The sequence below is a fragment of the Halomonas urumqiensis genome (genome assembly GCF_003028575.1).
GTDB lineage: Bacteria > Pseudomonadota > Gammaproteobacteria > Pseudomonadales > Halomonadaceae > Halomonas > Halomonas urumqiensis.
In genome coordinates this window covers 224,376-282,046 of record NZ_PYUD01000002.1, presented here as the reverse complement: position 1 = coordinate 282,046, position 57,671 = coordinate 224,376, and the positions used below count along the sequence as shown (strand labels likewise).

43 protein-coding genes and 1 tRNA gene (2 of these 44 cut by a window edge) are annotated in these 57,671 nt (G+C 59.4%); 27 read left to right on the top strand and 17 right to left on the bottom strand.

Going from position 1 to position 57,671, the window contains the following annotated elements; translation table 11 throughout:
- Positions 1-730: the 5' portion of a hydrogen peroxide-inducible genes activator gene (locus C6V82_RS08580; RefSeq protein WP_102587854.1), read on the bottom strand. The gene continues 191 nt to the left of window position 1, outside the view; only the first 730 of its 921 coding nucleotides appear in the window; it begins with the start codon at positions 728-730; its stop codon lies off the left edge, out of view.
- A gap of 121 nt (positions 731-851) precedes the next feature.
- Between C6V82_RS08580 and C6V82_RS08575 the strand changes: the two genes are divergently transcribed.
- On the top strand, positions 852-1,730 hold the full coding sequence (locus tag C6V82_RS08575; RefSeq protein WP_102587831.1) for an NAD-dependent epimerase/dehydratase family protein: 879 nt from the start codon (positions 852-854) through the stop codon (positions 1,728-1,730).
- Positions 1,731-1,778: 48 nt separating this feature from the next.
- Here C6V82_RS08575 and C6V82_RS08570 read toward each other — a convergent pair whose 3' ends face one another.
- From C6V82_RS08570 to gmk, 6 genes are all read right to left on the bottom strand, one after another.
- On the bottom strand, positions 1,779-2,342 hold the full coding sequence (locus C6V82_RS08570) for an acyloxyacyl hydrolase (RefSeq protein ID WP_102587830.1): 564 nt from the start codon (positions 2,340-2,342) through the stop codon (positions 1,779-1,781).
- Between the two features lie 28 nt (positions 2,343-2,370).
- Positions 2,371-2,886, bottom strand: a complete 516-nt coding sequence (thpR, locus tag C6V82_RS08565; RefSeq protein WP_102587853.1) for an RNA 2',3'-cyclic phosphodiesterase — start codon at positions 2,884-2,886, stop codon at positions 2,371-2,373.
- A gap of 25 nt (positions 2,887-2,911) precedes the next feature.
- The gene (locus tag C6V82_RS08560; protein ID WP_102587829.1) at positions 2,912-3,301 is read right to left on the bottom strand and encodes a RidA family protein; all 390 of its coding nucleotides are present in this window, start codon (positions 3,299-3,301) and stop codon (positions 2,912-2,914) included.
- A gap of 134 nt (positions 3,302-3,435) precedes the next feature.
- On the bottom strand, positions 3,436-5,571 hold the full coding sequence (gene spoT, locus C6V82_RS08555) for a bifunctional GTP diphosphokinase/guanosine-3',5'-bis pyrophosphate 3'-pyrophosphohydrolase (protein ID WP_102587828.1): 2,136 nt from the start codon (positions 5,569-5,571) through the stop codon (positions 3,436-3,438).
- Between the two features lie 65 nt (positions 5,572-5,636).
- Entirely contained in the window at positions 5,637-5,897 is a 261-nt protein-coding gene (gene rpoZ, locus C6V82_RS08550; RefSeq protein WP_102587827.1) for a DNA-directed RNA polymerase subunit omega, read from the bottom strand.
- 89 nt (positions 5,898-5,986) lie between these two features.
- The gene (gmk, locus tag C6V82_RS08545) at positions 5,987-6,619 is read right to left on the bottom strand and encodes a guanylate kinase (RefSeq protein ID WP_102587826.1); all 633 of its coding nucleotides are present in this window, start codon (positions 6,617-6,619) and stop codon (positions 5,987-5,989) included.
- 245 nt (positions 6,620-6,864) lie between these two features.
- Here gmk and C6V82_RS08540 point away from each other — a divergent pair, with 245 nt between their 5' ends.
- The gene (locus tag C6V82_RS08540; RefSeq protein ID WP_102587825.1) at positions 6,865-7,146 is read left to right on the top strand and encodes a type II toxin-antitoxin system RelE/ParE family toxin; all 282 of its coding nucleotides are present in this window, start codon (positions 6,865-6,867) and stop codon (positions 7,144-7,146) included.
- Positions 7,147-7,160: 14 nt separating this feature from the next.
- On the top strand, positions 7,161-7,475 hold the full coding sequence (locus C6V82_RS08535; RefSeq protein ID WP_102587824.1) for a HigA family addiction module antitoxin: 315 nt from the start codon (positions 7,161-7,163) through the stop codon (positions 7,473-7,475).
- A 59-nt stretch (positions 7,476-7,534) separates the two neighbouring features.
- Here C6V82_RS08535 and C6V82_RS08530 read toward each other — a convergent pair whose 3' ends face one another.
- Positions 7,535-8,398: a YicC/YloC family endoribonuclease gene (locus C6V82_RS08530; protein WP_102587823.1), complete on the bottom strand. Its 864-nt coding sequence runs from the start codon at positions 8,396-8,398 to the stop codon at positions 7,535-7,537.
- Between the two features lie 221 nt (positions 8,399-8,619).
- On the opposite strand from C6V82_RS08530, the gene rph reads away from it, so the two are divergent.
- Complete coding sequence (gene rph / locus C6V82_RS08525; RefSeq protein ID WP_102587822.1) at positions 8,620-9,357, top strand: ribonuclease PH; 738 nt, start codon at positions 8,620-8,622, stop codon at positions 9,355-9,357.
- Positions 9,358-9,462: 105 nt separating this feature from the next.
- On the opposite strand, the gene C6V82_RS08520 is transcribed toward rph, so the two are convergent.
- The gene (locus C6V82_RS08520) at positions 9,463-10,230 is read right to left on the bottom strand and encodes an exodeoxyribonuclease III (protein WP_102587821.1); all 768 of its coding nucleotides are present in this window, start codon (positions 10,228-10,230) and stop codon (positions 9,463-9,465) included.
- Between the two features lie 138 nt (positions 10,231-10,368).
- Between C6V82_RS08520 and pyrE the strand changes: the two genes are divergently transcribed.
- From pyrE to C6V82_RS08455, 15 genes are all read left to right on the top strand, one after another.
- Positions 10,369-11,064, top strand: coding sequence for an orotate phosphoribosyltransferase (gene pyrE / locus C6V82_RS08515; RefSeq protein WP_229843136.1), 696 nt, complete (start codon positions 10,369-10,371; stop codon positions 11,062-11,064).
- A 36-nt stretch (positions 11,065-11,100) separates the two neighbouring features.
- Positions 11,101-11,598 (top strand): tRNA (uridine(34)/cytosine(34)/5-carboxymethylaminomethyluridine(34)-2'-O)-methyltransferase TrmL, encoded by a 498-nt coding sequence (gene trmL, locus C6V82_RS08510; RefSeq protein WP_102587820.1) that lies wholly within the window; start codon positions 11,101-11,103, stop codon positions 11,596-11,598.
- Positions 11,595-13,679 carry a DNA helicase Rep gene (gene rep, locus C6V82_RS08505; RefSeq protein ID WP_102587819.1) on the top strand — a complete coding sequence of 695 codons (2,085 nt, stop codon included), beginning with the start codon at positions 11,595-11,597 and terminating at the stop codon, positions 13,677-13,679. The genes trmL and rep overlap by 4 nt, the downstream gene beginning before the upstream one ends.
- A 638-nt stretch (positions 13,680-14,317) precedes the next feature.
- A complete protein-coding gene (locus C6V82_RS08500) occupies positions 14,318-15,922 on the top strand; it encodes a ShlB/FhaC/HecB family hemolysin secretion/activation protein (RefSeq protein WP_180978263.1) in 1,605 nt (534 codons plus the stop codon).
- A gap of 12 nt (positions 15,923-15,934) precedes the next feature.
- Complete coding sequence (locus C6V82_RS08495; protein ID WP_107164735.1) at positions 15,935-32,362, top strand: two-partner secretion domain-containing protein; 16,428 nt, start codon at positions 15,935-15,937, stop codon at positions 32,360-32,362.
- 381 nt (positions 32,363-32,743) lie between these two features.
- The gene (locus C6V82_RS08490) at positions 32,744-33,484 is read left to right on the top strand and encodes a hypothetical protein (protein ID WP_107164734.1); all 741 of its coding nucleotides are present in this window, start codon (positions 32,744-32,746) and stop codon (positions 33,482-33,484) included.
- Between the two features lie 404 nt (positions 33,485-33,888).
- Positions 33,889-34,887, top strand: coding sequence for a hypothetical protein (locus C6V82_RS08485; protein WP_107164733.1), 999 nt, complete (start codon positions 33,889-33,891; stop codon positions 34,885-34,887).
- A 47-nt stretch (positions 34,888-34,934) separates the two neighbouring features.
- Positions 34,935-35,291, top strand: a complete 357-nt coding sequence (locus C6V82_RS08480) for a hypothetical protein (protein ID WP_107164732.1) — start codon at positions 34,935-34,937, stop codon at positions 35,289-35,291.
- Complete coding sequence (locus C6V82_RS08475; protein WP_107164731.1) at positions 35,288-35,989, top strand: hypothetical protein; 702 nt, start codon at positions 35,288-35,290, stop codon at positions 35,987-35,989. Before C6V82_RS08480 ends, C6V82_RS08475 begins: the two co-directional genes overlap by 4 nt.
- Positions 35,989-36,276, top strand: a complete 288-nt coding sequence (locus tag C6V82_RS08470) for a hypothetical protein (protein ID WP_102588644.1) — start codon at positions 35,989-35,991, stop codon at positions 36,274-36,276. The genes C6V82_RS08475 and C6V82_RS08470 overlap by 1 nt, the downstream gene beginning before the upstream one ends.
- A gap of 316 nt (positions 36,277-36,592) precedes the next feature.
- Positions 36,593-37,111 (top strand): hypothetical protein, encoded by a 519-nt coding sequence (locus C6V82_RS18015; RefSeq protein ID WP_146009681.1) that lies wholly within the window; start codon positions 36,593-36,595, stop codon positions 37,109-37,111.
- Between the two features lie 454 nt (positions 37,112-37,565).
- Entirely contained in the window at positions 37,566-38,369 is an 804-nt protein-coding gene (locus C6V82_RS08465; RefSeq protein WP_107164730.1) for a hypothetical protein, read from the top strand.
- Between the two features lie 30 nt (positions 38,370-38,399).
- Complete coding sequence (locus C6V82_RS18010) at positions 38,400-38,711, top strand: hypothetical protein (protein WP_146009679.1); 312 nt, start codon at positions 38,400-38,402, stop codon at positions 38,709-38,711.
- Positions 38,712-38,728: 17 nt separating this feature from the next.
- Entirely contained in the window at positions 38,729-40,228 is a 1,500-nt protein-coding gene (locus C6V82_RS08460; RefSeq protein ID WP_146157038.1) for a hypothetical protein, read from the top strand.
- On the top strand, positions 40,228-40,515 hold the full coding sequence (locus C6V82_RS08455) for a hypothetical protein (protein WP_102586675.1): 288 nt from the start codon (positions 40,228-40,230) through the stop codon (positions 40,513-40,515). The genes C6V82_RS08460 and C6V82_RS08455 overlap by 1 nt, the downstream gene beginning before the upstream one ends.
- A gap of 890 nt (positions 40,516-41,405) precedes the next feature.
- Here C6V82_RS08455 and C6V82_RS08450 read toward each other — a convergent pair.
- The 4 genes from C6V82_RS08450 to C6V82_RS08435 all read right to left on the bottom strand — a co-directional run bounded on the left by C6V82_RS08450 (position 41,406) and on the right by C6V82_RS08435 (position 45,215).
- Entirely contained in the window at positions 41,406-42,245 is an 840-nt protein-coding gene (locus C6V82_RS08450) for a c-type cytochrome (protein WP_229843135.1), read from the bottom strand.
- 191 nt (positions 42,246-42,436) lie between these two features.
- Positions 42,437-43,699, bottom strand: a complete 1,263-nt coding sequence (locus tag C6V82_RS08445; RefSeq protein ID WP_102586677.1) for a TRAP transporter large permease — start codon at positions 43,697-43,699, stop codon at positions 42,437-42,439.
- Positions 43,696-44,211 carry a TRAP transporter small permease gene (locus C6V82_RS08440; protein WP_102586938.1) on the bottom strand — a complete coding sequence of 172 codons (516 nt, stop codon included), beginning with the start codon at positions 44,209-44,211 and terminating at the stop codon, positions 43,696-43,698. The genes C6V82_RS08445 and C6V82_RS08440 overlap by 4 nt, the downstream gene beginning before the upstream one ends.
- A 5-nt stretch (positions 44,212-44,216) precedes the next feature.
- Positions 44,217-45,215: a TRAP transporter substrate-binding protein gene (locus C6V82_RS08435; RefSeq protein ID WP_102586678.1), complete on the bottom strand. Its 999-nt coding sequence runs from the start codon at positions 45,213-45,215 to the stop codon at positions 44,217-44,219.
- A gap of 156 nt (positions 45,216-45,371) precedes the next feature.
- On the opposite strand from C6V82_RS08435, the gene C6V82_RS08430 reads away from it, so the two are divergent.
- The 7 genes from C6V82_RS08430 to C6V82_RS08400 all read left to right on the top strand — a co-directional run bounded on the left by C6V82_RS08430 (position 45,372) and on the right by C6V82_RS08400 (position 53,309).
- Positions 45,372-45,448 (top strand) — tRNA-Arg (locus tag C6V82_RS08430).
- 302 nt (positions 45,449-45,750) lie between these two features.
- Positions 45,751-46,245 (top strand): cupredoxin domain-containing protein, encoded by a 495-nt coding sequence (locus C6V82_RS08425; RefSeq protein WP_102586679.1) that lies wholly within the window; start codon positions 45,751-45,753, stop codon positions 46,243-46,245.
- 9 nt (positions 46,246-46,254) lie between these two features.
- Entirely contained in the window at positions 46,255-46,920 is a 666-nt protein-coding gene (locus C6V82_RS08420; protein ID WP_102586680.1) for a response regulator, read from the top strand.
- The gene (locus tag C6V82_RS08415; RefSeq protein ID WP_102586681.1) at positions 46,901-48,235 is read left to right on the top strand and encodes a sensor histidine kinase; all 1,335 of its coding nucleotides are present in this window, start codon (positions 46,901-46,903) and stop codon (positions 48,233-48,235) included. The genes C6V82_RS08420 and C6V82_RS08415 overlap by 20 nt, the downstream gene beginning before the upstream one ends.
- A 71-nt stretch (positions 48,236-48,306) precedes the next feature.
- Positions 48,307-50,133 carry a copper resistance system multicopper oxidase gene (locus C6V82_RS08410; RefSeq protein WP_102586682.1) on the top strand — a complete coding sequence of 609 codons (1,827 nt, stop codon included), beginning with the start codon at positions 48,307-48,309 and terminating at the stop codon, positions 50,131-50,133.
- 9 nt (positions 50,134-50,142) lie between these two features.
- A complete protein-coding gene (locus C6V82_RS08405; protein ID WP_102586683.1) occupies positions 50,143-50,913 on the top strand; it encodes a copper resistance protein B in 771 nt (256 codons plus the stop codon).
- An 83-nt stretch (positions 50,914-50,996) separates the two neighbouring features.
- Positions 50,997-53,309 (top strand): heavy metal translocating P-type ATPase, encoded by a 2,313-nt coding sequence (locus tag C6V82_RS08400; RefSeq protein ID WP_102586684.1) that lies wholly within the window; start codon positions 50,997-50,999, stop codon positions 53,307-53,309.
- Between the two features lie 28 nt (positions 53,310-53,337).
- On the opposite strand, the gene C6V82_RS08395 is transcribed toward C6V82_RS08400, so the two are convergent.
- The 4 genes from C6V82_RS08395 to dctP are packed head-to-tail and all read right to left on the bottom strand — an operon-like array spanning position 53,338 to position 56,662.
- On the bottom strand, positions 53,338-53,778 hold the full coding sequence (locus C6V82_RS08395; protein ID WP_102586685.1) for a type II 3-dehydroquinate dehydratase: 441 nt from the start codon (positions 53,776-53,778) through the stop codon (positions 53,338-53,340).
- Positions 53,779-53,799: 21 nt separating this feature from the next.
- Positions 53,800-55,092 (bottom strand): TRAP transporter large permease, encoded by a 1,293-nt coding sequence (locus C6V82_RS08390; RefSeq protein WP_102586686.1) that lies wholly within the window; start codon positions 55,090-55,092, stop codon positions 53,800-53,802.
- Positions 55,093-55,094: 2 nt separating this feature from the next.
- Complete coding sequence (locus C6V82_RS08385; RefSeq protein WP_102586687.1) at positions 55,095-55,616, bottom strand: TRAP transporter small permease; 522 nt, start codon at positions 55,614-55,616, stop codon at positions 55,095-55,097.
- 56 nt (positions 55,617-55,672) lie between these two features.
- A complete protein-coding gene (gene dctP / locus C6V82_RS08380; protein ID WP_102586688.1) occupies positions 55,673-56,662 on the bottom strand; it encodes a TRAP transporter substrate-binding protein DctP in 990 nt (329 codons plus the stop codon).
- Between the two features lie 214 nt (positions 56,663-56,876).
- On the opposite strand from dctP, the gene C6V82_RS18165 reads away from it, so the two are divergent.
- Positions 56,877-57,671, top strand: the 5' portion of a protein-coding gene (locus C6V82_RS18165) for a GntR family transcriptional regulator (RefSeq protein ID WP_219724469.1). The gene runs 579 nt beyond the window's last position; the window shows 795 of its 1,374 coding nt (coding positions 1-795); its start codon is at positions 56,877-56,879; its stop codon lies off the right edge, out of view.

The following is a 57,671-nucleotide window of genomic DNA, read 5'->3' as shown; positions in this document are numbered from 1 at the left end:
CGGTGATGCCAAGCTTGGAGGCCACCATGTGGCGGATGGTTTCGAGTGACCCACCTTCGGCGGTCAGCGTATTGTTCGGGCTTGCGAGCTTGTGGCTGATCGCGGGGCACGCCTCGAGGATTTGATCTCGGAAGCAGTGGCCTTCACCGAGCAGCAGCAGGCGCTCCTCGAGAAGGTCTTCCTTGTCGATGGTCTCGCGCTTGGCCCAGGCATGGTCGGCGGGGATCAGTACCTCGAAGGACTCGTCGTAGAGTGCCTTGGTGACCACGTCGGTTTCGGTGAACGGCAGCGCGATGATGATGGCATCGAGCTCACCACTTCTCAGCTTGCGTCGCAGGTTGCCGGTAAACCCTTCCTCTATGTAAAGCGGCATCTGCGGGGCGCTGCGCGCCAGTTCCGGCACCAGGTGGGGAAACAGGTAGGGGCCAATGGTATAGATCGCACCGATGCGCAGCGGGCTTGCCAATTGATCCTTGCCGGCATTGGCCAACTCCTTGATCACACTGGTTTGCTCCAGCACCCGTTGGGCCTGCTCGATGATCGTTTCGCCTAGCGGGGTGACCTGCACGGTGGACTTCGAACGCTCGAACAGCGCCACGCCCAGCTCCTCCTCGAGCTTCTTCACTGCCACCGACAGGGTGGGTTGCGAGACGAAGCAGCGCTCGGCGGCGCGTCCAAAGTGGCGCTCCTGGGCCAGTGTCACGATGTAGCGTAGTTCTGTTAGAGTCATGATGGTTGCCTGTTCGGCATACTCTTGAAAATCCAATGGGGGCTATCGCGTCAATTGAATCCGTAACGTCAATCGAGTCTTTTACTTCAATAGGGACTTTTTATCAGGGGGCAGGGAAAAGGTGAAGACAACAACATTGATTCTGGGGTGTGGCGACATCGGCATGGTACTGGGTGGGCGCCTGCTGGAAGCGGGACATAGAGTGGTCGGTGCCCGGCGCAACGTCAAGGCGTTGGAAGGCAGTGGCATCGAGGCCGTTGCCGCCGACTTCAGCGACCCCGCAACGCTTGCCACCCTGCCCGATGCCGATGTGCTGGTTTATGTCGCCAGTGCCGACCGCTTCGAAGAGGACGCCTACCGTGCCGCATATCCGGCGGGGTTGAAGGCGGTGCTCGCCGAGTTCGCCAGCCGTGACCGGACGCCGCGCCACGTATTCTTCGTGTCCTCCACCAGCGTCTATGCCCAGCGCGAGGGGGAGGCCGTGGATGAAGCGAGCCCCGCCGAGCCCACCGGTTTCTCCGGGATTCTGATGTGCGAGGCGGAGGAGGCGCTGATCCAGCATTCGCTGCCGGGCAGCGTGGTGCGATTCTCGGGTATCTATGGCCCCGGGCGAGATCGCCTGATCCGCCAGGTGGGCGAAGGCCGTATCGCTGCGGCAAGCCCCACCATGTACACCAATCGCATACATCGCGACGACTGTGCCGGTGTGCTGGCACACCTGATCGGGCTGGCCCTTGCCGACGCCGACGAGCCGCTGCATGACCTCTACCTGGCCAGCGACTGCGAACCCGCCCCGCTTCACGAGGTCATGACCTGGCTTGCCAAACAGCTCAAGGTGGAAGCCACCGAAACGATTCAATCCCCGCTGCGCCGTCGGGCCAGTAAGCGTTGCGACAATTCGCGGCTGCTCGACAGCGGTTATGTATTCCGCTACCCGAGCTACCGGGAGGGCTATGCCCATGTATTGAAGGAGGGTGGCTTCCTGGCGGAGAAGGCATGAGGGATGCACCAGGCGCTTGCTTCAACGCCTCCATCTTCAACGCCTCCATCAAAGCTTCCAGCGGTAACCCAGTGTCAGGGTCTCGAAGCCTTCATTTGGCCTCTTGATGCCGCCGTTGGAGTAATGCGTCACGGCGAGCGACAGCTCGCCATCACCAAAGGCTCTGCCCATCGCCAGACGGTCCTCGAACTGAAAGGTGGTGGAGAGTTGCCGCGAGCCCAGCTGGGGTTCGAGGAAAAATGCAGCACCGATGCCCCCTTCGATGAACAGGCCCCTGTTCCCCGCGAAGGTGAAGCGCAACGCCGGCGACAGCACCCAGGCCGCATTGCCGGCCCGGTGTGTTTCCGACAGCAGCAACACGCCCGTGGTCAGGCGCAGTGACAGCCGAGGGTGGAAGTGTTCGAGCGAAAGCTGTTTGTCGAGCGATATCTTGACGACCGCGGTTGACTCGTTGGTGGCCCCCGCGTCCACCTGAAGATCAGCCATGGCGGGAGTTCCGACCAGCAGGCTGGCAAATATCATGGCCGCAAGGGCGTGCCGTAACGTGACATCCTTCACCCTCAAGCCTCCCTTTTTCTTTATTCCCTTTTCCCTCGGCTCTCGCTTTTCCATCAGCTCGTGCCCTTGACGAGGACCGGCGTCAGGGAGCGATGCTCGCCGCCAGGCTCGAGTAGTGTGCCCCATGACTATCGGTGACGGACTCAACCAGTTCAAACTGAGTATAGGTCCAGTCCAGGCGGATGTCGGGTAGGGAGGTGGTGTCAAGGCATGTGGCACGTCGCAGCAGGGTGATATGGGGTATGAAGCGTGCCGGGCGCCCTGGGTAGCCTTGGCTGTCAAGCGCATCCCACAGCCAGGTATGCAGCTTTTTCAGTGCGGAATTCTCCGCTTGGCTACCCACCCACACGATGCCCGGGCGCCGAAACAAGCCCCAGCGGTCGAGCTGCCACTGCCCGGCGGGAATCCGCTGCTGGCTCACCCACTCGGCCAGCGCCGTGGCCTCCGGTGCTTCGACCTCGCCGAGAAATGCCAGGGTGAGGTGCAGGCTTGCCTCCGGCATGCGTCGACCGCCGCACGACGCCTGCGCCGTGTCGGCGAGTCTCCCGAGCCGCTCGCGCAGCTCGGGTGGCGGTACCAGCGCAAGAAAGAGTCGCATGGCCTTGACGGGGCTTGCCGTGCCTTCAGTCGCCAATGACCATCACGGCTTCCGCTTCGACCTGTGCGCCCTTAGGCAGCGCCTTCACGCCCACGGCGGCACGCGCCGGGAACGGCGCCCCGAAGAATTCCTCCATCACCTGATTGACGATGGCGAAGTTGTCGAGGTCCACCAGGTAGAGGTTGATCTTGACGATTTCGCCCAACGAGCCGGCGGCTTCCTCGCAGACCGCCTTGAGGTTCTTGAACACTTGGCGCGCCTGGGTCTCGAAGTCCTCGGAGACCAGCGTCATGGTGGCCGGGTCCAAGGGGATCTGGCCAGACAAGTAGACAGTATTGCCGGCCTTGATGGCCTGGGAGTAGGGGCCGATGGCGGCGGGTGCCTGGTCGGTGTTGATAACGGCCTTATTGCTCATGGGTTAGCTCCATCCTGTTGTTGAGAGAATTGTTGAGCGAAGAATCGAATCCGTGTGGTGAACCTGGGTAAACGATCCTTTGAGAAAGAACAGGACCCGGCCGCCGGGGCGCGGCGACCGGGCCCTTGGGTGAATCAGTTGCCGACGCGCGAAATCTTGCCAACGTGGGGGAGGTTGCGCAGTCGCTTGATGATGCGTGCCAGGTGAATGCGGTTGCGAACCGACAAGGTCAGGTTGACGGTGGACAGTCGTGCGTCACGTTCCTCGATGCCGATGCGTTCGATATTGGCGTCGGCATCGGTAATCAGCCCGGCCAGTTCGGCGACCAGGCCGCGGCGGCTCTCCAGTTCCAGGCGCAACGCCACCGGGAAATCTTCTTGTATGTCGTTGGACCACTCCAGCGCGAACAGCTTGTCCGGGTCGTCCTTGTGTTCTCGCAGGTTACGGCACTCGGCACGATGCACGACGATGCCCTTGCCCACCGACAAGTGGCCAATCACCGTGTCACCAGGCAGCGGATGGCAGCAGCGGGCGAACTTGATGACCATGCCTTCGGCGCCGCTGATCACGATGGGGCCGTGCGGCCGCGCCTCGGGCGTCGCGACGCTCTTTTCCTTGCCCTGCTGCAGGTCGATCAGGCGACGTGCGATCACATGGGCGACCCGGGTACCCAGGCCAATCGACTCGAGCAAGGCATCTTCATTCTTCAGTGCCAGCTCCGCCAGCAGGGCATCGAGCACACCCTCCGGCAACTCTTCGAGACTGGTTTCGGCGTTGGCCAGCGTCTTGTTGAGCAGGCGCCGACCGAGCTGTACGGCTTCCGTCTGTTGCTGATGCTTGAGCGCATGGCGGATCGCCGAGCGGGCCTTGGCGGTCACCACGAAATTGAGCCAGGCCAGATTGGGGCGCGCCCCAGGCGCCGTGATGATATCGAGGGTCTGGCCGCTCTCGAGACGCGTTGAGAGCGGGGCCAGGTGCCGGTCGATACGACAGGCGATACAGCTGTTGCCGATATCGGTGTGCACGCTGTAGGCGAAATCGATCACCGTGGCACCCTGGGGCAGTTCCATGATGTCGCCTTTTGGCGTGAACACGTAGATATCATCGGGGAAAAGGTCATTCTTGACGTGTTCGATGAATTCCAGCGAGTCGCCGGCATGGCGCTGCATCTCGAGCAGCCCCTTGACCCAGGCACGGGCGCGGGCATGGCTGCCCTCGGCGATGGGGTGCTGGGTCTGGCCAGCCTTGTAGAGCCAATGCGCGGCGATGCCGTTGTTGGCCATGGCCTCCATTTCGCGGGTACGGATCTGCACCTCGATGGGCATGCCGCCACTGCCGAACAGCGTGGTATGCAGGCTCTGGTAGCCGTTGGCCTTGGGAATGGCGATGTAGTCCTTGAAACGCCCGGGCACCGGCTTGTAGAGATTGTGCACCACGCCAAGGATGCGGTAGCAGCTGTCGACGTCATCGCAGAGGATGCGAAAGCCGAACACGTCCATGATTTCGGCGAACGACTTGCGCTGATCGCGCATCTTCTTGTAGATAGACAGCAGGTGCTTCTGGCGGCCTACCACTGTCGCGGGCAGGCCTTCGTCGTCGAGGCTCTTCTGCAGTGCGGCCTGCAACTGGCGAATCGCCGAACGGCGGTTGCCGCGTGCGCTCGAGACAGCACGCTTGATGCGCTCGGCGCGCATCGGGTGTAGGGCCTGGAAGGAGAGGTCCTCGAGCTCCACACGGATGGTATTGATACCCAGCCGACTGGCGATGCGCGCATAGATCTCGAGGGTCTCACGGGCAATGCGACGCTTCTTCTCGGGGCGCAGCGCACCGAGGGTACGCATGTTGTGAAGGCGGTCGGCAAGCTTGACGATGATCACCCGGATATCCCGGGACATCGCCAGTACCATCTTCTGAAAGTTTTCCGCCTGGGCGACGGCCTTGTCCTCGAAGGTGATCTGGGTCAGTTTCGAGACGCCATCGACGAGCTCGGCCACCGGCTTGCCGAATTGCTCGGCAAGCGCATCCTTGCCGACCCCTGTGTCCTCGATGACATCATGCAGCATGGCAGCCATCAGGCTCTGATGGTCCATGTGCATGTTGGCGAGGATGTTGGCCACCGCCAGTGGGTGGGTCACATAAGGCTCACCGGAACGCCGCCTTTGGCCGTCATGGGCCTGCTCGGCATAGTAAAAGGCACGCTTGACCTGCTGGATCTCGTCTTGGGGGAGGTAGCCGCCTAGGCGGTCGGCCAGGTCATCGATGGTGAACATGCAGCGTGCCTTGATTCCTGCGTGAGTGCCCGAAGGGAAGTGCGACCATCAGTCGTCCCGCCGGATCACTCCTCAGCGGCGTTGCCAAACTGCATCTCGCGGTTGATGCGCACCGGGGCCTCGACGGGCTCATCGAGCACGCTTTCGTCGACCAGTCCAGCAGCGATCTCGCGCAGGGCGACGACGGTGGGCTTGTCGTTCTCCCAGGGCACCTGGGCGTCCCGCGAACCACGGGCCAGCTGACGCGCACGCTGGGTGGAGATCATCACCAGCTTGAAGCGGTTTTCGACATTATCCAGACAATCTTCGACTGTGACTCGCGCCATGGAAATCTTCCTGCAAGCTTGCGGGGAACGGGCGATGCCCACACGAGGTCGCGTGGGTGGTCATTCCACCAATGGATAGACCGGTTAGGTTACTCGACGTCAGGTTGCCGTGACAAGAGCGCTTCCAGCAGAGGCCCGTGATTCTCGCGGGTGCGCTCGAGGGTCAGGCGCCGGGCGATGACCAGCGCCTGCAGCTCGCGCAGCGCGGTGGTGAAGTCATCGTTGATCACCAGGTAGTCATATTCATCGTGGTGCGACATCTCGCTGATGGCATCGCGCATGCGCCTGGCGATCACGACATGCTCGTCGGTGCCCCGTCCAGCCAGGCGCCGCTCGAGCTCCTCGCGCGATGGTGGCAGGATGAAGATCGACACCGCATCGGGCATCTGGCGGCGCGCCTGGCGGGCGCCCTGCCAATCGATCTCCAGGATCACATCGGTACCCGCGGCAAGCATCGCCGCCACCGCGGGCCGTGAGGTGCCGTAATAGTTGTCGAACACCCGGGCGTACTCGAAGAACTCGCCGCGCTCGATCATCGCCTCGAAGGCTGGCACGTCCACGAAGTGGTAATTGACGCCATTCACTTCGCCGGGCCGACGCTCACGGGTGGTATGCGATACCGATACCTGAATGCCGTCGAGGCTGTCGATCAGCTCGCGCACCAGGCTGGTCTTGCCGGCACCGGAAGGGGCGGAAATGATGAAGAGCGTACCTTGTGACATGTCGGGCGTCCCTGATTGGCGACCCTGTTGGGCGGCGACAGTGATCGAGCGGCGGCGTGCCGTGAAAGGCGCGAAGTATCGCATGAATGGCCGCCACGCTGCACTTGCCGGTACATTCCGCGCTGGTGAACACTGGGCCTCTCCTGGCATACCGAACATATGGAGCTGAAGACAATGGGCTGCGACCACACTCATTGGAGCGCACCCGATTGACATGTGTCACGTGACGCATTACGATTTCGAGCATGATCAAATCCTTTGCTGACAGGCGCACTCAAGAGCTTTATTCCAGGGGCCAGTCAAAGAAATTCCCTGCGGATGTCGCTTCGCGAGCTGCCAGAAAATTGGAGTATGTGAACCTGGCCTCGCAGTTGGAGGACTTGAGAGTGCCGCCGGGCAATCGCCTGCATCCATTGTCTGGGGACAGGCAGGGGCAGCATGCGATCTCGATAAATGATCAGTGGCGCATCTGCTTTCGTTTTGATGATGGCGATGCGTACGAGGTCGAAGTGTGTGACTACCACTGAGTGAGGTGATGACGATGGCTATTCCCAACGACACAGGCATGCAACGCAAGCCGACCCACCCGGGTGAAATGCTGAGAGAGGATTTTCTGCCGGACTACGACCTGACGGTTGCGGGGCTGGCTGCATCTTTGGGGGTTTCGCGACAGTCAGTCAATGAGCTATTGCGCGAACGCCGTGCTGTCAGCCCTGAAATGGCGCTCAGGCTTGCCCGGCTGTTCGGTAACACCCCGGAGTTTTGGCTGAATGCTCAGCGTGCCGTTGATTTGTGGACGGCGGCCCAGTCGGTCAAGAAAGAAGTGGATCGGATCAAGCCGTTAAACGCCGCATGACACGTTCATTGAGCGGTTGACGACTCAAGAGATGGACCTAGGGTAGATGCCCGTGGCCATCACTCGATGTTCTGGATCTGCTCGCGCATCTGTTCGATCAGTACCTTGAGTTCCACCGCGCAGCGGGTGGTGCTGGCCACCACGGCCTTGGAGGAGAGGGTGTTGGCTTCGCGGTTGAGTTCCTGCATCAGGAAGTCGAGGCGCCGTCCCACCTGGCCCTTCTGGCGTAGCTGGCGCTCGACTTCGGCGACATGGGTGGCCAGCCGGTCGAGTTCCTCGTCGACATCGGCTTTCTGGGCAAGCAGCACCAGCTCGGCTTCCAGGCGCTGGGGGTCGAGCTCGGCCTTGGCGGTGTCCAGGCGTTCCAACAGCAGCACGCGCTGGCGCTGGAGGATCTCGGGCAGCAGTCGACGCACTTCCGCCACCTGGGTATTGACGCCGTCGAGGCGCTCGCGGATCAGCGTGGCGAGCTTCTCGCCTTCGCGCGCCCGCCCCGCCAGCAGGTCGTCGAGGGTGGCCTGAAACAGCGTGGTGGCTTCGGCCTTGACGGACTCGGGGTCTGGCTCGTGGCTTTCGAGGATGCCGGGATGATCGAGCAGCGCCAGGGCATTGGGCATCACGGCGTCGGGTACCACCGTGCGGACCTCGCCAAGTGCCCGGGCCACTTCGGCAAGCCGTTCGTGGTTGATCGCAAGGCTTGTCGCACCGCTTGCCGGCTCGAAGCGCAGCGTGCATTCCACCTTGCCGCGCGCCAGGCGCTGGCGCAGTGCCTCGCGGAACACCGGTTCCAGGTCGCGCAGGCTGTCGGGCAGGCGGAAGTGGGGTTCCAGGTAGCGCTGGTTCACCGAGCGCAGTTCGATCTGCAGGCTGCCCCAGTCGGATTCGCGTGCCTGGCGGGCGAAGGCGGTCATGCTATGAACCATGGAGACTCCTGGTGCCTGCCGAGCGGCGAGCGGTTGTAGGGGGTATCGATAAAAGGGAATCGATCCAGTGTAACCGATTCCCTCCCTTCCACGGGCGACGAGGCGTGTAGAATGGCCGACCAGCCAACGTTGCGGTTCGTGACATTTATGCGTTTGTGAACACCAGCCGTTCGTGAGAAACATCAGTCCGTGAAAAACAGACCGTGAAAAAGAGAGGTGCCATGTCTTCACAGTTCAAGCGTCCCAGCGGACGCGCGCCCGACCAGCCGCGTGAGATTACGCTTACCCGCGACTACACTCGCCACGCCGAAGGGTCGGTGCTGGTGGCGTTCGGCGACACCAAGGTGCTGTGCAATGCCAGCGTCGAGGCCGGCGTGCCGCGCTGGCTGCGTGGCAAGGGCCAGGGATGGGTTACCGCCGAGTATGGCATGCTGCCGCGTGCTACCCACACCCGTGGCGGGCGCGAGGCCACGCGTGGCAAGCAGGGCGGGCGCACCCTGGAGATCCAGCGCTTGATTGGCCGCTCGCTGCGCGCCTCGGTGAACCTGAAGAAACTCGGCGAGTTCACCATTACCGTGGATTGCGACGTGATCCAGGCCGATGGCGGCACCCGTACGGCCGCGATCACCGGCGGCTGCGTGGCGTTGATCGATGCGATTCGCTACCTGCAGCGTAACAAGCTGATCAAGGGCGATCCCTTCCAGCAACTGGTCAGTTCGGTGTCGGTGGGGCTGTTCAAGGGCGTGCCGGTGGTGGATCTGGATTATCCGGAGGATAGCGGTGCCGATACCGACATGAACGTGGTGATGGCCGAGGATGGCAGCCTGATCGAGGTGCAGGGCACCGCCGAGAAGGGTTCGTTCAGCCGTGCCGAGCTCAACGCGATGCTCGAACTCGCCGAGCAGACTGGCCTCACGCTGTTCGATCACCAGCGCGAGTCGTTGGGCATTCCGCGATAAGTCGGCTTACCCCGGGCATGCTCGGGCACCGAAAACATCACGCCGGCCATGGTAGGCCGGCGTGATGCGTTCTGCATGGTTGAGGCGGCGACGTAGGGCATTCACTTACAGCGTCAGGTCGTACTCGACGATCAGCGGCGCGAACTCCGAGAAGGTCGCGTCGACATCGATCCAGGCATCGACGACGTGGCGGCGGAGGTTGGGGCCGACGATCTGATAGTCGATCCGCCAGCCTTCCTGGCGCGTGCGCGGCACGTCCTGGTCGAGCCTTGGCCACCAGGTGTACTCGCCGGCGTCGCGATTGATCTCGCGGAACGTATCGATGAAGCCGGTCGGCCCGAACACCTGGTCCATCCAGGCACGCTCTTCAGGCTTGAAGCCGGGCGTGGTCTGGTTATCGGCCCAGTTGGCAAGGTCGATGGTCTTGTGGGCAATGTGCCAGGTGCCGCAGATGATGTACTCGCGACGCTTGCGAGCCATCTTGCCGAGGTATTCCTGATACTGGGCCATGAAGGCTTGCTTGGCGGCGGGGTCGCTGCCGTCGGGCATCAGGAAGCTGGCGATGCTGAAGCGGTCGTAGTCGGCCTGCAGGAAGCGCGCTTCGTGGTCGCACTGCGGGAAGCCCAGGCCGTACATGATGGCCTTGGGCACTTTGCGGCAGTAAATCCCCACGCCCGAGAAGCCGTCCTGCTCGGCATCGAGGAAATAACCCTCATAGCCTTCCGGATAGAGGATACTGTCGTCCAGCTCGAAGCTTTTGGCCTTGAGGTTCTGTACACAGACGACATCGGCGTCCTGGTCGGCCAGCCAGTCGAGAAATCCCCGCCCGACCGCCTCCCGAATGCCGTTGACATTGATGGTGGCGATTTTCATACATAGTCCCTTTAGCGTCGCGCGTGTATGATACCCGACGTTTCGACGTTTGGGTAAATGGCCTGGACCAATAACCGCGATAGAGGGCAACCAGCCTTGCCGGTGCGGTAACAGGCCCACGATGACAGGAGCCCCGAGGTGACCAGATCCGGCTCGACTGCCTTGCAGGCGTACCAGCGAGAGTTCATCGAATTCGCCATCGAGCAGGGCGTGCTGCGGTTCGGCGAATTCACCTTGAAATCGGGCCGTGTCAGCCCCTACTTCTTCAATGCCGGCCTGTTCCGCTCTGGCAGCGCGCTGGCGCAACTGGGGCGCTACTACGCGCGGGCCATCGTCGACCGGGCGCCGCCCTTCGATGTGCTGTTCGGTCCAGCCTACAAGGGCATTCCCCTGGCGGCCACCACTGCCGTCGCGCTTGCCGACCATCATTCGCGTGATTTGCCCTTCGCGTTCAATCGCAAGGAAGCCAAGAGCCACGGTGAAGGGGGAAATATCGTCGGTGCCGATCTGGCAGGCGACATCCTGATCATCGATGACGTGATCACCGCCGGCACCGCGATTCGCGAGGTGATGGGGCTGATCGATGCCGCTGGCGCGCGCGCGGCGGGCGTGGTGATCGCCCTGGACCGCCAGGAACGTGGCGCTGGCGAGCAGAGCGCCATCCAGGAAGTCGAAACGCGCTATGGCATGCCGGTGATCAGCATCGTCACCCTGGACATGGTGCTGGCCTATCTCGAGGAGCACTCGGGGGAAGGTGATGCGTGGCGCCACCACGCCGTGGCGATTCGTGATTACCGCGCGCGCTATGGTGTGGCGTCCTCGCCAGCCGAATGATCGTCAGGCTCATATCCCGATGGGGCCTTGCCTAGCATGCTCGATGTCGTGCTCTTCCAGCCCGAGATACCGCCGAATACCGGCAATCTGATCCGGTTGTGCGCCAATACCGGCTTTCGCCTGCATCTGATCGAGCCGCTCGGCTTCGTGCTGGACGACAAGCGTCTGCGGCGTGCCGGCCTCGATTACCATGAGTGGGCAGCGGTGAGCGTGCATGGCGATTGGCAGGCGTTCATCGAGCGCGTGGCGCCGTCACGGGTGTTCGCCGTTTCCACCCGGGGCCGCACCGGCTACCACGAACCGGCCTACCGCCAGGGTGACGCCCTGGTGTTCGGCCCGGAAACACGTGGCTTGCCCCAGGCAATGCTGGATGCGCTACCAGAAGCGCAGCGCCTGCGTATTCCGATGCGCGAGGGCAGCCGCAGCCTGAATCTTTCCAATGCCTGTGCGGTACTGGTGTTTGAAGCCTGGCGGCAACTGGATTTCGCCGGCGCGACCTTGCCGGTCGCCGGCAGCACCGAGGAGGCGCCGTGAACCCGACCATTCAGCAGCGCCTGGCCAGCCTCAACCCGCGCCAGCAGGAGGCGGTGCGCTACATCGACGGCCCCTGCCTGGTGCTGGCCGGTGCCGGCTCCGGCAAGACCAGCGTGATCACCACCAAGATCGCCTATCTGGTGCAGGCCTGCGGCATGAGCGCCCGGCGCATCGCCGCGGTGACCTTCACCAACAAGGCGGCCCGCGAGATGAAGGAGCGGGTCGGCTCGATGCTCAAGGGGCGCGAGGGGCATGGGCTCACCGTATCCACCTTCCATACCCTGGGGCTCAACATCATTCGCGCCGAACTCAAGGTGCTGGGCTACAAGCCGGGCTTCTCGCTGTTCGACCCGGAAGACGCCAAGGCGCTGCTGCGCGACCTGATGCACAAGGATGCCCAGGTCGATGCCGAACAGATCAACGCCGTACAGCAGCAGATTTCCAAGTGGAAGAACGACCTGATACTGCCGGGCCAGGCGCTCTCCCATGCCGCTGACGATGATGAGCAGTTTGCCGCGCGTGTCTACGAGGCCTATGGCCGGCACCTCAAGGCCTACAACGCGGTGGATTTCGACGACTTGATCCTGCTGCCGGTGGTGCTGTTGCGCGACGACCCCGAGGCCCTGGCGCGCTGGCGGCGCAAGATTCACTACATGCTGGTGGATGAGTATCAGGACACCAATGTCAGCCAGTACCAGCTGGTGCAGTTGCTGATGGGCGAGCGCAAGACCTTCACCGTGGTCGGCGACGACGACCAGTCGATCTACGCCTGGCGCGGCGCGCGTCCGGAGAACCTGGTCACCCTGGGCGAGGATTTCCCGCGCCTCAATGTCATCAAGCTCGAGCAGAACTATCGCTCCACCGGCACCATCCTGCGCGCCGCCAATACGCTGATCAGCAACAACCCCCACGTCTACGAAAAGTCCCTGTGGTCGGACAAGGGCGAGGGCGCGCCGATTCGTGTGGTGGTCAATCGGCACGAGGAGGCCGAGGCCGAGCGCGTGGCCAGCGAAATTCTCACCCGACGTATCAAGGAGCGCAGCGAGTGGCGTGACTTTGCGGTGCTCTACCGGGGCAATTTCCAGGCGCGCCTGCTGGAGCTCAAGCTGCAGCACTACCAGGTGCCATACAAACTCTCGGGCGGTACCTCGTTCTTCTCACGCAACGAGATCAAGGACGCGATGGCCTACCTGCGGCTGTTGATCAATCCCGCCGATGACAACGCCTTCCTGCGCATCGTCAATGTCCCGCGCCGCGAAATTGGCCCCAGCACCCTGGAAAAGCTCGCCAACTATGCGAACGATCAATCCACCGGACGCGGTATCTCGCTGTTTGCCGCCTGCCACGAGCTTGGCCTGGCCGAGCTGCTGCCGGTGAAGGCGGTGGAACGCCTAGGGCGCTTCACCCACTTTATCGACGGCGTGCGGCGGCGCATGGATCAGGGCGACGCCATTGCCGCCATCCGTGAAATGTTCCGCGAGATGGACTACGAAGCCTGGCTGTACCAGAACGCCAGCGCCCCGACCATCGCCGAACGGCGCATGGCCAATGTGTGGATTCTCGTCGACCAGCTTGAGAAGTCGATGCAGGCCGCCCCCGAAGACGCCAGTCCCGAGGACAACACCGCAAGCGAAGAGACCGAAACGGACGATGTGTCCGCGGCGATTTCGCGGCTGGTACTGCGCGACATCCTCGAACAGCAGGCCGAAGAGGACGATTCCGACCGGGTGCAACTGCTGACCATGCACGCCTCCAAGGGGCTGGAATTCCCGCATGTCTACCTGATGGGCCTTGAGGAGGAACTGTTGCCGCACCGCAACGCCATCGAGGCCGGCACCGTTGAAGAGGAGCGTCGCCTGGCCTATGTGGGCATCACCCGGGCCCGGCAAACCCTCACCATGACCCTGGCGCGCCAGCGCAAGGCCTATGGCGAACTGATGGATTGCGCGCCCAGCCGCTTTCTGGACGAACTGCCCGAGGCCGACCTTGAATGGGAAGGCCGCGCCGACAAGGAAGACCCGGACAAGAAGCAGGCGCGGGGCAAGGATGCGATCGCCGGTCTTCGATCGTTGCTGGGGTAATTCGGGTGTTAGCCACGTGTTGGCGAAGCTTATCAGCGGATCAGGGTTCGGCGTTCGCTACCTTAGCCTTTACATAAAGTCCTGACTGTGTAGCGATGATCTTCCACACATTCTTGTCTTTCACTATTGTTTGCTTTTCGTGGCGGCCCTGAGTTTTCAGAATGGCTTGATATAATCTATATTGCTAATAGACTATTTCGCGATCGCAGGGAAGTGTTAAACAAACAGTTTCAATCCCAAAATATTGTTTCCTCCTGTTAACCTTTTCGTCTCCGGCCTTGCAGTTGCTGGTAAATCTTCTTCAGCTTCTTTGGTTATGGGGACGCTTGTGTAAGTAAGACTTGGTAAGCAAAGGTGTGCAGTGTCCGGAAAAGGAGTTTCTAGACATGAACAGAGGGGCTGGGCTGCTAGTAGTCATTTTTTTGCTGAACGGGCTAAGTCGAGCTATTGGCTCCTTGCCTCGCAGTGTGATGAGTACTGCAGAAATATTGAAAGTTTTCAACGACAAGGCTCTTTGGTGCCTGAGTAGGGGGTGCGCGTGCATAGGGCTGATGTGTGTTACAAGCGCTGTAACGGCACAAAATTCACAGGAGCTTGACGGCGAGTCGGTCCGCCAGTTTCGACTAGAGCAGGATCGGTTGAGACAGCAGCGCGAGCAGCTTCAATCACAAAGTGACGTGCGCCTACAGTCGTTGGAAGAGTCTAGGTCTACGCTTATTTTTCCCGGTTCGGAAAAGCCATGTTTTGAAATTAGTAAAATTTCTATTGAAGGGCTTAATGAATCACTTCGAAGTTGGGAGTGGCTTTATGGTCATATTGACCATCCTCGAGATAGTCAGCCGGTACTGAACCGATGTCTTGGGGCTAAAGGTGTTGGTGTTATCATGGCTCGCCTGCAGCATGCTTTAGTTCAGAAAGGCTGGACAACCACGCGTGTTGTTGCTCCCCCGCAAGACTTGTCATCAGGCGAGCTTCAGCTTGATATACTGGAAGGTGTGATTAGTGATATTCGGTTTGAGCAAGAGCATGGGCAACGTGCAATGCTTTTTAACACTGTTCCTGCGCGGACTGGTCAAGTATTGAATCTGCGTGATATTGAGCAAGGCCTGGAGAACTTGAGGCGTGTGCCAACAGTAGCGGCTGATGTCTCGGTTGAGCCAGGCGAGCAGCCGGGGCAAAGTGACTTGGTGATCCGGCACGCTCAAGATAATCCTTTAAGAGTGCTAGCGTCAGTTGATGACTCGGGTGATAAAAGCACGGGTAAGTATCAGGGGGCTTTTACGCTTAGTTATGATAATCCTCTGACATTAAGTGACCTTTTTTACATCACGCTTCAGACAGAGGTTGGAGGGAGAGACTCGGGAGATCGAGGTAACTCAGGATATGCTCTGCACTACTCAGTGCCTTGGGGGTACGGCCTTTTATCACTTAATGGTTCCAGTACACGCTACCACCAAACCGTTTCTGGTGCGTTTCAGGATTACGTATATTCGGGAGAAAGTGATCAATACGATGCGAAGCTATCACATGTCCTTCAACGTGACCATGCAGGAAAAACCACTACGGCTATACGGGCTTTCCATCGGCGTTCACATAACTACATAGATGATACAGAAGTGGAGGTTCAGCGGCGCGTTGTTTCTGGAATAGATGTCAGTCTCGGACATCGTCGAAGCGTTGGTGATGGGCTCTGGGATGCGGCGCTGACGTATCGTCGTGGAATCGATGCATGGGGAGCACTGCCTGCCCCAGAAGAAGCATTCGGCGAGGGTACATCACGTATGCGGATGTGGTTGGTGAATGCCAGCGTAAGGATACCTTTCGAATTTATCGATCAGCATTGGAGCTACCATGGTGTTGCTGTTGGGCAGTGGCATGATACACCTCTAACTCCTCAAGATAGATTTACTATAGGTGGACGATACTCCGTGCGGGGGTTCGATGGCGAAAGCATTCTTAGTGGCGATAGCGGCCTTCTGATACGCAATGAAATTTCCACACTACTTGGCCAAGGTCCCTACAGCTTATATCTGGGATTAGATTGGGGTCGAGTCAGTGGGCAGTCAACACAAATGCAAGTGGGTGACGAGTTGGCAGGGGCGGTGATAGGCCTGCGTTCGCAATGGGAATTAGGCTCTGCGCGGAGCAGCATTGATCTTTTTCTAGGCCAGCCGATTTATAAACCTGAGGGGTTCAGAACCGCCAGCCAGGATTTCGGTTTTAGTATTAATCTTCAATTTTGATACGAGTGAACAATGAATAAAAAACTCTACCGGCTCGTCTTCAATTCCACTCGTGGCTGTCTCGTGGCGGCATCTGAAATCGCTTTGCAAAAAAGCAAAGGATCCAGGATCGGGCTAGGCACCGTTAAGGGGAGTTCCGCGGCTGTAGTTTTGCGTGCAGCTGCTTTTTTTGCAGTAGTTTTGTGTTCAATGGGTAGCGGGTTGGCTCAGGCGCAAATTATTCCAGATGCTAAATCGCCAGGCAACCAGCGTCCGACGGTACTAAGTAGCCCTAACGATGTGCCGCTGGTAAACATTCAAACTCCTAGTGGTGCCGGGGTAAGCCGCAATACATACGAACAGTTTGATGTTGACTCGCCAGGGGCAGTGCTGAATAACAGTCGTATTGATGCGCAGACCCAGCTCGGTGGATGGGTGCAGGGAAACCCGTGGTTGGCCAAGGGTGAAGCTCGTGTCATCCTCAACGAAGTTAATAGCAATAACCCTAGTCAGTTGAAAGGTTTTATTGAAGTTGGTGGGCAGCGTGCTGAAGTTATTATTGCCAACCCTGCCGGTATTGAGGTGGATGGTGCTGGTTTCATCAATGCCAGTCGTGCCACTCTTACCACGGGTAGTCCATCAATGAATGGAGGTGGCCTCGACGGTTATCGTGTACATCGAGGCACTATCCGAATTGAGGGTAAAGGGCTCGACGCTAGCCTGACTGATTACACTGGTGTTTTAGCGCGCTCCATTGAAATAAACGCGAATGTTCATGCGCAGGATTTGGAACTCGTTACGGGTGAAAATAGCATTGACGTTCACTCTGGGAATATAAAAAAAGAGTCTGGGAAAAGCACTGCTGCGGCACCAGCTTTTTCACTGGATGTAAGTGAATTAGGAGGTATGTACGCTGGACACATTCGACTAGTAGGCACGGAAGCTGGTCTAGGTGTGCGCCATCACGGTACCATGGCTGCCAGCGTAGGCGATATCCATATCGACACCAATGGCCAGTTGAGATCAGCAGGTATTATTCAAGCAAATCAAGGTGATGTGGTTATCCGTACTGCGCAAGACCAAAGTTTCAGTGGAAGCGTGCTCGCCGGTGAAAACTTGACGTTGCACAGTGGTGGCAATCGCTTTGATGAGGATAATAGAAGCAAGCCTGCTACCATCGAAAATAGCGGTGATTTACGTGCTGGTCTAGAAGCTAATCTACGTGCAAGCGATTTGAATAACAGTGGCCGAATAGACGCTCAGCGTCTGGATGTTGAGGTTGTTGATATAAGTAACAGCGGTAGCTTCTGGCAAAGTGGTGCCCAGGATATTAGCATTAAAGCCACCAACTTGGTAAATAATCAGGGCGGGTTTATTGGGCGTGCGGCGTTATCTGAACAAGATGGCAATGCCGGCCTTCAATCCTCGGAACCTACAGAGCAAGCAGCAGATGGTAACGAAGAAAAAAGCTCACAATCTTCTGAAGAACTAGTCTCAACTCCGCAACCCAGCTCGGTTCCTAAGTCATCCGCTGCCCCATTGGCATCAGGGGTGGTGAAGGCTAGTGGTAGCTTGGAAAATCATGCAGGTGGCACGCTGGCAGCAGAGGGCGAGCTTTACATAAGTACAAGCCAATCACATAGCAATGCTGGCCACATTCGCGCTCAAGGCGTGCAGGCCAACGGCGACTGGTTTGAAAACACCGCCGGCACCTTGCAGGCTGATCAACTCAATGTAGAGGTAGGCACCGCAAACCTGAGTGGTGGGACTGTGTTGGCTGACACAGCCACGCTAAGCAGCACAAAGCACATCCAGGATTCGAAAGCGCAGCTTTATACACAAGGTGAGCTCCACTTGAAAGCTCAACGTCTGAGCAACGCCGGCGAAATTCAGTCATCCGCCACATCTCATATTGCTGTAGTTAATCATCTCACCAACACCGGCACCCTCGCGGCAGCTGATGATCTGACCATCGACGCCGCCAGCGTTGATAGCAGTGGCACCCTGGCTGCTGGCTTGAACAGTGACGGTAGTCTCGACACATTTGTTGCTAACGGTGCGGAATTGCACGTCACCACCACCGGAGACCTGAGCGCCACCGGCACCAATCTGGCCGCAGGCACGCTGACTCTGGACGGTGATAATGTCGATCTGAGCGACAGCCAAACCAGCGCCAGCAGCGCCGAGATCACCGCCCGTAGTGATCTCGACACCTGGCAGTCTGATGTCGTCACCCAGGAGAGCTTATTGCTCCAGTCTGACGGCACCTTGGATAATACCGAGGGCACCCTGTCCAGTCAGCAAGGTGACCTGAGTGTGCAGGCGCTGAGCTTGAACAACGATCAGGGTGAGTTGTTGGCGGAGAACGATCTGTCGATCACCCTCAATGAAGCCTTAAGCAACACCGATGGCACCGTCTACGCGGGCAGTAGTACCGCCCTCGAGACCGGTGCGCTCACCAATACCGGCAGCATCGCGGCGGCCGATGATCTGACCATCGACGCCGCCAGCGTTGATAGCAGTGGCACCCTGGCTGCTGGCTTGAACAGTGACGGTAGTCTCGACACATTTGACGCTAACGGTGCTGAGCTGCACGTCACCACTACCGGTGATTTGAGCGCCAGCGGTACCAACCTGGCGTCAGGCACGCTGACTCTGGACGGTGATAATGTCGATCTGAGCGACAGCCAAACCAGCGCCAGCAGCGCCGAGATCACCGCCCGTAGTGATCTAGCGACCTGGCAGGCTGATGTCGTCACTCAGGAGAGCTTATCGCTCCAATCTGACGGCGCCTTGGATAATACCGGGGGCACCCTGTCCAGCCAAGCGAGCGACTTGACTGTCCAGGCACTTAGCCTAATCAACGACCAAGGAGAGTTGTTGGCGGGGAACGCCCTTGAGGTGGCCCTCAGCGAAGCCCTAAGCAATACCGATGGCACTCTCTACGCGGGTGGCAATACCACCCTCGGCATCGGTTCGCTCACCAATACCGGCACCCTCGCGGCAGCCGATGATCTCATCATCGATGCCACCAGCGTTGATAGCAGTGGCACTCTAGCCGCTGGCTTGAATCAGGTCGGCACCCTGAAGGCGTTTACCGATGGTGGTGACGCCCTTAGCATCACCACCACCGGAGACCTGCGTGCCACCGGCACTAACTTGGCCGCAGGTACGCTGACTCTGCAGGGTAACTCTCTCGATCTGAGCGATAGCCAGACCAGCGCCTACCGCGCTGATATCACCGCCCGTGGTGACCTCGACACCTGGCAGGCTGATGTCGTTACTCAGGAGGGCTTATCGCTTATGGCCCACGGTGCGCTTGATAACACCGAGGGCACTCTGTCCAGTCAGCAAGGCGTCCTGAGCGTACAGGCGCTGAGCCTGAACAACGATCAGGGTGAGTTGCTGGCGGGTAGCGCACTTGAGGTGGCCCTTAGAGAAGCCCTACGCAATGCCGATGGCACCCTCTACGCGGGTTCTTACGCCACCGTTGATACTGGTGCGTTTACCAACACCGGCACCGTCGCAGCGGTCGATGATCTCATCATCGATGCTTCCAGCGTTGAGAGCAGTGGCACCCTGGCCGCGGGCCTGAATCAGGACGGCACCCTGAAGCCGTTTGCTGAAGGCGGCGATGCCCTTAGCGTCACCACCACCGGAGGCTTGAGCGCCACTGGCACGAATCTGGCCGCAGGCACACTGACTCTGCAGGGTGACCATTTCGATCTGAGCGAGAGCCAGACCAGTGCTTTTGATGCCCACATCGCCGCAAAAGGTGCGCTAGACACTGGCAGTGCCAATATCGTCACCCAGGAGAGCCTATCGCTTCAGGCAGGCAGCGCACTCGACAACACCAAGGGCACCCTGTCCAGTCAGGAAGGTGACCTGAGTGTTCAGGCGCTGAGCTTGAACAACGATCGGGGTGAGTTGTTGGCGGAGAACGACCTGTCGATCACCCTCAGTGAAGCCCTAAGCAACACCGATGGCACCGTCTACGCGGGCAGTAGTACCACCCTCGAGGCCGGTGCGCTCACCAATACCGGCAGCGTCGCGGCGGCCGATGATCTGACCATCGACGCCGCCAGCGTTGATAGCAGTGGCACTCTGGCCGCTGGTTTGAATGAAGATGGCACGCTGAAGACGTTTGCTGACGTCGGTGGTGCCCTTAGCGTCACCACCGCCGGTAACCTGAGCGCCACCGGCACCAACCTGGCCGCAGGCACGCTGAGCCTGGACGGTGATAATGTCGATCTGAGCGACAGCCAAACCAGCGCCAGCAGCGCCGAGATCACCGCCCGTAGTGATCTCGACACCTGGCAGGCCAATGTCGTCACCCAGGAGAGCTTATCCCTACAGGCCGATGGCGCCCTAGATAACACCGAGGGCGCATTGTCCAGCCGGCAAGGCGACCTGAGTGTGCAGGCGCAGAGTCTGAACAATACCCAGGGTGAGTTGTTGGCCGGTAATGACCTTGAAGCTATCTTCAGTGGCGCTTTGAACAACACCAACGGCACAGCCTACGCCGGTGGTGATGCCACCCTCGAGGTCGGTGCGCTCACCAACACCGGCACCCTCGCGGCGGAGGATGATCTCATCATCGGTGCCACCAGCGTTGATAGCATTGGCACCCTGGCTGCTGGCTTGAACAGCGATGGTAGTCTCGACACGTTTGGCGCTAACGGTGCTGAGCTGCGCGTCACCACCACCGGTGATTTGAGCGCCAGCGGTACCAACCTGGCGTCAGGCCGCCTGGCTCTGGCAGGAGGCAATGTCGATCTGAGCGAGAGCCAGACCAGCGCCTATCGCGCCGACATTACCTCCCGTAGTGATCTAGCGACTTGGCAGACCAATGTCGTCACCCAGGAGAGCTTATCGCTTCAGGTTGATGGTGCGCTTTATAACACCGAAGGCACCCTATCCAGTCAGAAAGGAGACCTCAGGGTTCGGGCGTTCAGGCTGAACAACACCGACGGTACCGTCTACGCGGGCGGTAATGCCAATCTCGAAACTGGCGGAGCTATTGATAATACCCAGGGCACTCTCTATAGCGAGCAGGGTGATCTGAGCCTGCAGGCTCTCCGCCTGCACAACACAGAGGGCACCGTCTACGCAGGCGGCAATACGAGCCTCGACACCGACACGCTCACCAGTACCGGCACTATTGCGGCAGCGGATGACCTGACCATCGATGCCGCCAACGTAGGCAGCAGTGGCACCTTGGCCGCGGGCCTGAATCAGGACGGTACCTTGGAGGCATTCGCCGAAGACGGCGGTGCCCTTAGCGTCACCACCGCCGGTGACCTGAGTGCCACCGGTACCAACTTGGCGGCGGGTAGGCTGATACTGGACGCTGATAACGCTGACCTGAGCGAGAGCCAGACCAGTGCCTACCGCGCCGACATTACCTCCCGTAGTGATCTAGCGACTTGGCAGGCCAATGTCGTCACCCAGGAGAGCTTATCTCTGCAGGCTGATGGCGTGCTTGATAACTCTGAAGGCACTCTGTCCAGCCAAGCGAGCGACTTGACTGTCCAGGCGCTTAGCCTGATCAACGACCAGGGTGAAGTGTTGGCGGGGAACGATCTTTCGCTCACCCTCAGCGAAGCCCTAAGCAATAATAATGGGACTCTCTACGCGGGTGGCAATACCATCCTCGGCATCAGTTCGCTCACCAATACCGGCACTATTGCGGCAGCGGAAGACCTGACCATCGATGCCGCCAACGTAGGCAGCAGTGGCACCCTGGCCGCAGGCCTGAAACGGGACGGCACCCTGAAGGCGTTTGCTGAAGGCGGTGACGCCCTTAGCGTCACCGCCACTGAAGACCTGAGCGCCACCGGCACGAACCTGGCCGCAGGCACGCTGATTCTGCAGGGTAACTCTCTCGATCTGAGCGATAGCCAGACCAGCGCCTATCGTGCCGACCTCATCGCCCGTGGTGATCTCGACACCTGGCAGTCTGATGTCGTCACCCAGGAGAGCTTATCGCTTCAGGTAGATGGTGCGCTTGATAACAGCGATGGCACCCTATCCAGTCAGCAAGGTGACCTGAGTGTGCAGGCGCTGAGTCTTAACAACAACCAGGGCGAGTTGCTGGCGGGTAACGCCCTTGGGGTGGCCCTTAGCGAAGCCCTAAGCAATACCGATGGCACCCTCTTCGCGGGCTCTAACGCCACCCTTGATGCTGGTGCGCTCACCAACACCGGCACCTTCGCGGCGGCGGGTGATCTGACCATCGACGCCACCCGTGTCGAGAGCAGCGGTACTCTGGCCGCTGGCTTGAACGAAGATGGCACGCTGAAGGCGTTCGCCGACGACGATAGCGGCGCCCTCAGCGTCATCGCCACCGAAGGCCTGAGTGCCACGGGCACCAATCTGGCCGCAGGCACGCTGACTCTGGACGGTGACCATGTCGACCTGAGTGAGAGCCAGACCAGCGCCTATGACGCCGCCATTACCGCCCGTAGCGATCTCGCTACCTGGCAGGCTGATGTCGTCACGCAGGAGAACCTATCGCTTCAGGCCGGAGGCGCACTCGACAACACTGAGGGTACCGTATCCAGCCAGCAAGGCGACCTGAACGTACAGGCGCTGAGCCTGAACAACGATCGGGGTGAGTTGTTGGCGGGGAACGACCTGTCGGTCACCCTCAGCGAAGCCCTAAGCAATACCGATGGCACCCTCTACGCGGGTTCTAACGCCACCCTTGATGCTGGTGCGCTCACCAATACCGGTACCCTCGCGGCGGCCGATGATCTGACCATCGACGCCGCCAGCGTTGATAGCAGCGGCACCCTGGCCGCTGGTTTGAACGAAGATGGCACACTGAAGACGTTCGCCGACGGCGGCGGTGCGCTCCGCATTACCACCACCGGAGACCTGAGCGCCACCGGCACCAACCTGGCCGCAGGCACGCTGACTCTGGACGGTGACCATGTCGGCCTGAGCGAGAGCCAGACCAGTGCTTTTGATGCCCACATCACCGCAAAAGGTGCGCTAGACACTGGCAGTGCCAATATCGTCACCCAGGAGAGCTTATCGCTTCAGGTTGATGGTGTGCTTGATAACAGCGAGGGCACCCTGTCTAGCCAGCAAGGCGACCTGAGCGCGCAGGCGCTGAGTCTGAACAATGATCGGGGGGAGTTGTTGGCGGGTAACGGCCTGTCGATCACCCTCAGTGAAATCCTAGGCAACACAGATGGCACCCTCTACTCAGGCGGCAATACCACCCTCGACACCGGTGCGCTCACCAGCACCGGCACCCTCGCGGCAGCCAATGATCTGACCATCGACGCCGCCAGCGTTGATAGCAGCGGTACCCTGGCCGCAGGCCTGAATGAAGATGGCACGCTGAATGCTTTCATCCAAGATGGCGGCGCGCTTAGCGTTACCACCACCGGAGACCTGAGCGCCACCGGCACCAACCTGGCCGCAGGCACGCTGACTCTTCAGGGTAACTCTCTCGACCTGAGCGAGAGCCAGACCAGCGCCTATGGTGCCGCCATTACCTCCCGTAGTGATCTCGCTACCTGGCAGGCTAATGTCGTCACCCAGGAGAGCTTATCGCTTCAGGCTGATGGCGTGCTTGATAACTCTGAGGGCACCCTGTCCAGCCAAGCGAGCGACTTGAATGTCCAGGCGCTGAGCCTGACGAACGACCAGGGCGAGTTATTGGCAGGTAACGCCCTAGACGTGGCCCTTAGTGAAGCCCTAAGCAACACCGACGGCATCGTCTACGCGGGCGGCAATACCACCCTCGGCATCGGCGCGCTAACCAACACCGGCACTATCGCGGCAGCAGATGATCTGACCATCGACACCGCCAGCATTGAGAGTAGCGGCACTCTGGCCGCTGGCTTGAACGAAGATGGGACGCTGAAGGCGTTCGCCGACGATGTCGGCGCCCTCAGCATCACCGCCACCGAAGATCTGAGCGCCACCGGTAACAACCTGGCGGCGGGCCGCTTGACGCTGGACGGCAACACGGTCGATCTGAGCGATAGCCAGACCAGTGCCTTTGATGCTCATGTCACCGCGAATGGTGTGCTAAATACTGGCAATACCAGGCTGATTACCCGAGATGACATCAGTATCTGGGCACAGAACCTGAACAACATCGACGGTACCGTCTACGCCGGAGGTAATGCCACCCTCGACTCTGATGCTCTCACTAATACCGGCACCCTCGCGGCGGCGGATGATCTAGCCATCAATGCCACACATGTTGCGAGTAGCGGCACTCTGGCTGCAGGTCTGAACGAAGATGGCACGCTGAAGGCGTTCGCCGACGACGTCGGCGCCCTCAGCGTCACCGCCACCGAAGATCTGAGCATCACCGGTAACAACCTGGCAACGGGCCGCTTGACCCTGAGCGGTGACCATGTCGATCTGAGCGACAGCCAGACCAGTGCCTTTGATGCTCGCGTCACCGCGAAGGGCATGCTAAATACTGGCAATGCCAGGCTGATTACCCGAGATGACATCAGTATCTGGGCACAGAACCTGAACAACATCGACGGCACTGTCTACGCGGGCGGCAATACCATTCTCGATACCGGTGCGCTTACCAACACAGGCACCCTCGCGGCGGCGGATGATCTTGCCATCGACGCCACACGTGTTGCGAGTAGCGGCACCCTGGCCGCTGGTTTGAACGAAGATGGCACGCTGAAGACGTTCGCCGGCGACGGCGGCGCGCTCCACGTTACTTCCACCGGAGACCTGAGCGCCACCGGCAACAACCTGGCCGCGGGCCACCTGACCCTGGATGGTGTTTATGTCGATCTAAGCAATAGCCAGACCAGTGCCAATAACGCCGACATCATCGCCCGCGGTGATCTCGACACCTGGCAGGCCAATGTCGTCACCCAAGAAGGGCTGTCGCTCCTGGCCGGTGGCGCGCTTGATAACACCAAGGGCGCCCTGTCCAGCCAGCAGGATGACCTGAGCGTGCAAGCGCGTAGCCTGACGAACAACCAGGGTAGACTGTTGGCGGGCAATGAGCTCGAGGTCACCCTCGGCGAAGCCCTTAGCAACAACGACGGCACCGTTTACGCGGGCGGCAATACCATTCTCGATACCGGTGCGCTCACCAACACAGGCACCATCGCCGCAGCGGGTGATCTGGCCATCGACGCTACCAGCGTCAGTAGCAATGGCACCCTGGCGGGGGGGCTGAATGCCGACGGTAGTCTCAATGCGTTTGGTGCTAACGGTGCTGCATTACGAGTGACCACTGTCGGTGACCTGAGCGCCACCGGCAACAATCTGGCCGCAGGCACGCTGACGCTGCAGGGTAACTCTCTCGATCTGAGCGAGAGTCAGACCAGTGCTTTCGATGCTCATGTCACGGCGAAAGGTACGCTTGACGCTGACATTGCCAATTTCATTACCCGCAACGATATCAACATTGAGGCTCAGATCCTGAACAACATGGGTGGCACCGTTTACGCAGGCAGCAGTGCCACCCTCGACACCGAGGTGCTCGCCAATACCGGCATCCTCGCGGCGGCAGATGATCTAGCCATCCACGCCGTCCGGGTCGAGAGCAACGGCACCCTGGCCGCAGGCCTGAACGAAGATGGCACCTTGAAAGCGTTCACCCAGGACAGCGGCGCGCTCAGCGTCACCGCCACCGGTGACCTGAGCGCCACCGGCAACAACCTGGCCGCAGGGCGCCTGTCTCTGGAGGGTGACGCGCTCAATCTGAGCAACAGCCAGGCCAGTGCCTACAACGCCGATATCATCGCTCGAGGTGATCTCGACACCTCCCAGGCCAATGTCGTCACCCAGAAAGGGCTGTCGCTCCAGGCCGATGGTGCGCTTGGCAACGAATACGGTGCGCTGGCTTCCAAGACAGGCAGTCTCACGTTCAACGCCAACGGCGTGACAAACACCGACGGCCTGATGGCGGCGGCTACCGAACTTAATATCAACGCCAATAGCAAAAGCATCAACAACATCAGTGGTGAGATTCTAGCCCAAGGCGACATGAATCTCTCGACCCGCGCCGACATTCTCAACACTGGCGGCATTGTTCAGTCCAATGCTGCTATCAGCCTAAGCGCTGACATCGTCAACAATCGTCAGACCAGCGGAGACGCCCAGGGTATTGTAGGGGATGACGTGCAGATCAATGCCGACTCCCTCGATAACACCGAAGGACAAGTGCTGGCTGGGCGCGACCTCACCATCACAGCCGACCATTCCATCAACAACACGCATGGCACGCTCAATGCTCAGCGTCATCTTGACCTACAAGATGGTGTGCCCAGTTCAGACACCCGCCCGGGTAAGCGCAGCCTGATCATCAGCAATACCGATGGCGTCATCGTGGCGAATAACGAGAGTGCTTCGGCCGATGCCTCTGTCGCTATCACGGCCAATACCCTGGGCCTGGACGGTACCCTGGAAAGCGGCGGCGATATGGCACTGGATCTGGTTGGTGACCTGAATACCGCCAGTGGTCAGCAAGTGACTACTGAAGGCGTCTTGAGCTTACGGCTGCATGGTGACACTAGTGGCAACACCTTTGACAATGCCGGAAAGTGGGAGGGTGGGCGTGGCCTCATCGTGCGCGCCGATGAGATTCGCAACCAATCCAGCGGCGAGTTGCAAAGTCTGGGCATCACCTCGCTAGACACCACACAAACGAGTGGGGGCAGCGTTACCAATCGGGGCCTGATCAATGGGACTGACACGCGTATCAGTAGCCGCACGGTGGACAACGTAGGCCGCGGGAGAGTCTATGGCGACCGAGTTGCGATCAAGGCGGATACGCTGACTAACCGTGAGGAAACGGTGGGTGGTCAGGCGAAAGCGGCGACCATTGCCGCACGTGAGCGGCTGGATATTGGTGCCAAAGACATCACCAACCGTGAGGATGCGCTGATCTTCAGCGCAGGAGATATGGCCATCGGTGGCACTCTCTCTCCTTTCTATCGCGCCGTGGTGGACGGAACTTCCAACGCGCTAATACTTAACAACAACAGCGCCACGATCGAGAGCCTGGGCAACATGGTGCTGGCGACCGATACTTTGCGCAATACCAATGAGTACTTCGCTATTGAAGAGGCGTATCTTGGTACGACCGAGATGACCATGATCCAACCCGAAGGTTCGAGTGCAAAGTTTATCATCGATGATGATGAGATAATATTGACGCCGCCCATAGGCTGGAGTAAGGAGTTGAATGGAGGAACGCTTGTCTGGGTACAGGATGAGAGACCTGAAGGTTATGTTGCCGGTTATCCTGATGCGGACCCCTCCGTGAATCTTGCAGGCGACTACGTCTATTACCACGGGTCTGGCGAGGCAGTGATCAGCGAGTGGAAACAGTACCTGCTTGAGCGTAAAGAGTACGAAAGCACTGTAGTGTCCAGCGCTCCGGGCCAGATCATGGCAGGTGGTAACCTGACTTTGCGAGGTAAAGACCTGCTCAACGATAAAAGTCGCATTATCGTGGGGCGAGCCCTGCACGGTGATCTCGGGAACTTGAAAAATCAGGGGGCTATGGGCGAAAAGCGTGTGAGTACGGAAGGCCTGTTGTGGGAATCCACAATCAGACGGATAACAAATGGTCACACTGATTCTATGTACGGTGGGGCGACATACAGGATACGTTCTTGGGAAGATTTAGGGGATTATAATCCGCCTGACGAAACCACCACCATCGGCCTTGGCATTGGCGAAGTTCGGGAAAACACTGCCTATTCGGGCAGTGGCACCTATGCAGGTGATAAAGCCGACCTGGGGATAGCCGGTAGCGTCAGCATTGGCGATACCAGTACCACCGCTTCCACACTCGCTGAGCAAAATGCCAGCAACGTCGCGAATGGGGTCGATAAGGCCAGTGATAGAACAAGCGCGGTCAGCACTGATAGCCAAGCGGTGACTCAAGCATCTGTTAATGCCGCAACCGTCGACCATGCCAACAGCCCGGGCTATGCGAGCAATAGTGCCAATGCCGTGAATTCGGAAGCCCACGGGGCTACCGAAGCTGCGTTTAGTACCAACAGCTCAGGCAATGCAACCAGCAGTGCCAATGCAGTGAACACAGAGGCCCACGGGGCGACCGGCGCATCGTTCAGTGCCAACAGCTCAGGCAATGCGATCAGCGGCACCAACGCGGTGAACACCGACACCAATGGGGCCACTGAAGCATCGTTCCGTGCCAGCCACTCAGGCGACGTCACCAACAGCACCAATGCGGTGAATACGGATGCCCACGGGGCGACCGGCACATCGTTCAGTGCCGACAACTCAGGCAATGTCACCAACAGCGCTAACGCCGTGAACACGGCTTCCCAAGGGGCGAGAGGTGCATCATTGAGTGCCAACACCCCTAGCAGTGCCACTCAAGGAGCCGCTGGGATCTCCCTTGACCATACGCCTCTCGATCGCGCCAACCCCAGCCAGAGGGCTCGGGCGACAGTGGGCCTGGGGACGCAAACCGGCCCCGCCTTGTTGTTGCCGAACAGCAGCCTCTTCACCATTGATCCTGGCGTCAACGCGCGCTATTTAGTGGAAACCGACCCACAATTTACCGACCACCGCCAGTGGCTTTCCAGTGAGTACCTGCTTTCGGCCCTGGCCTTCGATCCTGCTCATACTCAAAAGCGACTGGGCGATGGCTTCTATGAGCAAAAGCTCATTCGCGAGCAAGTCGCTGCGCTCACCGGCTATCGCTTCCTGGGCGACTACAGCAGTGATGATGCGCAATATGCGGCCCTGATGAATGCGGGATCGGCCTTTGCGCATGAACACAACCTTCGCCCAGGTATTGCGCTGACAGCGGCACAAACAGCCCAGCTCACCAACGACATCGTCTGGCTGGTCACGCAAGCCGTACAACTACCCGACGGCAGCACCACCACCGCCCTGATGCCCAAGGTCTACCTGGCCCCACGCCAGGGTGATCTGGCTGCCAATGGCGAGCTGTTGGGTGGCCATGACGGCACTCTTATCAGTGCCCGTGATATCGACCTGGCACTGAGCGGTGATCTCAACAACAGCGGTACCATTGCCGGGCGCAAGATGGTCGACATCAGTACCCGAAACCTTTCCAACAGCGGCCACCTCCAGGGTGATATCACCTTGATCAATGCCCGAAAGGACATCGATATCGAAGGTGGCAGCGTTGCGGCCAACACTGGCATGGCCCTGCAGGCCGGGCGTGATCTCAACATCACGACCACCACCCACAGCGCTACCAACGAAACCGACGGCAACACCTTCAGCCTGCAAGGCATCGACCGTGTGGCCGGGCTGTATGTCAATGGCGAAGCGGGTGAGCTGCTGGCAAGTGCCGGTGGGTCGATCAACCTCACCGCGGCCGAGCTGCACAACATCGGCAGCGGGGTGACCCAGCTCAACGCTGGTGGCGACATCAACCTCGACACCGTGGAGATTGGCCAAAGCCACGACCTCAACTGGGGGACGAACAACTACAACCGCCAACGCCACAGTGAAGACATCGGCACCGTTATCACCGGTGAGGGGGCCGTAGGCCTCAATGCCGGGCAGGATATCAACCTGCGTGCCGCGGAGATTGATGCACAGGGCGCCCTGGCGGTGAACGCCATCGACGGCAATATCACCCTTGAAGCGGGGCAACGCCTTGACAGCCTGGCGGAAGGTCGTCAAACCAGTAGTAGTGGCTTGTTCTCCAGCAAGACGACGATCACCCGCTCCAGCCGCCTCAGCACCCAGGCACTGGCCAGCGAGCTGGGCGGCCAGACGGTCGCCATGACCAGTGGCCAGGACATCTACCTGAACGGCGCCAACGTACTGGCCGATCAGGATCTGGGGATTCATGCCGGGGGCAATCTCACCCTTGACGCTGCGCAACACACCTTGAGCGAAAGCCACTTCACCGATACCCGCAAGAGCGGCCTGTTCAGCGGTGGTTTCGGCTTCACGATTGGCAGCCAGCAGCAGCAAAGCGATGCCACCAGCACCGCCACCTTCGCCGCCCCCAGCACCGTGGGCAGCATTGGCGGCAATGTCACCCTGAGCGCGGGCGACACCTATACCCAGGTCGGCAGCGACGTGCTGGCCCCGGCGGGCGATATCCTGATCGGCGCCAACACGGTCGATATCCGTGAAGGCCGCGAGAGCACCACCCACCAGACCGAACACCGCTTCAAACAAAGCGGGCTGAGTGTGTCGCTCAGCAACCCCGTGGTGGACACCGCCCAACGCCTCGAAGGCCAGCTCCAGGCCGCGGGTGACACCCGCAGCCCGCGCATGAAAGCCCTTGCGGCGGCCAACAGCGCCCTCGCGGTGAGTGATATTCAGCAACAGCTACAAGGCGGGCAGGGAACGGATCTCACCCTCAACGTCAGCCTGGGGTCGAGTCAAAGCCACAGCAACAGCACCGCGCTCAGCAACACTGCCAGAGGTTCCACCCTCGCGGCCGGTGACAACCTCGCCCTCCACGCCGGCAACCTGACCGTACAAGGCAGCAAGCTGGAAGCGGGCAACCAGACGCTCCTCAACGCCACCCAGGACATCAACCTGCTGGCCAGTGCCGATACCGCCTCCCACCGCAGCAGCCACAACAGCAGCAGTGCCAGCATCGGCCTGGGCATCGGCATGAACGGTGGCAGCCCCGGCATCGCCCTCAACCTGGACGCCAGCCGCGCCAAGGGCCACGGCAACAGCGACAGCACCACCTACACCAACACCCAGGTCACCGCAGGCAACCAGGTCATCCTCAACAGCGGTGGTGACACCACCCTGCAAGGCGCGGTTGTCAGCGCCCCGCAAATCACCACGAATATCGGGGGCGACCTGAGCATTGCAAGCCTGCAGGACACGGCCACTCACAACGAACGCCACTCAAGCAGCGGGTTCAGTGCCAGCGTCCCGCTGATCGGCGCAGGCCAACCCAGTGCCAGCCTCAATGCCAGCCGGACCCAGATCGACGGCGACTATCAAAGCGTCAAGCAGCAAAGCGGCCTGCGCGCCGGTGACGGCGGCTTCCAGGTTAACGTCGAAGGCACCACCTCCCTCACCGGTGGCGCCATCACCAGCACACAAACTGCGATCGACAACGACCTCAACCGTTTCTCCACCGCCGGGCAAAGTGCACGCGACGCCATCGACAGCGGCGCGCTCACCCTAACCGACATCGCCAACCGCGCCAGCGTCGATGCCGACAGCGCTAGCATTGGTTTGAGCACCGGCGAAGACGGCGCCGGGCTCTCCGGCATCGGCACGGGCCGTGTCGACGGCAATGCCAGCAGTACCACGGTTGCCGCCATCAGCGGCCTGGCAGGCCACCAAGCCGCCCGAACCGGCGACGCGGACACTGGCATTGAACCGATCTTCGATGCGGAAAGCGTCAAGCAAGACGTCCAGGCCCAGGCAGCCATCACACAGGAATTTGGGTCAAAGGCCAGTCAACTGGTCGGTGATTTGGCCCAGGCCAAGCGTGAAGAAGAACGCGCCCTGCGGCTGCACGCCCGACAGGCCCAAGCCGCTGGCGACACAGAACGCGCCGGCCAACTCAATGCCCAAGCCGACCGGCTCCAACGCGACTGGGGCGACAACGGCACCCAGCGCCTGGCCGCCCACACCGCTATCGGCGCGCTGACGGGCGGCACGGCAGGCGCCACGGGGGCTGCCGTGGGCACCCTCAGCACCCCCGCCGTGGCCGATGTCCTCAATGAAGCCGGACTCGACGACACCCTGGCCGATGGCCTCGCCGCACTCGCCAGCACCGTCGCCGGTGCAGCCACCGGCGGCACACAAGGTGGCGCCGCTGCGGTAAATGAGGTGCTAAATAATTATCTGACCACACGTTCCATCAATCAGGAGCTGGAACGGTTAACCGCGGATGACTCGGAACTGGATCCGGCGCTAATACGCCGACTGGTGGAGCATCAGCTCCTGTATGGCCTGCAAGAAAACGCCCCGCTGGATGACTGTCGCGTGGTAGGCAGTGATTGCAGCCCACAATTGGATGAGATGACGGCGGCTTTTGAGCTGTTGCAAGACCCCAGAACCCGTGAAAAGTTTAGAGGCGACCTCACGGATGACCTTATTGAGCGCCAATTGAATGATCTGGTGGCCACCCTGGAAAGTGTTGATTGGTCGAAGAATCCGGAGACCATCGCCCGGGCTGAATTTATCGGGAATACCGCTCGCGCCTTCGTTGATACGTGCGCCCTTCATCCATTAGCCGGACCCTGTCGTGGGGTGGCGTTAGCAATTACGGGGTCGGATGTAACCGGAAAGATCAATGATGGTGATTTAACCGGTGCGCTTGTACAAGGAGGAGCGTTTCTGGCTGGACAAAGTGCGGCATCCATAGTGAAGGGAAGCATTCAAAACACGGGTATTTATTCCAAAGAATTTATTGAATGGACGAAGAATATTTACGGCGCCGGCACTGAAAAGATGACCCAGGCCGTTTATGATGAAACGCAGTCCGCGCCTGATACAGACGATGAGTGATATCGCTGATGATAAAGCGCGTTAGTCAATACAGTTTTGGTCACAGGTAATGACAGAAAAACAGTTTCAAATATCCTGCAAGGTAATTTATCAAGTCACAGTGATAATTTTGGTTCTGCAAATTGTGGCGTGCGCCATGATGTTGTGGATGACCTGGAGTGAGTTACCAAGACATGAGGATGTAACCATACTGTTGGGCGGGTCAGTTCTTGCTTCTTGTGTATATTCTTGGGTGGCAAAAAAGCCGTTTTTCAAAAGAGAAGAGGTTGATTTGGGAGTAGGTGGAACAACCGGCATAATGCACTCTCTTGCCACGAATATCTTTTGGTGGTGTGGCTACCATTTTATGGAGCTAGTGTTCTTGGTGCCAGCCATCAAGATATGCTTTCAAGCAATTTGGTTTTCATGATCAGGTGGCTGGGCTGGATGTCTGTGGTAAGGCTACATCCCAACACCACCCAGGGCATCAACCCGCTGGCCTGTGCCGATACCGCCTCTCACCGCAGCAGCCACAACAGTAGTAACCTGAATGATGCGGACACCAGGACATTAGCGCAGATGGAAGAGGATCAGGACAAGTTAACCCGTGGCATGGCCAGCATGGCGGCCCTGCCGTTTACCGTGCCCTATACGGCTGCCACGCTAACCGCTCGCGGCGCGGCCGGGTTATTTGCCACCGGGGCGGGTTTCGATGCGGCAGGCCAGATGGTGCAGGGCGGCGAGTACCGAATCGGCCAAACACTGGCGGCGGGCAGCACGGCGCTGGTTTACGGTCCGCTGGCTGGACGTAGCCCCTGGCGCAACGCCGCCGTGGGTGGTGCTTTAGTGGGTACACATACCTTCGCCACTAATTGGCTTTATGATGAGGATAAATCTGTAACACAAGGTGCTGCCTTGGGTGCGGTTACTGCTGGGGTGGGTACAGCGGCAGGCGAATTAATAAGAAAAGGAGAGCGATACGTCTTGCCAGACAAGATAACTTTGCCGTATTTTCAGACGCCTGCCTCCATTGGCATTTCTTTTCCAACGGAAGATGCCATCTCGAAGGGGGTGGAGACCTCAGTCAGCCATTTGCCATCGTTTATCGCCCTGCCAGATGCTAACAACAAGGAGGGGCGGTAATGAAAAGGGAATATTTTAAATGGTCGTCATTTTTCAAACGAAATAGCAAGCTTTTTGCTGTTTGTTTTTCGGGTGTATTTTTTTTATGGAATGGCGTGGCTATTGGTGAGTGAGCATATGCTTTTTTCGGTGGCGAGTTAAGAGGCTATGGCCCGCCACAACAGCGTTGGTATCGTGTATTGGCGATGGGATTTGTGGGTATGTATATATACGGCACAGTTCTTGGGCTATTCAATATGTGGTATTACAGGAGGCGCCCAGAGGATTATCGTGACGAATAGGTGTTGCACTAAGAATTTTCTGTAGAGGCACTTCAAGGAATAATATCATCAACATATGCAGCAACACGGACGTTGCCGCATTAATCCCAGGGAAGGCAGGGGGTTGCCTTGCCTGGCGGTAGCGTGGCTGCACAGCGGGAACACGACATCAGGCTCCAAGCACAAATACCTTCACCACCCCAAGCCGATCAACTCCAGCGCAACTGGGGCGACAACGGCACCAAACGCCTGGCCGCTCACACCGCCATCGGCGCACTGACGGGCGGCACGGCAGGCGCCACGGGGGCTGCCATGGGCGCCTTTAGCGCCCCCGCTGTGGCCGATGTCCTCAATGAAGCCGGACTCGACGACACCCTGGCCGATGGCCTCGCCGCACTCGCCAGCACCGTCGCCGGTGCAGCCACCGGCGGCACACAAGGTGGCGCCGCTGCGGTAAATGAGGTGCTGAATAATTATCTGACCACACGTTCCATCAATCAGGAGCTGGAACGGTTAACCGCGGATGACTCGGAACTGGATCCGGCGCTAAGACGCCGACTGATGGAGCATCAGCTCCTGAATGGCCTGCAAGAAAACGCCCCGCTGGATGACTGTCTCGTGGTAGGTAGTGATTGCAGCCCACAATTGGATGAGATGACGGCGGCATTTGAGCTGTTGCAAGACCCCAGAACCCGTGAAAAGCTTAGAGGCGACCTCACGGATGACCTTATTGAGCGCCAATTGAATGATCTGGTGGCCACCCTGGAAAGTGTTGATTGGTCGAAGAATCCGGAAACCATCGCCCGGGCTGAATTTATCGGGAATACCGCTCGCACCTTCGTTGATACGTGCGCCCTTCATCCATTAGCTGGACCCTGTCGTGGGGTGGCATTAGCAATTACGGGGTCGGATGTGACTGGGAAGATCAGTGATGGTGATTTAACAGGTGCTGGCGTGCAAGTTGGAGCAACAATAGCAAATTATGGAGTTGGTGCATCAGTGTTGATGAGCGCCCAAAAAACGGGCGTTTATTCCAGAGAATTTCTTGAATGGACGAAGAACATCTATGGGACTGGAATCGAGAAAGTCATTCAGTGGATATATGACGAAAAGCAGTCCACAACTGATACAGACAACGAGTGATACCGCCATGGTAGAACGCGTTAATTACAGCAGGAGTGGGCTGCGCAATGACAGAAAAGCAGTTTCAGATATTTTGCAAGGTGATTTACCGGGTGACAGTAGTAACGTTGGTACTGCAAGTGGCGGCTTGTGTCATGACGTTTTGGATGGCATGGAATGAATTGCCGGGGCACCGGTATGTAGAGATGCTTTTAGGGTTGTCTATTCTTTGCTCATGGATGCTGTTGGGTGCAAAAAGGACGTTATTTAATCGAAAAGAAGTTGAAATGGGTATGTGGGGAAATAACGGTGTGATGTATTCTTTAGGCACGAATATGTTCTGGTGGTTTTGCTACCATTTTATGGAACTAGTGCTGTTGGTGCCCGCCATCAAGATATGCGTTCAAGAAATTTGGTTTTCATGATCAGGTGGCTGGGCTGGATGTCTGTGGTAAGGCTACATCCCTACACCCCCCAGGGCATCAACCCGCTGGCCTGTGCCGATACCGCCTCCCACCGCAGCAGCCACAACAGTAGTAACCTGAATGATGCGGACACCAGGACATTAGCGCAGATGGAAGAGGATCAGGACAAGTTAACCCGTGGCATGGCCAGTATGGCTGCCCTGCCGTTTACCGTGCCCTATACGGCTGCCACGCTAACCGCTCGCGGCGCGGCCGGGTTGTTTGCCACCGGGGCGGGTTTCGATGCGGCAGGCCAGATGGTGCAGGGCGGCGAGTACCGAATCGGCCAAACACTGGCGGCGGGCAGTACGGCGCTGGTTTACGGTCCGTTGGCTGGACGTAGTCCCTGGCGCAACGCTGCCGTGGGTGGTGCTTTAGTGGGTACACATACCTCCGCCACCAATTGGCTTTATGATGAAGATAGGTCTGTGCCGCAAAGTGCAGCCTTGGGTGCGGCTGCGGGATGGGGCGGTGCTTATGCAGGAGATCTTATAAAGAGAGAGGCTGGTAGGTTAACTTCACCCTATCTGAAGATGTCTGCTGCCTTTGGTATCTCTTTGCCTGATAAAGATGTTGTCTCGAAGGCAACTGAAACGACCATCAGCAATTTACCGTCATTTATTTCTTTGCCGGATGCTAATGACAAGGAGAGGCGGTAATGGAGAGTAATAAAGATTTTCACAAATGGTCATCATTTGCCAAGCGACAGGCTGGTCTGTTTTCAAGTTGTTTGGTGTGTTTTCTGATTTTTTGGAACAGCGTGGCTATCGGAGAGTGGGCTTATGCGTTGTTCGGTGGTGAGTTAAGAGGCTATGGCCCACCTCAACAGCGCTGGCATCGTGTTTTGGCCATGGGGTTTGTAGGCATGTATATCGTAGGCACTGTTCTTGGGGTTATCAACATGTGGCGCTATAGGAAATATCCAGAGTATTACGATGACGAATAGGTCTTGCACGCAGAATCTGCTGCCGAACCACGTCAAGGCATAAGACCATCAACATACGCAGCAACATGGACGTTGCCGCATTGATCCCAGGGAAGGCAGAGGGTTGTCTTGCCTGGCGGTAGCGTGGCTGCACAGCAGGTGCCCCACATCAGGCTCCAAGCACAAATACCTTCACTACCCCAAGCCGATCAGCTCCAACGCGACTGGGGTGATAACGGCACCCAGCGCCTGGCCGCCACACCGCCATCGGCGCGCTGACGGGTGGCACGGCAGGCCTCAGGGGGGGCTGCCTTGGGCACCCTCAATCGCTCGGTAGTTGGACGACTACGTTGCGGCCTTGCAGGGTGTGCAGTGGACGCTTGATCCAGCCACTATTGCGCGTGCCGAGCAGGCGCAGAAAATCCTGAGACAAAATGGCATTGGGCCTGACGTGATCAGCTCTTTATTTCCATCAACGATGGCCGCGTTTGCGCAGGATCGAAATCGCGCGAGCGCGTTGAAAGTCCAGGGAGGACTCCGTAATGGCGTCAGTTTGCCAGCGGGCTCAGCAACGTTTGGGGCACCCTTGATACTCGCACCTGGCGGCCAGGCTCCCGCGCTTGTCAATCACCTCAGTCTTATCGGTTTAAGTAGAGTAGCGATGGTTTCGCCGGGAGCAGCGGTAGGAGTGGCTAATCCAGCTGTGCAGCAGGGGGTTATTGATTTCATTGATGGTTTATTTGTGCCAGGGCCGCCAACGAGTGGAATGAGTGCTGCAGCCCAAGCTGCTAGTTTCGGGATGAAGGGAGTGTTCAGTCCAGATGATGAAGAGCGTGAAGGCTATGAAGTCGAATGATGTGTTATTTTTAATTCTCGGGGTATCTGGCGTTTGGCTTGGAAGCACAGTTTTTCAATCGCCAGTGCAAGAATCTATAAGCTATGGAGTTGTTGACTTTGGGAAGTACCATGAATGGATAGGAGTAGCAATAATAATGTTTGGAGCTATTTCTATTTATAGTGCGATCAGGAAGAAAAAATAGCCTGTGCAACCACATGATGGAGGGGAAAGCGGTGTTGTTTACAAGTGTAGCCACGCCAATGGAGCGCTGACCAGTTCAGTGCTTATGGTGCAAGTGGCGCGTCTAACGGATGACATGGATCTACCGGACGGGGTGCGGCAAGGCCTTGAGTCGCTAACGGCTACCCTGGCCGGAGCAGCAGTGGGCAACACTTCCGGCGGCGCGATGGCCTTCAATCTCGATGCCCATAACCGACAGCTACACAGCTTCGAGTAGGCACTGGCGGAGCAGTTGGCCGAAGGCAGTGAGTACACGCCTGAACAGATCGCCGACGCCCTCAGAGCCATGTACAACGACGAGTTGGCAGAAAGCCCCGGATCCAACCTTATCGTCGATCTACATGACGTAGAGGCCGTTGCCGATACCTACTTCGATTATGGCGGCGACTGGATCGCGACGCCCGGCGAGGACGGCACGACGCGCTATCTGGTCCAGCAATTACCGGAAAATACGTCACCGGAGCTGATCAGCTACATCATCGAACAGACCGGCGGGGAAGGCTCGCCGTATCGGGCGGCTCTCTATCAGCTACCGCCAGAAGGAGCCGCGCCGGGCCAGCCGCGAGACCGGCTCACAGGGCGGCCGCTTGATGAAGAGGGGCGCTACACGGTCAGTTATGTGGTGGATGGGAAAATTTACCACGTACCGCATTTTTCATGTGGAGACGCAGAGTGTAGCGCTCAGGGTGCCAACGTTGATTACAGCGATCCTGGCGCGCAGGCATGGTCAAGGGCGCTGGATGCCAAGGCGCTGGATGACGTCGGCAAGGCAATGACAGCTGGGGTGGTAATGACGCCGGCTGGTGCTTTAGGGCAAGGGCTTGCTATCTCGGGGAGTGTGGCAGGTTTGTTATCTGGCTACTTAAAAGACGAATTTGTTACATCAGCAACGAAGGAGGTGGCGAGTGCAGGGTTCGAAAGATACGCAATAGCTCGAGGTGTACCTGCCCCATTGGCTGCAAGAATTACTGCGGCGTTGGATTTGGCGGGAGTATGGGGTGAGGTGTCGGACAATGCAACTAACATTATCGATTGATATAATTTCCTTTAAACTGGGGGAGGGCTTATGAGTTCAAAGGGCACATGGTTAGAGGTGATAAAAAAATATCGCGTCTATATACTTTGTCTTATGGTCTTCCTTTCTTTTTTTAATGCTGCTTTACGTTTTTGGGGAGAGTGGGGGTATTTTGTTGGTGTATTGGTTGGGCAGCTTTTTTTTGGGCAGGCGGCACAATCTTATTTTTACGATAAATATATTTCGTTTGGTGGCGGTGGGGTGAGAGTGGAGGATGGGAGTGTGCCAAGACTGATAGCGTTTGTTTTGGCGCTGACTGGTTATTTTACGTTATTCCTGTTCAATGGATACCCATGGGGTTAGGTTGCCAACGACGCGATTTGCACCGACCTCGCCAGCTACGATGCACACTAAGCACCGGCGACGCAGACACCGGCATTGAACCGATCTTCGATGCGGAAAGCGTCAAGCAAGACGTGCAGGCCCAAACAGCGATTACCCAGGAGTTTGGGTCAAAGGCCAGTCAAGCCTGGGGCGATTACGCCAGCCAACAGGAAGCCCAGTTATGGCTTGAGGCGCAAAACGCCAGTGACCCAGACATTCGCGCCGAACTGGAAGCAGAAGCATCACGCTGGGCGGAAGGCGGCGCCTATCGCACCTCGGGCCACACGCTGCTCGGCCTGGCCGGTGGCGGTGTAGACGGTGCCAGCGGCGCGCTGACCAGTTCAGTGCTTATGTCCAAAGTGGAACGTCTCACGGATGACATGGATCTACCGGACGGGGTGCGGCAAGGCCTTGAGTCGCTAACGGCCACCTTGGTCGGTGCAGCAGTGGGCAACACCCCCGGCGGGGCCATGGCCTTCAATCTCGATGCCAATAACCGCCAGCTACACAGCTTCGAGCAGGCACTGGCGGAGCAGTTGGCCGAAGGCAGTGAGTATACGCCTGAGCAGATCTCCGACGCCCTCAGAGCCATGTACAACGACGAGTTGGCAGAAAGCCCGGGATCCAACCTCATCGTCGATCTGCAGGATGTGGCCGGTGTCGACGACACTTACTTCGACTATGGCAGTGAGTGGGTTGCAACGCCCGGAGAGGACGGCAAAACGCGCTATCTGATCCAGCAAATACCGAAGAACACGCCGCCTGAGCTGATCGGCTACATCATCGAGCAGACGGGAGGGGAAAGCTCGCCTTATCGGGCATGGGAGCCTTCACCCTCATCTGCCTACCCACCGCGTGAGCAAGGAATACGCTACCCCTATGGCGTGGCCCTAGCGGCAGGCCTCCCCTATAACCTGAATGATGTCGACACCAGGACATTAGCGCAGATGGAAGAGGATCAGGACAAGTTAACCCGTGGTATGGCTAGTATGGCGGCCCTGCCGTTTACCGTGCCCTATACGGCTGCCACGCTAACCGCTCGCGGCGCGGCCGGGTTGTTTGCCACCGGGGCGGGCTTCGATGCGGCAGGCCAGATGGTGCAAGGCGGCGAGTATCGGCCTGGCCAAACGCTGACGGCGGGCAGCACGGCGCTGGTTTACGGTCCGCTGGCTGGACGTAGCCCCTGGCGCAACGCCGCCGTGGGTGGTGCTTTAGTGGGTACACATACATCCGCCACCAATTGGCTTTATGATGAGGATAAGTCGGTACCCTCGTCAGTTCTTCTTGGTGCGGGGGCTGCTGGGGTGGGTACAGGGCTAGGTGAGTTTATAAAGCGAGACTCCGGTTGGTTAGCCTCACCCTATCTGCAGATGCCTGCGGCTTTCGGAGTCTCCGTGCCTAATAAAGAGACTGTCTCGAAGGCAACTGAAACAGCCATCAGCAATTTACCGTCATTTATTTCCTTGCCAGATATCAATGACAAGGAGGGGCGGTAATGGAGAGCGCTAAGGAGTATTTCAAGTGGTCATCATTTGCCAAGCGACAGGCTAAGTTTTCATTGGTTATTGTGGCCGGAGTTCTTTTCTTTTGGAATAGCGTGGCTATTGGAGAATGGGCTTATGCATTGTTCGGTGGTGAGTTGAGAGGCTATGGCCCACCTCAACAGCGCTGGCATCGTGTATTGGCCATGGGGTTTGTGGGCATGTATATCGTAGGCACTGTTCTTGGGGTTATCAACATGTGGCGCTATAGGAAATATCCAGAGTATTACGATGACGAATAGGTCTTGCACGCAGAATCTACTGCCGAACCACGTCAAGGCATAAGACCATCAACATATTCAGCAACACGGTCGTTGCCGCATTAATCCCAGGGAAGGCAGAGGGTTGCCTTGCCTGGGTAGCGTGGCTGCACAGCGGGAACACGATATCAGGCTCGAACAGGCTCCAAGCGCCAATACTTTCACCACCGAGTCGGCCATCAGCGGCCGGGCAGGCAAGCAGAACGCTAGGCCGGCCCACACCGCGCTGATAGGCGGAAGCTTGGGATGAATTAATGAATAACGGGAAAAGTATGCTGGGGCTGGGCGATGAGTAAACTAAAAGCTCAATCAGCGTGGATTCGGTGGCGTAGTCGCTATCGGTTGTATCTATCTTTCTTATTGGCCATATTGGCGTTGGTAAATGCAGTCGTTAGGTTTTGGGGGGAGTGGGAGCTATTCTTTGGTGCTCTTATTGGGCATGGATTGTTCTGGCAGTTAATTGTGGCGTTTTTATACGATAAGCCTATGATAATTGGTCCTGGCGGTGCGGACTTGGATGATGGGCCTGCAGCCAGGGGAATTGCACTCACCTTCGCTATTACCTGTTATGGCGTTATGTTTCTGTTTAGTGGATATCCATGGGGGTAGACTGTCAGCGGCGTAATTTGTCACTGGCCAGCGAGCAGATGAAGTGCCCCCTCCAAAGCTGCACAGGCGATCATGCGTCCCTTGGGCAGACGGGATGAACGCCGACAAGGAAGACCCGGGCAAGAAGCAGGCGCGGGGCAAGGAGGCGATCGCTGGGTTGAGGTCGTTGCTGGGGTAATTCGGGCGGTGAGTTTGGACAGTGTGCAAACGCGAGCGGGGCGCCGAATGGCGCCCCGCTTCGTGTCAGGCTCACGCTTCGCTACTTACTCCACTTCGGAGATCATGTAGTCGACGATGGCCTGCACTTCCTCATCGGAGGCGCTGCTACCGCCCTTGGGTGGCATGGCGCCGATGCCGTTGATGGCATTGGCATAGAGCTCTTCGGTGCCCTTGTCGAGGCGATCCGCCCAGCCGTCGGCATCGCCCACCACCGGTGCGCCTGCGGCGCCGCTGTCATGGCAGGCCGCGCAGCCGCTGCTGCCGTAGAGCGCTTCGCCATCCAGGCCGGAATCGCTTCCGCCGTCGGCGGTCGCGCTCTCGCCATCGTCTGACGCGGCTTCGTCGTCTGAAGCGGCCTCGTCGTCTGAAGCGGAATCACCTTCGGATGCGGCAGCTTCGTCCGACACCTCTTCCTCGGTTGCTTCGTCGCCACCCACTTCCGGCACATCCATCACCGGCTCGAGCAGATGTGCTGTGGCTGCCGCCACTTCTTCATCGGAGAGGCTTGAGTTGCCGCCCTTGGCCGGCATGGCCCCGATGCCATTGATGGCATTGGCAAGCAGCTCATCCCAGCCCTTGTCGACACGCTCGGCCCAGCCGCTCTCATCACCGCGTACCGGTGCGCCGGCGGCACCAGATTCGTGGCAGGCGGCACAGACATTTCCGTAGATCGATTCACCGTCAAGCGCGCCGGAGGAGTCCTCGCCACCACCGCTTGCCGCAGCGACGGTGGTGGCACAATCGTCACCCTGCAGGCACAGCTGCCCAGCCGGTGCGAGACGCTCCGCGATCGCGTCGCGGTCAACCTCGGCCTGGGCGGAGGACATGCCTGCGGTCAGGCCCAGGGTGGCCAGGCACCCCATTATCAGCTTGCTGGATTTCACTCTCACCACCTCTTGACGGTCCTGTAAGAAATTATTGTGGCGACGTCGAAAATGGCCTCACCATCGCCGAAAGCTGCCATTGACGCGCGCAATGCCCATGAGTATACCGGCATCGGCTAGCGCTGGAAAATGCCCCTTTTGCGCCAATGGCCACGGCCGCAATGGCACTTGTCCTATAGGCGCGGCCAACCCTAGCCCCCCGACCAGCCCAGCAACATGGGCACATAGACCACCAGCAGCAGCACGCCGATCAATCCCAGCAGATAGGGGATGATAGCGCGGGTGATTCGCTCCAGCGGCAGTTGGGTGACCGACGACGCCACATAGAGGTTGATGGCCACCGGCGGAGTGATCATGCCGATTGCCAGCCCCATCACGATGATCAAGCCGAAGTGTATCGGGTCGATGCCCAACTGCAGCACCAGCGGCAGCAGCACCGGGGTCAGGATGATCAGGGCGCTGGCGGTTTCGATGAACACGCCAGTCAACAGGATCACCCCGACGACCAGCAGCATGATGACGAAGGGGTTCGTCGAGAGCGACAGCACCGATTGGGCAATCGCCCCCGGCACCTGCCAGCTGGAGAGCGTCCAGCTCAGCACCGCCGACATGGCAATCACCAGCATTATCACCGAGGTGGTGATCGCCGAGCGGATCAACACGTGGTAGACCGCCTTCGGGGTCAGGTCGCGATAGACGAACAGCGAGACCAGCAGTGCGTAGTTGACCGCGACCACCGCCGCCTCGGAGGGGGTGAAGATACCCGAGAAGATGCCGCCCAGGATGATCACCGGCGTCATCAATCCCCAGCTGGCATCCTTCAAGGTGCGCCAGATGGTGGCAAGCGACAGCGCGGTGCCATGGGGATACTGGCGGCGATACGCCTGGACGATGGCAATCGCCATCAACCCAAGGCCCATGGCAACCCCCGGGATGAACCCGTTCAGGAACAGTTTGGATACCGATTGCTGCGCGATCACCGCATAGATGATCATCGGCACCGAGGGGGGAATGACCACACCGATCGTGCCGCTGGCGGCAATCAGGCTGGCCGCCGAGGCCGGCTCGTAGCCCTTGCGCTTGAGTTCCGGCACCAGGCTTGACCCCACCGCGGCGGTGGTCGCCGCTCCCGAGCCCGAAATCGCGGCGAAGAACATGCCCGCCATCACCGACACCACGGAAAGCCCGCCGCGCATGAACCCGACCAGCGCATCGGCGAAATTGACCAGCTTTTCGCTGACCCTGCCCTGTGCCATGAGATCGCCGGCGAGGATGAACATCGGCACCGCCACCAGCGCAAAGGAGTTGATGCCCTGAAACATTTGCTGGGTGACGACCATCAAGGGCACACCCGACTGATGCAATGCGTAGAGCGTACTGGCGCCGATGGCGAAGGCGATCGGAACGCCGAGCAGCATGAACAGGAAGAACAGACCGAACAGCACCAGCGTCATGGGCTATCCTCGTCTACCACACCAGGCTCGCCATGGATCAACGTCTCGATGATATCCACCAGGGTGTACCACGCCATGATGCCCGCACACAGCGGCATCACCGCGTAGACATAGGTCATCGACACGCGCAGCGACGCGGATTTCTGGAAGCTCTGCACCTGCATGTAGCGATAGCCAATCACGATCAGTGCCAACAGCAAGGCCAGGGTGACCGCCAGGGCGGCCAGCCGGGCCGCGCGGCGCACGGGAAGCGGCAGGGCATCCACGGCGAACATGACGGCGATATGCCGACCACGCTGGAACGCCAGGGTGCCGGCAAGAAACGTTATCCATACCAGCAGAAAGCGGGCCACCTCTTCGGTCCAGCCGACGGCGGTGAACAGTACCCGCGAGATGATCTGCAGGGTAATCACGCCGATCAACGCGGCCATGCAGGCAAAGACAACGGGCTGGATGATGGCATCCAGCCCGCGTTCAATGCGTTGCAACAGCGTCAACAGCGGCTGCGCCATCGCGATCACTGGTTCAGCGCTTCCTGGATGCGGGGCAGGTAATCGCCGAACTGCTCGCCATACTTCTCGTATACCGGCGCGACGGCCTCCTGGAAAGCGCTGATATCCGGCGTGTCGTTGATCTGCATGCCCGCTTCGCGCAATGCCGCCAGTTGGTCGGCTTCCATCTCGCTGTTCATCTGCCGCTCGTGCTCGGCGGCTTCCTGGGCGGCTTGTTCCAGTACGGCCTGCGCGGCTTCAGGCAACTGGCTCCACACCGGCATGCCCATCACGAAAATCGCCGGGGCATAGGTGTGGCGCGACAGGGTCATGTGGCTCTGGGTTTCATCCAGATTGAACGAGTGGATGACGTTGACCGGGTTTTCCTGGCCATCGATGGTGCCCTGTTGCATGGCTGTCAGCGCCTCGGTCCAGGCCATGGGAATGGCGTTGGCACCCAGCTCGCGGAAGGTGTCGGTGTAAACAGGGTTCTCCATCACGCGGATGCGCAGGCCATCCAGGTCGGAAGGCGCGTTGACGGGGCGTTCGCTGTTGGTCAGGTTACGGAAGCCCCGCTCGGCATACGCCAGACCCTTCAGGTTGACGTCGGCGAGCTTGTCGAGCAGCTCCTGGCCGATCGGGCCGTCCAGCACCTCGTAGGCCGCTTCGGGGGAGGGGAACAGGAACGGCAGCTCGAACACCGCCATTTCCTCGACAAAATTGGCCACTGGGCCGTTGGTGATCACGCCCATGTCCACGGTGCCGATCTGCATGCCTTCCAGCAGCGTGCGCTCATCGCCAAGCGTGGCGTTGGGGTAGATCTCGATATCCACCTTGCCGTCGGTGCGGGCTTCGACCAGTTCCTCGAACTTCGTCGCCGCAATATGAAAGCCATCCTGCTCGTTGACGACGTGCGCCAGGCGCAGCGTGACCGGCTCCATGTCATCGAAATCCGAAGCATTCGCCGTAGCCGCCATGCCCAGCGAGACAGCGAGTGCCAGCGTGTTCAGTGCCAGTTTTGTCATTATGTCGATCCCTTCCAGAAGTTAGAGCGCTAACGGTGCGTTTGCACTATAGAAGCACGTCCTAGTGTAGTAAATGGGCCAATGGTAACGCCCTGGCGGTAGCCGCCCAACCGCTGGACAGCACACGCCTGCACGGGTAGGATGCGCAACCACAAAGCGCCCGTAGCTCAGTTGGATAGAGTATCGGCCTCCGAAGCCGAGGGTCGCAGGTTCGAATCCTGCCGGGCGCGCCAAAATCAAGGGCTTACGGAGTTTCCGTAAGCCCTTTTTCGTCTCGCGTGACTTCCGCAATCAGCCCCGCCGACTCGAGCGGTGCGGTTGGGGCAGGTTCATGAGTGGTTTTCATCGTGGCGACCAGTCGTGATCTGTAGTTGATGAGGGTGGCAATGCCCAGGCCCAGCAGGACGGAGAGCGGCATCAGCCAACCCCGAGGTCAAGTTGCTTTGATGCAGCGAACCGCTGACTGTGTTCAGCCTAGTTTCAGGTTGTTGCGGTACAACCGAGTCTTCCTAGATTCGATACCAGAGGTTCCCTGATGCGCTTGATGCTACTGGCCCTGACCCTGGGGCTTGCCACCTCGACCGCCTTCGCCTCCGGTGAACATGCCGGGTCACATTCATCCGCCGATGCAGCGGATGTGGATCGCACCATTCGCTTCGAGGCGGGTGACATGTGGTTCGAACCGGAGGGGCTGGACATCGCGCCCGGTGAAACCATCCGCTTCGAAATCGTCAACACCGGTAATCTGGAGCACGAGTTCGTCATCGGCGATGCCGAGGCGCAGGCCGCCCATCGCAAGATGATGCAGGAGATGAGCGGTAGCCACGGTGATGGCCATGCGGGGCACGGTGGCCACGACATGGCGGAGGGAGAACATGGCGGCGTGATGCCTGCTGTGACGATTGCCCCTGGGGAAACCGCCGAACTCGTGTGGACCGCCCCGGGCAATGTGGATACCCTCGAATACGCTTGCAATATTCCCGGGCACTACGAATCAGGGATGTCAGGGAATATCGATTTCCAGGGGTGATTCGCCTTCATGAAACTGTTGCTTCTCGAAGATGACGACCTGCTCGCCGAGAGCCTGGTTGAGTGTCTGAAGGACAGCGGTTATCGCGCCGATCTGGCCACTTCTTTGAAAGTGGCCAGATCGCTTATGGCGACTGAGCACTATGAGCTTGCGATTCTCGACCTCGGCTTGCCTGACGGCTCCGGTCTGGCTCTGCTTCGGCAGTGGCGTAAGGAAGGCCATGACCTGCCAGTGTTGATACTCACCGCGCGCGACACCTGGGAAGACAAGGTGATCGGCCTCGAGGGGGGAGCGGATGACTATCTGACGAAGCCCTTCCATGAAGCAGAGCTCATTGCCAGGGTGATGGCGTTGTTGCGTCGAAAGTCCGGACGCCTGTCCCGTGAGTTGACACTTGGCGGTGTCTCGCTGGATGAAGCGAATCAGTGTGTGCGTGTCGATGGTGGCACCTGGCACTCCCTCACCGGCACTGAATTTCTGCTGCTGCGCTACTTCATGCACCACCCGGGGCGCATCCTCTCCAAGGGCCACCTGCTCAATCAGCTTTACGCGCTGGACCAGGATGCCGCGGCTCCCAATCTGATCGAGGTGTATATCGCCCGGTTGCGCCGCCATGTGGGCAAATCGGTCATCCAGACCCGCCGCGGCCAGGGTTATGTCTTCATTGCGCGTTGACCGGCGTAGCCTGCGCATTCGACTGCTCGCGTGGCTGTCGGGAATCGCGCTGGTGGTTACCGGTATTGCCTGGTTGCTGCATGGCATCTTGCTCAAGGATCTGGCACGTGACTTTCTCGGCGCGCGCCTCGAGCGTGAAGCCGCCCATGCCGTCGAGCAGTTGCGGCGCGACTACCTATCAACCTCCGCTGTGCTGGATTCGGCGAGCCGTGGTTTTCAGGTTTTCCACCACCTCTACGTGTTGCGCCTTGGCGATGACATCACCGCCTCCGACTCGCGTTGGCAAGAGGCATTGCAGCCGCTACTTGGTGCGTCCAGCGAAATACTTGTCGAGGTGCGTGAGGGTGGTCAGCACCTGCTGGTCTACCGCCAGCCCTTCGTGCTCGATGGCGAGGACGGGGTGCTGCTGATTGGTGAGGATTTTTCGCAGGTGGACGCCGGGCTTCATCGGCTGCACTGGTGGGTCGGGAGTATCGCCGCGGCCTTGCTGGTACTGCTGGGGACCCTCAACCTGCTTGCCGTCAACCGTGGCCTGGTTCCCCTGTCTCGGCTACGCGACCAACTGGACGAGCTGCGTGACGGGAGACGCGAGCGCTTGACCCTGGACGTACCCTCCGAGCTGGACAGCCTGGTCATGCAGCTCAATCGCTTCATGGATGAGATTGATAGCCGCCTGCAGCGCTCCCGCGACTCGGTGGCCAATCTCTCCCATGCCTTGAAGACCCCACTGGCCGCCGTGACCCAGGTGTTGCGTGGGGTGCGTCCCATCGATGATGCGCGCCGACGGCGGCTGGTGGAGCGCCTTGAAGCGGTCCATGCCCAGTTGGATGCCGAGTTGCGACGCTCACGAATCGCCGGCCCCCAGGCAGGGCGGATGTCCGAACTGCATCGCGATGGCGCTCGGCTAGTCGAAATGTTCCGCGTGCTCTACCCCGATAAGCGCTTCCACCTGAGCCTGCCGGGTCGGCAGGGTCAGCGTATCCCGGTCGAGTCGCAAGACCTGTCCGAGATACTTGGCATCGTGCTGGACAACGCCGGAAAATGGGCCGCGCGCGAGGTTCGCTGCCGGCTGTGCCTGGATGGATGGCTGACGATTGTCGTCGAGGACGATGGGCCGGGGGTAGCCGAAGAGGAACTGCACGCACTCGGCCAGCGTGGTCGGCGCCTTGACGAAAGCCGGCCTGGCTACGGCCTTGGCCTGTCGATCCTGGCTCAACTGCTGGCACGTTACTCGGGACGTGTCAGCTACGCGCCGAGCTCCTTGGGCGGCTTGTGCGTGGAGATCACCCTGCCGCTCGCCGAGAGTGTCTCGTGACCCTGATCGTTCAGCGGTGATTCAGCTTGACCCGTCATGATGGGGAGATCAGACCTCGACGGGAGTCACGCATGGCAAGTTCCAGAGTCATCACCCACCCGCTGTCACGCCGTCAATTATTGAAAGGCGGTGCGGCACTTGGCATTGGGTCGGCGGCCGCGCTTGGTTTGCGCCCCGCCTGGGCCAATCCCTGGGGCCAGGCCAACACCTATGCCAAGGGCATCGAGGAGGGTCCCGAGGTGGCCTTGGCCATCCGCCGCGAGTCGCTCGACATCGATGGCAAACAGGCCCGGCCGATCAGCATCAATGGAACCAGCCCCGGCCCGCTGATTCGGCTCAAGGAAGGCCAGGATGCCGTGCTGCGGGTCACCAATCTTCTCGACGAACCTACCTCCATTCACTGGCATGGGTTGATACTGCCGCCCGGGATGGATGGCGTGCCCGGAGTGAGCTTCGCCGGTATCGAACCCGGGGAGACGTTTACCTACCGCATCCCCATTCGCCAGAACGGTACCTACTGGTATCACAGCCATTCCGGCATGCAGGAGCAGCTCGGCCATGCCGGCCCGCTGATCATCGATGCCGCTGAGCGAGAACCGTTCCGCTACGACCGCGAGCATGTACTGCTGCTCACCGACTGGACCTTCGAGGACCCAATGTCGGTGTTCCGTAACCTGAAGACCGCCGAGGGCTATTACAACTTCCAGGAGCGTACCATCGCCGACTTCTTCGCCGACGTGCGTGAGAAGGGCTTTGCCGCCACCGCCGATATGCGTGGCATGTGGGCGAAGATGCGCATGAGCTCCCGCGATATCGCCGACGTCACCGGCAGCACCTACACCTATCTGCTCAATGGCCACTCGCCCGGGGAGAACTGGACGGCACTGTTCAAGGCAGGTGAGCGGATTCGCCTGCGAGTGATCAACGGCTCGGCCATGTCCTACTTCGACGTGCGTATTCCCGGGTTGAAGATGACGGTGGTGGCCGCCGACGGCCAGCCGGTGCAGCCGGTCCCAGTTGACGAGTTTCGCATCGCGGTGGCCGAGACCTACGACGTGCTGGTCACTCCAGAAGACGATACGGCCTACACGATCTTCGCCGAGTCCATGGATCGCAGTGGTTATGCACGTGCCACCCTGGCCCCCCGCGAGGGCATGGAGTCCGACATCCCGGAGCGTCGCCGGATCGCCGACCGAGGCATGGAGGCCATGGGTGCCCATGGCATGGCGGGCATGGATCACTCCGGCATGGAGGGCATGGACCACTCCGGCATGGAGGGCATGGACCACTCCGGCATGGAGGGCATGGACCACTCCGGCATGGAAGGCATGGACCACTCCGGCATGCAGGGCATGGATCATGGCGGCGGCGGCATGACGAAAGAAACATCCAAGACCCGTGAGAACGGCATGCTGGCGTCGGGGGAGGCCCAGCCTGGCTCCCGCTATGGCCAGGCAGGCATCGGCATCGATCCCGAAGAGCGTCGGGTGCTTGTCTACCGCGATCTCAAGGCCTTTACACCATGGCCTGATCGCCGTGAGCCAGGCCGCGAGATGGAGCTGCACCTCACCGGCAACATGGAACGCTACATGTGGTCCTTCGACGGCAAGAAATTCAGCGAGGTGACAGGGCCCATTCACTTCGAGAAGGACGAGCGACTGCGCCTGATCCTGGTCAACGACACCATGATGGAGCATCCCATTCACCTGCATGGTATGTGGATGGAGCTGGAAAACGGCCAGGGCGAACTGATCCCCCGCAAGCACACCCTGAATGTCAAACCCGGTGAGCGCGTCTCGGCGTTGATTACCGCCGATGCCGAGGGCAGTTGGGCGTTTCACTGTCACCTGCTGTACCACATGGATGCCGGCATGTTCCGGGTCGTCAAGGTTTCGTAAGGAGAACGCATGAAGACCAACATCGCCATGTCAGCCGCTGGAGCCATGCTGGCCATACTGATGACATCCCCCGCATACGCGGAAGATGGCTACGATGCCCCGGCCGACTGGCCTGCCCCGATGGCCGAGCACAACATGGCCATGGGGTTGTTCGACCGACTCGAGTACGCCGTGCCCGACAAGGGGGAGGAGGCTCTGGTGTGGGACTTCCAGGCCTGGTATGGCGGCGACGTCAACCGGATCTACCTCAAGTCGGAAGGGGAGAACGTGCAGGGTGACGGCGAGGATGCCGAGTTCGAATCACTGGAGCTGCTCTACAGCCGGCTCGTCTCTGATTTCTGGGAATTGCAGGGTGGCATCGGCTATCAGGGTGGGGTGTTCTCGGATGACCATGCCGAGCGAACCTACGGCGTAGTGGGCCTGCAGGGCGTCATGCCCTATGGCATCGAGACCAATCTGGCGTTCCAGGTCAGCGACGAGGGAGACGTGTCGGCGAGTATCGAGGGCGAGTACGACCTGCGCCTCACCCAGCGACTCTACCTGCAGCCGCGTACCGAGATCGCCCTGGCGGCTAGCGAGGTCGAGGCATTCGGGGTCGGCGAGGGTCTCAACTCCGTGCGCGTGGGCATGCGCCTGGGTTATGAGGTGACACGTCGCATCGCGCCCTACGTCGGTGTCTACTGGGAGAAACGGTACGGCGATACCGCCGACCTGGCCCGTCACCACGGCGACCCCACCGAGGATAGCGGCGTCGTTGCGGGTGTTCGGATGATGTTCTGATCATCCTCGCTGAAGATATCCTTGACCATGGTGTTACACAAGGGTTCTAAGCTGATGGCATCGTTTCTCTTCAGGAATTTCCCATGTCTGAGCATTCCCATGACAGCCATACGGTAAAGGATCCTGTCTGCGGTATGGACGTCGATCCCCATGAGACCAAGCACCGCGCGACACACGCCGACACGACCTGGTACTTCTGCTCCGCGAAATGCCGGGAGAAGTTCGAGGCCGACCCCGAGACTTACCTGGGCGACAAACCATCGCCCGAACAGGCACCGGCGGGAGCGATCTACACCTGCCCGATGCATCCCGAGGTGCGCCAGGAGGGCCCCGGCGACTGCCCGATCTGTGGCATGGCCCTGGAGCCCGAGACGGTGACGGCCGACAGTGGCCCTTCGGAAGAGCTGCGGGATATGACCCGGCGCTTCTGGGTCGGGCTGGCGCTGGCGCTGCCTGTTCTGGTGCTGGAGATGGGCGGGCATGTGTTCGGGCTCGATCACCTGATCGCCCCGCAGGTCTCCAACTGGATCCAGCTCGTGCTGGCCACGCCGGTGGTCGCCTGGGCCGGCTGGCCCTTCTTCGTGCGCGGCTGGCGCTCCATCGTTAGGCGCAGTCTCAACATGTTCACGCTGATCGCCATTGGTACCGGGGCCGCGCTGGTTTACAGCCTGCTGGCGACGGTTGTACCGGGGATCTTCCCCGAGGCCTTCCGCCAGGCCGATGGCTCGGTGGCCGTCTACTTCGAGGCGGCGGCGGTGATCGTGGTGCTGGTGCTGCTGGGGCAGGTGCTTGAACTGCGTGCCCGGGAGAAGACCTCCGGGGCGATTCGTGCGCTGCTCGACCTGGCGCCGGCCACCGCTCGGCGCCTCGATGACGACGGACAGGAAGCAGAGGTTTCCCTCGACAAGGTCCAGGTGGGTGATCGCCTGCGCGTGCGCCCGGGTGACAAGGTGCCGCTGGACGGTGAAGTGCTGGAGGGGCGTTCCAACATCGACGAATCGATGGTCACCGGTGAGCCACTGGCGGTGCGCAAGGAGGCCGGCGACAGCGTGATCGGCGGCAGCATCAATGGCCAGGGGTCGTTCATCATGCGTGCCGACAAGGTAGGCCGCGACACCATGCTGTCGCAGATCGTGCAGATGGTGGCCAACGCCCAGCGCAGCCGGGCGCCCATCCAGGGGCTGGCCGACAAGGTAGCCGGCGTCTTCGTGCCGGTGGTGATCCTGGTGGCGGTGGTAGCTTTCATCGTCTGGTCGCTGTGGGGGCCGACACCACCCATGGCCTTCGGTCTGATCGCCGCGGTCAGCGTGCTGATCATCGCCTGCCCCTGTGCGCTGGGCCTGGCGACACCGATGTCGATCATGGTGGGGGTGGGCCGCGGTGCCCAGGCTGGCGTGCTGATCCGCGACGCCGAAGCGCTGGAGCGCCTGGAGAAGGTCGATACCGTGGTCGTCGACAAGACCGGCACCCTGACTGAAGGCAAGCCCCGGGTGACGGAGCTGAGACCGGCGCAGGGTTTCGATGAAACAGAGCTGCTGCGATTGGCCGCGGGGTTGGAGCGTGGCAGCGAACACCCCTTGGCTCAAGCGGTCGTCGAGAAGGCCAGGGACGAGGGGCTGACGCTGACGGAGGCCACGGAGTTCGATTCACCCAACGGCAAGGGCGTGGTGGGCCAGGTCGACGGCCATCGCGTCTGCCTGGGCAATCGCCTGTTGATGGAGAGCGAGAACGTGGATCTGGCCGAGCAGGTAGAGGAGGCCGAACGCCTGCGTGCTGACGGTGCCACCGTGATCTTTGCCGCCGTGGATGGCCGCCTGGCCGGCCTGCTGGCCATCGCCGACCCGGTCAAGGAGACCACCGAGCAGGCCATTCGCTCCCTGCAGGCTGAGGGTATTCGCGTGGTCATGCTGACCGGCGACAACCGCACCTCCGCCGAGGCGGTGGCACGTCGGCTGGGCATCGACGAGGTGGAGGCCGAGGTGCTGCCCGAGGACAAGGGGCGCGTGGTGCAGCGCCTGCGCGACGAAGGGCGCGTGGTAGTGATGGCCGGCGATGGCGTCAATGATGCCCCGGCACTGGCGACGGCCGACGTGGGCATCGCCATGGGCACCGGCACCGACGTGGCCATCGAGAGCGCCGGGGTGACCCTGCTGCGCGGCGACCTGACCGGCATCGTCGAAGCGCATCGCCTGTCGCGTGCCACCATGCGCAACATCCGTCAGAACCTGTTCTTCGCCTTCGTCTACAACGCCGCCGGGGTGCCGATCGCCGCGGGTATCCTTTACCCCTTCACCGGCATGCTGTTGTCACCGATCATTGCCGCGGCGGCGATGTCGCTGTCATCGGTGAGTGTCATCGCCAATGCCTTGCGGCTGAGGGTGGTCAAGTTGAAGTAATGGACCTTGCGAGCACAGATGCCCACGGCTAGGCGCGCTCTGCGATCATGTCGCGCAATAGCCGCACCGCATAGCCGTAGCCGCGTGCGCCAGTCCCCACCATGATCGCCGTCGCGATCGGCGAGACCAGCGAGCTGTGATACATCGGCTCGCGCTTGTGGACATTGGAAATATGAAATTCGATCAGTGGGAAAGGATACATCTTCAGGGCATCCATGATGGCCATGGACGTGAAGGTGAAGGCCGCCGGGTTGATCAGCATGCCGCTCGAATTATCGATGGCCTCATGAATCCATTCGATCAGTTCGCACTCGGAATTTGACTGGCGGAAGACAAGCTCACTATCTCCGGCTGAATCCCGGCAGATTGATTCCACCTCGACTAATGTCGTGTAGCCATAGATCTCGGGTTCTCTCAGGCCGAGGCGATTGAGATTCGGCCCATTGATAACATAAATTGGTTTAGACATGGATGTTACCTCTTTGAGTTATCAGCCGTCATAGCCGAACTGTCGCGGCAGCCAGAGAACAATGTCGGGGAAAAGCGTAATCATTGCCAACGATACAAGTAGCGCGGCGATAAACGGGACAAGGTCGAGGAATAGACTGCGCAACGGGGCGCGGGTGATGCTCTGCATAATGAAGATCAATAACCCGTAAGGCGGCGTCACCAAGCCAATCATGATGTTTACTACCGCGATTACGCCAAAATGTACCAGATCAACGCCAAGCGCATTTGCTGTGGGGATAAATACCGGCACAATGATCAGAATGATGGCGGTCCCTTCTAACAAGCAGCCCAGCAACAGCAGCACGATATTGACCATTAACAAGAACTGCAGCACCGTAAGATCATAATCGGTCAGGAACAAGCTAAGTGCCTGAGGAATATTTTCTGACGTTACGACATAGTTGAAAACCAGCGCGCCCGCAATCAACATGCCGATGGCGACGGAAGAGCGGGCGCTGCTCACAAGCGAGCCAAACACCTGCCTTGCATTGATGTTGCGATACAGCAGAATCGAAATCAGAAAGGCATAGGCTGCGGCGACGGCGGCTGCCTCGGTGGGGGTCATTGCACCGCTGTAGATCCCGCCCAGCAGGACTACCGGCAACATCAACGCAGGGAAAGCGCGAAGGGTAATGCCAGGCAACTGCCGCACTGGCGTCGGCGCCTCCACCGGAAACTTGCGGCGACGCGCCGTGACCATCACCACGCTCATCAGCATTGCCCCCATCAACAAGCCGGGAATAATGCCGCCGAGAAACAGATACCCAATAGACGCATTGGAAACCAGAGCATAAAGCACCATTGGAATCGACGGCGGAATGATCGGCCCAATGACGGCAGCGCTCGCGGTAAGGGCGGCGGCGAAACTTCGGGTGTAGCGCCCGTCCTGGATCATCATGTTGGCAATGATCCGACCCGTGCCAGCCGCGTCGGCGAAGGCCGAACCGGACATGCCCGAGAAAATGATTGATTGCACGATGTTCACGTAGCCCAGGCCACCGCGGAAGCGCCCGACCAGGGCATTGCAGAAATGCAGCAAGCGGTTGGTCATGGAGCCAATGTTCATCAGTTCTGCGGCAAGAATGAACAGTGGTACGGCGAGAATGACGTAACCCGTGAGCATACTGTTCAGTAACCGTTCGGCCACTAGCCCCATGTCCATTCCGTTCATGAACAGATAAACGACGGAACCCGAAATCATCGACAGCCCGATCGGCAGCCCCAGCAGTGCCAAGCCAATGATGACCAGAAGTGTAAGCGTGAATGGATCCATCCTCAGCCTCTCCGTTCTTCTTCGACGTTGTCGCTATCAGCCATTGGGTCGTACCCCAGTGCGGCGCTAATACCAATCCAGGTATAACGGATGATGATAGCGACACAGAAGACCACATAAATTGAATACAGCCAGTCAAAGCGGATACGCAGATAGGACGTGTTCTGTACTTTCATGAACGTGACATAGTCATAAACCGCGGGCAGGGAAATCAGGAAAAGGCTGACGATGCCTATAGAAAAGATCATCGCCATCACACGGCGTATGGAAGGGCGAACATTACTGTATAAGATGTCAAAGCGGATTTCGTCACGCTCTCGCAGCGTGAACGCCGCACCGAACAGTACCAGCCAGATCCACATGACAGTGCTGAGCTCCGAGGCCCAGCCCGCCGGCAAGTTCAATACGTAGCGAAACAGCACCGTGACAAGAAATGAGACGAACATGACCGCAAGCATGATAGCCGCAATGGCGTCAGCCCCTTGGCGCAGCCAAGTTGCTAAGCGGAGAATCTTTTGACGCATTGTTTTACCTATAGGGTGGAGTGGGATCGGCCGAGACGCAGCCGATCCACCAGCCATTAAAGGTCGTTGATGCGCTCAAGCATGCCTTCCGGCCATGCATCGGAGAGTGACGACTCAAGATATTTCTGCTGTGCATACTCGCGGAAGGCATCTACATCCGGCGTGTAAAGGTCGAGCCCTTCTTCGCGGAAGAAATCAGCCAGCTCTTGCTCGTTGCGCTCATGTTCCGCTGTGCTCCAGGCGATCGCTTCGTCTGCGGCAGCCTGGAATTCTTGCTGCTGCTCCGGCGACATGTCATTCCAGACGCTTGAGGAAACCATCAGCAGGTCGAACGCGACGAGATGTGACGTCAATGCAATCTGGTCCATCACTTCATAAAAACGCATGTTCTGGACGTTGGGCAGTGGATTGTCCTGGCCATCGATGGCGCCGGTTTGCAAGCCCGTATAGACCTCGGCATAGGCCATGGCGGTCGGGTTGGCGCCGAGCGACTCGCCCAGGAACTGCCACGACTCTCCCGGCGGCATGCGAAGTCGGACACCGGACAAGTCCTCCGGGGTTTCGATCCGCTCATCGTCTACCAGACCCACGTGGCGGGTGCCGAAGAAGGTTGGGCCCAGGATACGGACATTGAGCTGTTCCTCGGCCATGGACTTCATTTCCTCGCCGGCTTCGCTTTGGAAGAAAGTCAGCAAGTGATCGGCATCGCGAAAGAGGTAGGCCGACGTAAGAATGGACCAGGCCGGGATCTGGTTGGCGATGTCCTGGGGCGCGACATTGCTCATTTCCAGGTTGCCACGTTGGAGTGCAACCAATTCCGAGCCCTGGCTGAAGAGTGTGCCACCGTAATGCAACTCCATATTGAAGTCGTCGGCGATGGCGTCTTCGAAGCGCTGCATCATATCTGCACGGATATCCTGGTCCGAGAACACCGCCGAGAAGCGTAGCGTGGGGGTGTCCTGCGCGACGGCCAAGGTTGCCGTGGTCGCCGCGACCATCATGGCACCGACGGCAACAATGCCTCGGCATTTGGCGGTAATGGGCATGGAGTGCCTCCTTTATCTTGTCGTTGTGATGCGCCCTCGGCGAGGTTCTTCCTCCCGTGCTGGACAATGCTCATACTACATAATACATTTTGTCGATCAACAGTTTTTATCTTCTTCCTAGGATATTTTCAATAACGTCATTTGACTCGTGTCTTCCTCATTGCCGGGCTGGCCAGCGGGGAACATAATGCCTGGATGAACGAGGAGGTCGGAATTGCTATCAGCACAACAGGAAACGGCGGGAGAAATCGCTTACCGGTCCATCCGCGGTGACATCATCGGCGGGCGTCTGGCACCGCGTTCCCGGCTGCGCCTGGAGGCGCTGAAAGAGCACTACTCAGCCAGCGTCAGTACCCTGCGCGAGACCCTCTATCGGCTGTCCGCCGAAGGCCTGGTCCGTTCCAAGGGCCAACGCGGTTTCGAGGTCGCCGCCGTCACTCAAGAGGAGTTCCAGCAACTCGCCGACCTGCGCGAATTGCTGGAGGGTCACGCCCTGCGCGAAGCATTCCGCGAGGGTGACCTGGAGTGGGAAGGGCGGGTGGTGGGTGCTTACCACAAGCTCGAGACCATGGAACGCCTGATGATAACGGGCGATACCAGCCGTAGTGCCGAGTGGAAGCACTATGACCGCGAGTTCCACCACACCCTCGTTTCCGCGTGCGGCTCGGCGGAGCTGCTCCAGGCTTATGGAGCGATCTTCGACCGTTACCAGCGTTATCAGATTGTCGCCGTCATTTTCCGTGGCGAAGCCGCCGCACAGGAGCACCGCTGGCTGCTGGACGCCGCCCTGGAACGCGACGCGGATCGCGCGATTCGCGTATTGCACCGACACATCTCGGCCTGCGTGGTCCACACCGTGGAAACTGGCCAACTGGCTTCTGCCGACCTGGACCCAAACCCTTCGCCCCATGGAATGCCGGGTCAGTCTGAGGCGTTAACGTCGGTTGGCGAGAGTGTCTGGCGCCGTGTACGTGACGACATCATCGCTGGCAAGCTGGCCCCCGGGAGG

Bases quoted from the DNA above. Each gene is read 5' to 3' on its own strand.
- C6V82_RS08570 (WP_102587830.1), bottom strand. From the start codon at position 2,342: ATGGAAAAGCGAGAGCCGAGGGAAAAGGGAATAAAGAAAAAGGGAGGC.
- thpR (WP_102587853.1), bottom strand. From the start codon at position 2,886: ATGCGACTCTTTCTTGCGCTGGTACCGCCACCCGAGCTGCGCGAGCGG.
- C6V82_RS08560 (WP_102587829.1), bottom strand. From the start codon at position 3,301: ATGAGCAATAAGGCCGTTATCAACACCGACCAGGCACCCGCCGCCATC.
- spoT (WP_102587828.1), bottom strand. From the start codon at position 5,571: ATGTTCACCATCGATGACCTGGCCGACCGCCTAGGCGGCTACCTCCCC.
- rpoZ (WP_102587827.1), bottom strand. From the start codon at position 5,897: ATGGCGCGAGTCACAGTCGAAGATTGTCTGGATAATGTCGAAAACCGC.
- gmk (WP_102587826.1), bottom strand. From the start codon at position 6,619: ATGTCACAAGGTACGCTCTTCATCATTTCCGCCCCTTCCGGTGCCGGC.
- C6V82_RS08540 (WP_102587825.1), top strand. From the start codon at position 6,865: ATGATCAAATCCTTTGCTGACAGGCGCACTCAAGAGCTTTATTCCAGG.
- C6V82_RS08535 (WP_102587824.1), top strand. From the start codon at position 7,161: ATGGCTATTCCCAACGACACAGGCATGCAACGCAAGCCGACCCACCCG.
- C6V82_RS08530 (WP_102587823.1), bottom strand. From the start codon at position 8,398: ATGGTTCATAGCATGACCGCCTTCGCCCGCCAGGCACGCGAATCCGAC.
- rph (WP_102587822.1), top strand. From the start codon at position 8,620: ATGTCTTCACAGTTCAAGCGTCCCAGCGGACGCGCGCCCGACCAGCCG.
- C6V82_RS08520 (WP_102587821.1), bottom strand. From the start codon at position 10,230: ATGAAAATCGCCACCATCAATGTCAACGGCATTCGGGAGGCGGTCGGG.
- trmL (WP_102587820.1), top strand. From the start codon at position 11,101: ATGCTCGATGTCGTGCTCTTCCAGCCCGAGATACCGCCGAATACCGGC.
- C6V82_RS08495 (WP_107164735.1), top strand. From the start codon at position 15,935: ATGAATAAAAAACTCTACCGGCTCGTCTTCAATTCCACTCGTGGCTGT.
- C6V82_RS08490 (WP_107164734.1), top strand. From the start codon at position 32,744: ATGCTTTCAAGCAATTTGGTTTTCATGATCAGGTGGCTGGGCTGGATG.
- C6V82_RS08480 (WP_107164732.1), top strand. From the start codon at position 34,935: ATGACAGAAAAGCAGTTTCAGATATTTTGCAAGGTGATTTACCGGGTG.
- C6V82_RS08475 (WP_107164731.1), top strand. From the start codon at position 35,288: ATGATCAGGTGGCTGGGCTGGATGTCTGTGGTAAGGCTACATCCCTAC.
- C6V82_RS08470 (WP_102588644.1), top strand. From the start codon at position 35,989: ATGGAGAGTAATAAAGATTTTCACAAATGGTCATCATTTGCCAAGCGA.
- C6V82_RS18010 (WP_146009679.1), top strand. From the start codon at position 38,400: ATGAGTTCAAAGGGCACATGGTTAGAGGTGATAAAAAAATATCGCGTC.
- C6V82_RS08455 (WP_102586675.1), top strand. From the start codon at position 40,228: ATGGAGAGCGCTAAGGAGTATTTCAAGTGGTCATCATTTGCCAAGCGA.
- C6V82_RS08445 (WP_102586677.1), bottom strand. From the start codon at position 43,699: ATGACGCTGGTGCTGTTCGGTCTGTTCTTCCTGTTCATGCTGCTCGGC.
- C6V82_RS08440 (WP_102586938.1), bottom strand. From the start codon at position 44,211: ATGGCGCAGCCGCTGTTGACGCTGTTGCAACGCATTGAACGCGGGCTG.
- C6V82_RS08435 (WP_102586678.1), bottom strand. From the start codon at position 45,215: ATGACAAAACTGGCACTGAACACGCTGGCACTCGCTGTCTCGCTGGGC.
- C6V82_RS08425 (WP_102586679.1), top strand. From the start codon at position 45,751: ATGCGCTTGATGCTACTGGCCCTGACCCTGGGGCTTGCCACCTCGACC.
- C6V82_RS08420 (WP_102586680.1), top strand. From the start codon at position 46,255: ATGAAACTGTTGCTTCTCGAAGATGACGACCTGCTCGCCGAGAGCCTG.
- C6V82_RS08415 (WP_102586681.1), top strand. From the start codon at position 46,901: ATGTCTTCATTGCGCGTTGACCGGCGTAGCCTGCGCATTCGACTGCTC.
- C6V82_RS08410 (WP_102586682.1), top strand. From the start codon at position 48,307: ATGGCAAGTTCCAGAGTCATCACCCACCCGCTGTCACGCCGTCAATTA.
- C6V82_RS08405 (WP_102586683.1), top strand. From the start codon at position 50,143: ATGAAGACCAACATCGCCATGTCAGCCGCTGGAGCCATGCTGGCCATA.
- C6V82_RS08400 (WP_102586684.1), top strand. From the start codon at position 50,997: ATGTCTGAGCATTCCCATGACAGCCATACGGTAAAGGATCCTGTCTGC.
- C6V82_RS08395 (WP_102586685.1), bottom strand. From the start codon at position 53,778: ATGTCTAAACCAATTTATGTTATCAATGGGCCGAATCTCAATCGCCTC.
- C6V82_RS08390 (WP_102586686.1), bottom strand. From the start codon at position 55,092: ATGGATCCATTCACGCTTACACTTCTGGTCATCATTGGCTTGGCACTG.
- C6V82_RS08385 (WP_102586687.1), bottom strand. From the start codon at position 55,616: ATGCGTCAAAAGATTCTCCGCTTAGCAACTTGGCTGCGCCAAGGGGCT.
- dctP (WP_102586688.1), bottom strand. From the start codon at position 56,662: ATGCCCATTACCGCCAAATGCCGAGGCATTGTTGCCGTCGGTGCCATG.